Here is a 57671-nt window from a genome sequence, read left to right as displayed (position 1 = left end):
ACCCTGGTGGAGCTGTTCACCACCGTCGACGCCGCGGACCGCTACGCCGACCTCGTCGGCGAGGCCCGCGCGGCGGGGGCGAAGGTGCATCTCGCCGACGAGCAGGTGATCGCCGACATCTCGACCACCGTGACGCCCCAGGGTCTCGTCGGGGTCTGCCGGTTCGTCGACACGCCCTTCGAGGAGATCCTCGCCGCCCGGCCGAAGCTCGTCGCCGTACTCGCCCATGTGCGCGATCCCGGTAACGCCGGGACCGTGCTGCGGTGCGCCGACGCCGCCGGCGCCGAAGCCGTCGTACTGACCGACGCCTCCGTCGACCTCTACAACCCCAAGGCCGTACGGGCCTCCGTGGGGTCGCTGTTCCACCTGCCCGTCGCCGTGGGCGTGCCCGTCGAGCGGGCCGTGGCCGGGCTCAAGGACGCCGGGGTGCGGATCCTCGCCGCCGACGGAGCCGGGGACCGGGACCTCGACGACGAGCTCGACAAGGGGAGCATGGGCGGGCCGACCGCCTGGGTGTTCGGCAACGAGGCGTGGGGGCTCCCGGAGGAGACCCGCGCGCTGGCCGACGCCGTCGTGCGCGTCCCGATCCACGGGAAGGCCGAGAGCCTGAACCTGGCCACCGCCGCGGCCGTATGTCTCTATGCGTCGGCCCGTGCACAGCGCGCCTCCGGAGGGTGCCGCACCGTCACCGAGAGCTAGTAGGGTGACCAGCTCGGGGGCCCCTCAGCCGTCGTGAGAGGTGGGGTACGGGGATGACTGTCGGCACGAGCAGTGCACCGGGGGCACGGGAGGTGCGAGGGCAGTCCGCGTCCCGGTCCGACGATCCCGCCGAGCTCGGATTCGATCCCGACGACCTTCCCGACGGTCTCGTCGTCGCCGACGAGCACGGGCATGTCATCTGCTTCAACGCCGCCGCCGAGCGCATCACCGCCGTCCGTGCCGCCGACGCCCTCGGACAGCGCCTGGAGAAGGCCCTGCCCTTGGAGGATCTGGAAGGCCGTCGCTGGTGGCAGCTGACCGACCCGTACGGCGGGCTGGCCATCCGGCGCAGGCAGCCCGAGCGCAATCTGCTCCTGCCCGGCGGGCGCGAGGTGCTCGTCTCCGCCCGCTTCGTGCGCACCGGGCCGACCGGGCCGGTCAGCCGCGTCGTCGTCTCCTTGCGGGACACCGAGGCCCGCCGCCGCACCGAGCGCAGCCACGCCGAGCTGATCGCGACCGTGGCCCATGAGCTGCGCTCCCCGCTGACCTCGGTCAAGGGCTTCACCGCGACGCTCCTCGCCAAGTGGGAACGGTTCACCGACGACCAGAAGCGGCTGATGCTGGAGACCGTCGACGCCGACGCCGACCGCGTCACCCGGCTCATCGCCGAGCTGCTCGACATCTCCCGGATCGACTCGGGACGCCTGGAGGTGCGCCGCCAGCCGGTGGACATGGGCGCGGCCGTCGGACGGCACATCCAGGCGTACGTCGCCGCGGGCCAGCCGGCCGACCGGTTCCTGCTGCGCATGGAACAGCCGCTGCCCGACCTGTGGGCCGACCCCGACAAGATCGACCAGGTGCTCAGCAACCTGATCGAAAATGCGGTGCGGCACGGCGACGGAACGGTCACCATTGACATCACGGCCACGACGTCACCCCGCGAGGGAGAGGACGTCGGCACGTCGGTCACCGTGAGCGACGAGGGGCCCGGCATCCCGGAGGAGTCCATGAACCGCGTCTTCACCCGCTTCTGGCGGGGCAGCAAGCGCGGTGGCACGGGCCTCGGGCTCTACATCGTCAAGGGCATCGTCGAGGCCCACGGCGGCACCATCGAGGTCGGCCGCGCCCCCGGCGGCGGCGCGCAGTTCCGATTTACGTTGCCCGTGGCGGCACCGGCCTTCATGGCCTGAGGCACCACGGGCGCATTCGCATTCCTCAACCCCGTTAGACTCGGCCTTTGGCACCTTTGTGTCCCAAAAACCGTGACGAACTGTCCACGAGTCGGTACGGGGACCATCCGCCAGCCAATCGGAAGCACGGGAAGAGATGTCGGCACCGAATAAGTCGTACGACCCTGTAGAGGTCGAGGCCTTGAAACCGGAAGAGATCGAGCGCATGCGGGACGAGGCGCTCGCCGCCTTCGCCGCCGCGGACTCCCTCGACGCGCTCCAGGAGGCCAAGGTCGCCCACACCGGGGGCACCTCCCCGCTGGCCCTCGCCAACCGCGAGATCGGCGCCCTGCCCCCGCAGGCCAAGGCCGAGGCCGGCAAGCGCGTGGGCCAGGCCCGGGGCGCCGTGAACAAGGGCCTCGCCGCCCGCCAGGCCGAGCTGGAGGCCGAGCGCGACCAGCGGGTGCTGGTCGAGGAGGCCGTGGACGTCACACTGCCGTACGACCGCGTGCCGGCCGGCGCCCGCCACCCGCTGACCACGCTCTCCGAGCGCATCGAGGACATCTTCGTGGCCATGGGCTACGAGGTCGCCGAGGGCCCGCAGGTCGAGGCCGAGTGGTTCAACTTCGACGCCCTCAACATCGGCCCGGACCACCCGGCCCGCGGCGAGCAGGACACCTTCTTCGTCGAGGGACCGGACGGCACCGCCGATTCCGGTGTCGTCCTGCGCACCCACACCTCGCCCGTGCAGATCCGCTCCCTGCTCGACCGCGAGCTGCCGGTGTACGTGATCTGCCCCGGCCGGGTGTACCGCACCGACGAGCTGGACGCCACCCACACCCCGGTCTTCCACCAGGTCGAGCTGCTCGCCGTGGACGAGGGCCTGACCATGTCGGACCTCAAGGGCACCCTGGACCACATGGTCCAGTCCCTGTTCGGCGAGGGCATGAAGACGCGGCTGCGGCCGAACTTCTTCCCCTTCACCGAGCCCAGCGCCGAGATGGACATGCTCTGCTACGTCTGCAAGGGCGAGTCCGTCGGCAACCCCGACCGGCCCTGCCGAACCTGCTCCTCCGAGGGCTGGATCGAGCTCGGCGGCTGCGGCATGGTCAACCCGCGGGTGCTCACCGCCTGCGGCGTCGACCCGGAGAAGTACAGCGGCTTCGCCTTCGGGTTCGGCATCGAGCGGATGCTGATGTTCCGCCACAACGTCGAGGACATGCGAGACATGGTCGAGGGTGACGTCCGGTTCACCCGGCCGTTCGGGATGGAGATCTGATGCGGGTCCCGCTTTCTTGGCTGCGGGAGTACGTCGACCTGCCGGCCACCGAGACCGGTCGTGACGTCCAGGCCAAGCTCATCGCGGCCGGTCTCGAGGTCGAGACGGTCGAGCAGCTCGGCGACGGCCTCAAGGGCCCCCTCGTCGTCGGCCAGGTGCTGACCATCGAGGAGCTGACGGAGTTCAAGAAGCCGATCCGCTTCTGCACCGTCGACGTCGGCCAGGCCAACGGCACGGGCGAACCCCAGGAACTCATCTGTGGCGCCCGGAACTTCGCCGTCGGCGACAAGGTCGTCGTCGTCCTGCCCGGCGCCGAGCTGCCCGGCGGCTTCGCGATCGCCGCGCGCAAGACCTACGGCCGGGTCTCGCACGGCATGATCTGCTCCAGCACCGAGCTGGGCATGGGCGACGACGGCACCCACGGCATCATCGTGCTGCCGCCGGAGACCGAGGTCGGCAGGGACGCCATCGAGCTCCTGGAACTGGTCGACGAGGTGCTGGACATCGCCGTCACCGCCAACCGCGGCGACTGTCTGTCCATCCGCGGCGTCGCCCGCGAGACCGCCATCGCCTACGGCCTCCCGCTGCGCGACCCGGCCCTCATCGACGTGCCCGGCCCGAACGCCTTCGGCTACCCGGTGCAGGTCTCGGACCCGCTCGGCTGCGACCGTTTCACCGCCCGCACGGTGACCGGCCTCAGCCCCGAGGCGCGCTCCCCGATCTGGCTCCAGCGCCGCCTCCAGAAGGTCGGCATGCGCCCCATCTCGCTCGCCGTCGACATCACCAACTACGTGATGATGGAGCTCGGCCAGCCGCTGCACGCCTACGACCGCAACCTGGTCCAGGGCACCATCGGCGTCCGCCGCGCCGAGGAGGGCGAGAAGCTCGTCACCCTCGACGGCACCGAGCGCAAGCTGCACGCCGAGGACCTGGTCATCACCGACGAGCGCGGCCCGATCGGCCTCGCGGGCGTCATGGGCGGCGCCGACACGGAGATCGCCGACCACGACGATCTGGAGAACGCGACGACCGACGTCGTGATCGAGGCCGCCCACTTCGACCAGATCTCCGTCGCGCGCACGGCCCGCCGCCACAAGCTGTCGTCCGAGGCGTCCCGCCGCTTCGAGCGCGGTGTCGACCCGGCCGCGGCGGCCGCGGCGGCCCAGCGCACGGTCGACCTGCTGGTGCTGCTCGCGGGCGGTACGGCCGAAGGCGGCGTCACCGAGGTCATCGCCCCCTCCGCGCCGCACACCATCGCCACGCCGGCCGACCACCCGGACAAGGTCGCCGGTGTCGAGTACGGCCGCGAGACCGTCGTACGCCGGTTGCAGGAGATCGGCTGTGACGTGTACGGGCAGGACGAGCTGATCGTCACCGTCCCGTCCTGGCGGCCCGACCTCGTCGAGCCGAACGACCTGGCCGAAGAGGTCATCCGGCTGGAGGGCTACGAGAACCTGCCCTCCACGCTGCCCAAGCTGCCCTCCGGCCGCGGGCTGACCCACCGTCAGCGGCTGCACCGCCGGGTCGGCCGGGCGCTGGCCGGGGCCGGTTACGTCGAGGCCCCGAACTACCCCTTCGTCAGCGAGCAGGTCTTCGACCAGCTCGGTCTGGCGGCCGACGACCCGGCCCGCCGGGTCGTCAGGCTGGTCAACCCGCTCAACGACGAGGAGCCCGCGCTGCGCACCTCGCTGCTGCCGGGTCTGCTCGGCGCCCTGCGGCGCAATGACGGGCGGGGCTCGCACGATCTGGCCCTGTTCGAGACGGGCCTGGTCTTCCAGCCGCTGGAGGAGCGGCGTGCCGCCGGTCATCTGCCGGTCGACCGCCGCCCGACCGACGAGGAGATCGCCGCGCTGAACGCCGTGCTGCCGGAGCAGCCGCGGCACGTGGCCGTCGTCCTCGCCGGCGCCCGTGAGCAGGCAGGCTGGTGGGGCAAGGGCCGTCCGGCCGACTGGGCCGACGCCATCGAGGCGGCACGGCTGGTGGCGGCCGAGGCCGGGGCCGAACTCCTCGTGCGCGGTGGCCAGTACGGGCCGTGGCACCCCGGTCGCTGCGCCGAGCTGGCGATCACCGTGGCCGGTGCCGAGCGGGTCATCGGGCACGCCGGCGAGCTGCACCCGCGGGTGCTGAAGGCGCTGGGGCTGCCCGCGCGCACCTGTGCGATGGAGCTCGACCTGGACGCGCTGGAGCAGGTCGGCGACGGTACGCCGCAGGCGCCGAGCATCTCCACGTTCCCGGTCGCCACGCAGGACGTCGCCCTCGTGGTGGACAAGCCGGTGCCGGCCGCCGAGGTCGAGGCCGCGCTGCGTGACGGAGCCGGTGAACTCCTCGAGGGGATCCGGCTGTTCGACGTGTACGTCAACGACGAGCAGCTCGGTGACGGCAAGAAGTCGCTGGCGTACGCGCTGCGCTTCCGCGCGGGTGACCGGACGCTCACCGTCGATGAGGCGTCGGCCGCCAGGGACGCGGCGGTCGCCCTCGCGGGGGAGCGTACGGGAGCGGTTCTGCGGGGCTAGTTCGCCCAAGGGGCGGGGGACTGCCGTTCGTTCGGCGGCTGCGGGTTCGTCGTGGCTGGTCGCGCGGTTCCCCGCGCCCCTTCTGGGGCAAGCCCCGCACCACCCCATCCGGTCACCTCACTCGTTTGGGTGATATGCCCGGGTGATCTGGTCCTTCCGGACCATGTGCTCGACAGAATCGGACCGGCCTTCCGAGGCCGGTCCGATTCTGCGTTGTCAGGGCCTAATGGGGGGCCATCGGCATGTTCCGCTTCAAGGCTGCTCGGGTTCCCCGCAAGGTGCTCGCGATGGGGCTGCCCCTCGGCTGGGGCGCGCTGGCCGTCGCCTACAAGCTGGCCTGTCCGCTCGCCGACGAGGACGGCCTCGGCGCCCGGCTCGTGACCAGTGCCGTCTTCCTGGCCGTGGGGACCGGCCTGATCCTGCACGCCCGGCGGGCCCTGGTGCGTGAGCTCCGGCAGGCCCGTGCGGTGGCCGGTGCCGCACAGAGCGTGCTGCTGCGTCCGCTGCCACCGCGCATCGACGGGCTGAACGTCGCCGCGGCCCAGCTCTCCGCGGATCGCGGTGCCCGGGTCGGCGGCGACCTGTACGAGGTCATCGCCACCGAGCACGGCGTACGGGCGGTCATGGGCGATGTGTGCGGCCACGGCATCGCCGCCCTCGGTACCGTGGCGGCGATCCTCGGCAGTTTCCGCGAGGCCGTCCATGACGAACCCGATCTCGGCCGGGTGCTGCACAGACTGGACCGCGCCCTGGCCAGGCACCTGCGCGAACGGGCGCACGACGAGCACCCCGAGGAGTTCGTCACCGTCATGCTGCTGGAGATCGGCCGGGACGGCGAGATCCTGGTGCTCAACTGCGGTCACCCGTGGCCCTATCTGCTGAGCGGCCCGTCCGTCGAGCCCCTCGCCCGCGCCGACCCCTTCCCGCCCCTCGGCCCGTTCCCCCTCCCCGCCGACCTGACGCCGCTGCCGTGCGGCACCCTGCTTCCCGGCGACTCCCTGGTCCTGTACACGGACGGAGTCGAGGACGCGAGGGACGCGAGAGGCCGGTTCTTTTCGCTCCGGGCGGCGCTCATCGGCGCCGTACGAAACCAGCCGATCACTCCACAGACGATCCTGCGCACCCTTTTCACCGCCTTGCTGCGCCACACGAGGGGCCGACCGGCGGACGACATGGCGCTACTGGTCCTACGGAACGACCGGACGCCGGTCGACTGTGGTTCCCCAGGGGCGCGGGGAATCACGCGAACAGGCACGCACGGCCCGCAGTCGACGAACCACCTGCACCGCAACGCCGTGCAGTCGCCCGGTCCAGCCGCCGGCAGGCCGTCCGCCCCGCCACGGAGTGTCGGGCAGGCAGCTGGGCGGACGGCGGATGCGGGCCGCCGCACTGTACGAGGGGGAGCCGGCGGCCCGGCCGGCCTCTTGCGAGGCATTTCAGTCAACCGGTTGGAAACTCTCCGCAACAGTGCGCGCACCCTACGGATTCGGGCACTCCGTTCACACCCCGTGTGAACCGGTTCGCACTACTCTGACGACACCGAGCCACCCGGGGGGCATATATGCAGCCCAACACTCTGCTCGACGCGATCCTGGACGAGGCCGGGATCTCGCACGCGGGGCTGGCAGCACACGTGAACCAGGCGGGGCGGGCGCGAGGGCTCGCACTGAGATATGAACACACCGCCGTCGCACGGTGGTTGAAGGGCCAGCGGCCACGCGGCCAGGTGCCCGACCTGATCTGCGAGGTGCTCGCCGGCCGACTGCACCGTACCGTCACGCTCGACGACATCGGCCTCGGCGTCCCCGGCGAACCGTCGGCCGCGCACACCACCTCGCTGTCCGGCTTCGTGGAGCGGGCGACCGCCCTGTGGCGATCCGACGAGCAGCAACGGCCCCACATACTGGGCGCACCCGCGGTCACCGGCACACCCGCCGTGATGCCGGTGTGGGAGTGGGAGAACCCGCCGGAGGACGTGGACGTCTCACGCGGAGGCCGGCACCGGGTCACCTCGGCCGACATCGACATGCTGCGCGCCGCCCGCACCCACTACGAGCAGATGTACCGCAAGGCGGGCGGCATAGCGACCCGCACCCGGATCGTCGGCTTCCTCAACGCCGAAGCCGCGCCGCTGCTGCGCGGCAGCTACACCGATGCGACGGGGCGTCAACTGCACCGGGCCACCGGCGGGTTGGTGGCCATCGCCGGGATCTGCGCGTACGACTCCGACGCGCACGGGCTCGCCCAGCGCTACTTCCATCAGGCGCTGCGGCTGGCGAAGGCCAGCGGGGACCGGGGGCTGGGCGCGTATGTGATCGCCCTGCTCGTCAACCAGGCTTTGTTCATGCGGGAGTTCCGGCAGGCCGTGGCCTTCGCCGAGGCGGCGCTGCGGGCCGCCGGCAAGCACATCACCCCCGCTCTCGCCTCCGACCTGTACGCGATGCAGGCGAAGGCGTACGCCCACCTCGGCGACGGCACGAGCGCGTTGTCCTGCATCCGGCGTGCCGAGCAGGCCGCCGATCGTATCCACCGCGGATACGAACCCGACGAAACGGGCTATGTCCAGCCCGGACTCGTCAACGTCCAGGTGGCCGAGGCATTGCTCAGCCTCGGGGAGCTGGCGGCGGCGGGGGAGCACGCGGCCGCGGCCGTCGACAACCCCGCCCACGACCGGGGCCGGGTGCACCGGCTGGCCATGCTCAGCACGATCGAGTTGCGTCAGGGCAACGCCGACAAGGCGGTGGCCACGGCGGTGCAGATGGCCGAGCAGGCCCGGGGGATGGAGTCCCAGCGCCTGCGCGACAGACTCCGGGCGGTGCGCGAACACCTGGTGCGCAGCGGCAGCGCGGGAACCGCGGAGGCCGCCAAACTCATCGACGGAGCACTGCGCGTACCGCTGTAGTCCGGTGCTGGTGGGTACGCGAACACCGACACCTCATAGTCCCTGCTGCGATATTGCCACTTACTCGACGGAAGGTGGCAGAACCGTGCAGTGGACGAAACAGAACGAACAAACTGTGTATGAAAACCGCTGGTTCACCGTCAACCTGGCAGATGTGGAGCTGCCCGACGGCCGGCACCTGGACCACTTCCTCATCCGGCTGCGGCCGGTCGCCGTGGCCACAGTGGTCAACGAGGCCAATGAAGTCCTCCTGCTGTGGCGCCATCGCTTCATCACCGACAGCTGGGGGTGGGAACTCGCGGCGGGGGTCGTGGAGGACGGTGAGGACATCGCCCACGCGGCCGCCAGGGAACTGGAGGAGGAGACCGGCTGGCGGCCGGGACCCCTGCACCACCTCATGAGCGTGGAGCCCTCCAACGGGCTCACCGACGCCCGGCACCACATCTACTGGTCCGACGAGGGCGAGTACGTCGGTCACCCCGTGGACGACTTCGAGTCGGACCGCCGGGAGTGGGTCCCGCTGAAGCTGGTCCCCGACATGGTCGCCCGTGGGGAGGTCCCGGCCGCCAACATGGCGGCCGCGTTACTGATGCTGCACCATCTCAGGCTGGGGCAGGACGTCTTGCGCTGATGAGACGTCCCTGGTCGCAGTCCACCGGGGCTAGCGCCCCACCGCCTGCCAGATCGCCACGACGAGAGCACCCACGGCGGTGAGGGCGGCGACCGCGGGCAGCGGCCAGCGCGCGTGCTCCAGGGACTTGATCCGGGTGTTCAGCTCGTCGACCTCCTTGGCGGCCTCCTCGGTGCGGTGCGTGAGCAGAGCCAGCCCGCCCTCCACGCGGGCGTAGGCGACGTCGAGGCGGCGTCGTAACTCTGCGAGTTCCCCTTGTACGACGGGATGCTCGGGATCGGCGGTCACTTGTCCGCTCCTTTCCGTAGTCATCTCAAATCCCTTGTGGCGCAGGGAAAGTGAACTCGCCTGGTGGGCGCATGGGGAGAGTGTGCGAGGGGCATATGCGAGCCCGGGGCGCACACGGTGTGTGAATGACGCGGGCCCGGCACCTTTCTCGGTGCCGGGCCCGGGTACTTGGCCGAAATCTGACCGACCGTAATCAGCCGTGGAGGTGATCAGCCGTAGGTGTAGAAGCCGGAGCCCGTCTTGCGCCCCAGCCGGCCCGCGTCCACCATGCGCTGGAGCAGCGGGGGAGCGGCGTACAGCGGCTCCTTGAACTCGTCGTACATGCTCTGGGCCACCGAGGCGACCGTGTCCAGGCCGATGAGGTCGGACAGCTTCAGCGGGCCCATCGGGTGGGCGCAGCCGAGCTCCATGCCGTTGTCGATGTCCTCGCGGCTGGCGATGCCCGTCTCGAACATCCGGATCGCGGAGAGGAGGTAAGGGATCAGCAGCGCGTTCACGACGAACCCGGAGCGGTCCTGGGCGCGGATGGCGTGCTTGCCCAGCAGCTTCTCGGCGAAGTCCTCGGCGCGGGCGAGCGTGCCCTCGGAGGTGGTGAGCGCCGGGATCAGCTCGACGAGCTGCTGCACCGGGGCCGGGTTGAAGAAGTGGATGCCGATGACATGGTCGGGACGCGAGGTGGCGACCGCCAGCTTCACCAGCGGGATGGAGGAGGTGTTGGAGGCGAGGATCGCGTCCGGCCGGGTCACGACCTGGTCGAGCACCTGGAAGATCTCGGTCTTCACCTGCTCGCTCTCGACGACCGCCTCGATCACCAGGTCACGGTCGGCGAACTCACCGAGATCGGTGGTGAACGTCAGCCGCGCCTGCGTGGCGTCCCGCTCCTCCTCGCTGATCTTGCCGCGCTCGGCGGCCTTGTCCAGCGAGTTGAACAGCCGGGTGCGACCGATCTCCAGGGCCTCGCCGGTGGTCTCGGCGACCTTCACCTCCAGCCCGGCGCGGGCGCACACCTCGGCGATGCCCGCCCCCATCTGGCCGCAGCCCACCACACCGACGCGTGCAATATCTCCGGAGATGCCGGTCACATCGACCCCTTCGCTGGTCCACGACTGCGGCAGGTCCGCCGTTGTTCGACGCCTGCTCCAAACCTGCACGTTACCTTCGGCGCAGCTTGATCGATCGTTCGGGTGCCTCATGAAAGGCTGACGCCGAGCTGGTCCGAAACGCACTGATCTGTCCCTGGACGGGGCCCTTGACCACGGCACACGGAGGTACGAAGACGATGCTGCACCGCAGGTCACGGATGTCACGGCGGGCGTTCTCGCTGACCGCCCTGTCGGCGGTCATGGCGGCGGGCGGGGCGATGATGGCCGGTGCCGCCTCGGCCGGCGCGACGAACCGGAAGCGGCGGTTCGCGGACCGGGAGATGCGCGGGGTGTGGGTGGCGACCGTGGCGAACCGGGACTGGCCCGCCAGGCAGGGGCTGCCCCCGGACGAGCAGCGCGCCCAGTTGCTGGCCCACCTGGACACGGCCGTGAGCCGCGGGCTGAACACCGTGGTCCTCCAGGTGCGGCCCACCGCCGACGCCCTGTGGCCCTCGCCACACGAGCCGTGGTCGCAGGTCCTCACCGGCACCCAGGGCCAGGACCCCGGCTGGGACCCGCTCGGCACGGCCGTCGCGGAGGCCCACGCCCGCGGACTTCAGCTGCACGCCTGGTTCAACCCGTACCGCATCGCCAACCACACGGACCTCGGCCGGCTGGCCGACACCCACCCCGCCCGTACGCATCCCGACTGGGTGGTGGCGTACGGCGGCAAGCTCTATTACAACCCGGGGCTGCCGGACGTCCGGGCCTTCGTGCAGCGGGCGATGCTCGACGCGGTGGAGAAGTACCCGGTCGACGCCGTCCACTTCGACGACTACTTCTACCCCTACCCGGTCGCGGGCCAGAACTTCGACGACGACGAGGCCTTCGACACCTACGGCGGCGGCTTCGCGGTGCGGGCCGACTGGCGGCGCGACAACATCGACAAGCTGATCCAGGAGATGGCGGACGCGATCAGGCGGATCAGGCCCACCACGCAGTTCGGGATCAGCCCGTTCGGTGTGTGGCGCAACGCCGGCACCGACCCGCTCGGCTCGGACACCCAGGGCGGTGTCGAGACCTACGACGACCTGTACGCGGACACCCGCACCTGGGTCCGCGAGGGCTGGATCGACTACATCTGCCCGCAGCTGTACTGGAACATCGGCTTCGCCGTCGCCGACTACGCCAAGCTGCTGCCCTGGTGGGCCGAGGTCGCGCGGGGCAGCAGGACCCACCTCTACCTGGGCGAGGCCCTGTACAAGGCCGGCGATCCCGCACAGCCGGCCGCCTGGCAGGACCCGGCCGAGCTGTCCCGGCATCTGACGCTGGCCAAGGACCACCCGGAGGCACGCGGGCACATCTACTTCGCGGCCAAGGAGGTGGCGGCGGACCGGATCGGGGCCATGGCAAGGGTGGTCGCCGACCACTACGAGCAGCCGGCGATCCCTCCGCGCTGACCCTTCGGCCCCGCTCCTCGGCCCGGCCGCCCGGCCGGCCGGCGCGCCGGGTTACCTCGTCGTGTTCCTGTGGCGGATCTCGGTGTCGGGGCCGGGGGAGCACAGGCCCTCGTGCCCGTCCTCGAAGCGGACGCGGTAGGGCGGATTGCCCTGCTGGCCCAGGACTTCGACGATCTCACCGACCTTGTCGTTTTGCCCGACCACCCTGCCGTGCTGGACAAGCTGGTCGCCCACGGTTGCACGCATCTGTCGGTCCTCCTCACCAGGTGTGGGAGCAGCGGTCCGTGGCCTTGAGTCTACGGCGCGGAGCGGTGGTTGGAAGGGGGTCGTCAGGCCCGCTCAGCCTCGCGCCCGCTGGGTCACGGCGATACACACGAGCACCGCCGCGGCCGTCAGCGGGGCGGCCACTGTCAGGTGCTCGCCCAGTAGCAGCACCGACCACACCAGTGTGAGCAGGGGCTGGGCCAACTGCAACTGGCTGGCCTTCGGGATGCCGATGGCCGCCATGCCCCGGTACCAGACGACCATGCCGAGGAACTGGGAGCCCGCCGCGACCCACAGCAGCCCGGTCACCCCGTGCCAGGTCAGCTGCACGGGCTCGTACGACAGCGCGACCACGGCGGCCGGCACGCCGATCGGCAGACACAGCACCAGGGCCCAGCCGATCACCTGCCAGCCCGGCATGACCCGGGCCAGCCGGCCGCCCTCGGTGTAGCCGGCCGCGCACACCAGCAGCGCGGCGAAGAGATACAGGTCGGCGGTGCTGAGGGCGCCGCCGCTCTGCTGCACGGTGAAGGCGACCACCGCGGCGGCGCCCGCGAGCGCCGCCGTCCAGAAGGTGCGGGACGGGCGGGTGCCGACGCGCAGCGCGGAGAACAGGGCCGTGGTCAGGGGGAGCAGGCCGACCACCACGGCCGCGTGCGCGGTGGTGGACGTCTGGAGCGCGAGCGTCGTGAGCAGCGGGAACCCGATGACGACTCCGGCGGCGACCACCGCGAGGCCCGGCCAGTGGCGTCGGGCGGGCAGCGGTACCCGCAGCGCCAGCAGACAACTGCCCGCGATGAGAGCGGCCAGCAGGCTGCGCACGGCGACCAGGGACCAGGGGCCGAAGCCCTCCAGGCCCCAGGCGGTGGCGGGGAAGGTGAGGGAGAAGGCCGCCACACCGAGGGCGGCCTGAAGCGTGCCGAACGAGTGGCCGGTCCGACCGCTGACCGCTATCCCGGTCGGGGCGATAGCGCTACTCTGTGTTCTCATGCAAGAGCGTAGCAGTGTGGGTGACCTGGCGGAACAGCTGCGGAGAGAGCTTGACCGCTACTCTCCAGGTGGAAAGCTGCCGTCTAGCAGGGCGCTGGTCGAGCGGTTCCGGGTGAGCCCGGTGACCGTCTCCCGCGCCCTCGCCCAGCTCGCCGCCGAGGGACTCGTCGTCACCCGGCCCGGCGCCGGCGCCTTCCGGGCCCGGCCGCGCACCCCGGTCGCGGCGGCGGGGGACACCTCCTGGCAGGAGGTCGCGCTCAGCGCCGACGGGGCCGCCGACGTCGTACCGCGCACGGTGGACGCCTCCGGTGTCACGGTCTGTCTCGCCACGCCTCCGCCCGGAGTGATCGAGTTCAACGGCGGCTATCCCCACCCCACGCTCCAGCCTGAGAAGGCCATGGCCGCCGCGCTGTCCCGGGCGGGCCGCCGTCCCGGTGCCTGGGGCCGGCCGCCGCTGGAGGGGCTGCCCGAGCTGCGCGAGTGGTTCGCACGCGAGATCGGCGGCACCGTCACCGCCGCCGAGGTGCTGATCGCCGCCGGCGGCCAGTCCGCGCTGACCACCGCGCTGCGCGCGCTCGCCCCGCCCGGCGCGCCGGTGCTGGTCGAATCGCCCACCTACCCGGGCATGCTGGCCATCGCCCGCGCCGCGGGGCTGCGTCCGGTACCCGTGCCGGTGGACGCGGGCGGGGTGCGACCGGCCCTGCTCGCCGACGCGTTCCGGGCCACCGGCGCCCGGGTCTTCGTGTGCCAGCCGCTCTTCCAGAACCCGACCGGCGCCGTCCTCGCGCCCGAGCGGCGTCCGGAGGTGCTGCGCATCGCGCGGGAGGCCGGTGCCTTCGTCGTGGAGGACGACTACGTACGACGGCTGGTGCACGAGGACGCGGGCCCGCTGCCGCGTCCGCTCGCCGCCGACGACTCCGACGGCGTCGTCGTCCACGTCTCCTCGCTCACCAAGGCGACCTCGCCCAGTTTCCGGGTCGGGGCCCTCGCCGCGCGCGGACCGGTGCTGGAACGGCTGCGCGCGATCCAGATCGTCGACACCTTCTTCGTCCCCCGACCGCTCCAGGAGGCGGCCCTCGAACTGGTCGGCTCGCCCGCCTGGCCCCGGCATCTGCGCGCCCTGTCCGCCGCGCTCAGGACCCGCCGGGACGCCATGACCGCGGGCCTGCGCCTGCACCTGCCCGAACTCGCCCTCCCGCACATCCCGTCCGGCGGCTACCACCTGTGGCTGCGCCTGCCCGACGGCACCGACGAGTACGCCCTGACCTCGGCCGCCCTGCGCACCGGCGTCGCCCTCACGCCCGGCCGCCCCTACTTCAGCGCGGAGCCCCCGGCCGGCCAGATGCGGCTGAGCTTCGCGGCCGTGGCGGGGGTGGCGGAGATCGCGGAAGGGGTACGGCGGTTGCGGGCCGCCTTCGACGAGGTGCTCTAGCCCGCCGGAAACCACTCGACGTCGGTACCCCCGCCCTGCGAGCCTCGCCGTATGACCGACACCCCACCTCTCGCCGAGGGATACGAGATCTCCGTCGACCGCGACCGCATCGACCGGGAGCGGGTGCACCGGTGGCTGTCCACCGACGCGTACTGGGCGCTCGGGCGGGAGCGGGAGCAGCAGGACCGGGCGATCGACGGGTCCCTGAACTTCGGGGTGTACGACACGGTCTCCGGGGAGCAGGTGGCGTACGCCCGGGTCATCACCGACCGGGCCACCTTCGCCTGGCTGTGCGACGTGTACGTCGATCCGGCGGTGCGCGGCAAGGGGATCGGGACGGCGTTCGTCGCGGCCGTGCGGGACCATCTGCGGCCGTACGGAATGAAGCGGATCCTGCTGGCCACGCACGACGCGCACGGGGTCTACGAGAAGCTCGGGTTCGGGCCGCTGGAGAAGCCGGACCAGTGGATGGCCCTGTACTTCCGGACCTCCTAGACCCTGCCGGTGCTTGAAACTTCCAACTGCTCGATTTCGGCGGCTTGTCCGCCTGGTCCTGACCTCGGGGTAAGGATTCGCCAACCCTCGGTGACACCTGCACAACACCTCTTGACCTGCGCACTCTCGCGACACACCATCGCCGCATGTCACTTCGGGTCACGTTCGTCGCTGCCGCGCGCAGCTCCTCGCTGCTCGCGGAGCGCTTCGAGGACGACCGGCCGTTGGACCAGGCCGGCTGGGACGAGATCCAGGTCGCGGCGCGCGACCTGGTGCCGCTGGCCGCGGCCGAGCTGCGCTACTGCTCGCCCACCCCGCGCAGCCGTGCGACCGGCGACGCGCTCGGCTACGCGCCGCTGGTGCAACTGGCCCTGCGGGACTGTGACATGGGCCGCTGGCGCGGGCTGACACTGGGCGAGGCGATGGCCCGCGAGCCGGACGCGGTGGACGCCTGGCTGGCCGACCCGCGCGGCACTCCGCACGGCGGCGAGTCACTGATCGCCTTCATCTCCCGGGTCGGCGGCTGGCTCGACACCCGGCCGGTGGAGGACGGCGGCCGGATCGTCGCCGTGGCCGAGCCGTCGGTCATCCGCGCCGCGCTCGTGTACGCGCTCAAGGCGCCACCGTCGACGTACTGGAACATCGACGTACGTCCCCTGTCGACGACCACCGTCACCGGGCACGGGGGCCGCTGGAACCTCCGCTTCGACGGGGCGTCGGTTCAGCCCTCGCGGGCGTAGTCGGTGGTGAGGAGCAGATCCTTGGCCGGGCCGCGCACCCGCCACACGCTCCGCCAGTGGTCCTCGTCGAGGACGGTGAACTCGCCCCGGTAGAGGTCGGCCACGCAGGGGTGGTCCGCGATGTGGTGGCCGGACGTCAGATCCAGGTCGTGGAACGGGCGGCCGTCCGCGAAGCGCACATCCGCCGTTCCCGGTGGACTCCCGGGCAGGAAGCGCAGCGTCCGCTCGGCGGGGCGGCCGACGCCCTGCCAGACGAACAGACCGGACTCGTGGTGCAGCAGCCCGCCGTCCGGAAGCGGACCGAAAGCCGTGGTGCCGGTGAACTCGCCCGTCTCCCCGCTCGCGAGATCCCGCACGGACCGTTCGGCCCGCCAGCTCCCGGCCAGATACCGCAACGCATCCGGTACCGGCCAGAACTCGCCCGTCCGTTCCACCGCCCGACCCTTCCGACACTTTCGGAACCGCGCGACCCGTTGACGCTCCGGATTCCCCTCCCTATCTTGCCGTTCGAAGTGCTGATCAGTGTCTGATATTTCGAACAACGAGCCGCGGAGTATCCATGTCACGCACGCGCTGGAGATACGGCACAGCCGCCACCGCCCTTCTGATGGCAGCCGGCCTCGTCCCCACCACCGCCCACGCCGAGGACGTCACCGACTACTCGATCACCGTCGACCGGGCCGCCGAGGGCGCGAGGATCGACGACACGATGTACGGCGTCTTCTTCGAGGACATCAACCGGGCCGCCGACGGCGGTCTGTACGCCGAACTCGTGCAGAACCGGTCCTTCGAGTACTCCACCGCCGACAACGGCTCCTACACCCCGCTCACCTCCTGGACGGTCGAGGGCACCGCCCAGGTCGTGAACGACGCCGGCCGCCTCGACGAGCGCAACCGCAACTACCTCTCCCTCGGCGCCGGTTCGTCCGTCGTGAACGCCGGATACAACACCGGCATCCGCGTCGAGCAGGGCCAGCGGTACGACTTCTCGGTGTGGGCCCGGACCGACAGCGGTACCAGGCTGAGCGTCACCCTCAAGGACACCGCCGGCGCGCTCGCGACCACCCGCCAGGTGGCCGTACGGGGCGGCTGGGCCCAGTACAGGGCCACGTTCACCGCGACCCGCACCAGCAGCCGCGGCCGGCTCGCCGTCGCCGCCACCGACGCGACGGCCCTCGACATGGTGTCGCTGTTCCCGCGCGACACCTACAAGAACCAGCCGAACGGCCTGCGCAAGGACCTCGCCGAGAAGATCGCCGCCCTGCACCCGGGCTTTGTGCGCTTCCCAGGCGGCTGCCTGGTCAACACCGGTTCCATGGAGGGCTACAGCGAGGCCTCGGGCTGGCAGCGCAAGCGCTCCTACCAGTGGAAGGACACCGTCGGCCCGGTCGAGAAGCGCGCCACCAACGCCAACTTCTGGGGCTACAACCAGTCCTACGGCCTCGGCTACTACGAGTACTTCCGCTTCTCCGAGGACATCGGCGCCATGCCGCTGCCCGTCGTCCCGGCCCTGGTGACCGGCTGCGGCCAGAACAAGGCCGTCGACGACGAGGCGCTGCTGAAGCGGCACATCCAGGACACCCTCGACCTCATCGAGTTCGCCAACGGCCCGGCCACCTCCGAATGGGGCAAGGTGCGCGCCGGGATGGGCCACCCGAGGCCCTTCCACCTCACGCACATCGAGGTCGGCAACGAGGAGAACCTGCCCAACGAGTTCTTCACCCGCTTCCAGCGGTTCCGCACCGCGATCGAGGCGAAGTACCCGGACATCACGGTCATCTCCAACTCCGGCCCCGACGACAGCGGCACGACCTTCGACACCGCCTGGAAGCTGAACCGGGAGGCGAAGGTCGACATGGTCGACGAGCACTACTACAACAGCCCCAACTGGTTCCTCCAGAACAACGACCGCTACGACTCCTACGACCGCTCCGGCCCCAAGGTCTTCCTCGGCGAGTACGCCTCGCAGGGCAACGCCTGGAAGAACGGCCTGTCCGAAGCCGCGTTCATGACCGGCCTGGAGCGCAACGCGGACGTCGTCAAGCTGGCCTCGTACGCCCCGCTGCTCGCCAACGAGGACTACGTGCAGTGGCGGCCGGACCTGATCTGGTTCAACAACCGCGCCTCCTGGAACTCGACGAACTACGAGGTCCAGAAGCTGTTCATGAACAACGTCGGCGACCGGGTGGTCCCCTCGAAGGCCACCACCACACCGGACGTCAGCGGCCCGATCGCCGGGGCCGTCGGCCTGTCGACCTGGGCGACCAGTGCCGCCTACGACGACGTGAGGGTCACGGCGGCGGACGGCTCGACGCTGCTCGGTGACGACTTCTCCGGTGACGCCTCGCAATGGACGCACACCGGCACCGGCAGCTGGAGCGTGCAGGACGGCCAGTACGTCCAGACGGACGCCGCCGCCGAGAACACCATGGTCCAGGCCGGCGACCCGTCCTGGCATGACTACGACCTGCATGTGAAGGCCACCAAGAAGTCCGGCAAGGAGGGCTTCCTCGTCGCCTTCGGCGTCAAGGACACCGGCACCTACTACTGGTGGAACCTGGGCGGCTGGAAGAACACCCAGTCCGCCGTCGAGCAGGCCGTGGACGGCGGCAAGGGCACGCTGATCAGCAAGGCCGGGTCGATCGAGACGGGCCGCGCCTACGACATCGACATCAAGGTGCGCGGCCGCCAGGTCACCCTGTACCTGGACGGCCAGGAGTGGGGCAGCTTCACCGACGACAAGCCGGCCGAGCCGTTCCGCCAGGTCGTCACCCGCGACGCCGCCACGGGTGACCTGATCGTCAAGGTCGTCAACGCCCAGCCCTCGGCCGCCCGCACCGCCGTCGACCTGGGCGGCGCCGAGGTCGCCTCCCGGGCCCGGGTCACCACCCTGGCCGCCGACCAGGACGCGGTGAACACCGAGACGGACGCGCCGGTCACACCGGTGACGTCGACCTTCTCGGGGGTCGCCGACAAGTTCACGTACACCTTCCCGGCGAACTCGGTGACGTTCCTGAGGATCAGGCAGAGGTAACTCCGGTCGGTTCCCGCGGCGGCCCCGTCACGAGCGACGGGGCCGCCGCTCTTCTGTCTCACGCCTGGCGGAAGCACCCGGATGCATGAAGGGCAGGCCGCGGAGGTACTGGAAGGGGCGCTGCCCCACTCGGCCCGTCCGGTAGCCGTCGGGCCCGCGCGGCGGTAAGCGTGGGAGCGGCGACGACTCGTGCGGCAGTGCCGCCGTGTGGTCGCCGGTCGGCCCAGCACCGCTCGATGACCTACCCACGGAGCCCTCCGATGTCCAAGGCCGAACACCGCAACGCCACCGCACTCTCCGACGAGGAACTGCGCACCCTGGATGCCCACTGGCGTGCCGCGAACTATCTCGCCGCGGGCCAGATCTATCTGATGGCGAACCCGCTGCTGACCGAGCCCCTGACTCCCGAGCACATCAAGCCGCGGCTGCTCGGCCACTGGGGCACCTCACCGGGCCTGAACCTCGTGTACACCCACCTCAACCGGGTCATCAAGGCGCGCGGCCTCGACGCGTTGTGCGTGTGGGGGCCGGGGCACGGCGGGCCGTCGGTGCTCGCCGGCTCCTGGCTGGACGGCAGCTACAGCGAGATCTACCCGGATGTGTCGCGGGACGGCGAGGGGATGGAGCGGCTGTTCCGGCAGTTCTCCTTCCCGGGCGGTGTGCCGAGCCATGTCGCCCCGGAGGTCCCGGGGTCCATCCATGAGGGCGGTGAGCTGGGCTACTCGCTCGCCCACGCCTATGGCGCGGCCTTCGACAACCCGGGCCTGCTCGTCACCTGCGTGGTCGGCGACGGTGAGGCGGAGACCGGTCCGCTGGCCGCGTCCTGGCACTCCAACAAGTTTCTCGACCCGGTCCACGACGGCGCCGTGCTGCCGATCCTGCACCTGAACGGCTACAAGATCGCCAACCCGAGCGTGCTGTCCCGGCTGCCCGAGGCCGAACTCGACGCCCTGCTGCGGGGATACGGCCACGAGCCGGTCCATGTCAGCGGCGACGATCCGGCCGCCGTCCACCGGGCGATGGCACGCGCCCTGGACGAGGTGCTGGACCGCATCGCCCTGATGCAGCGCACCGCCCGGGAGGGTGGCGTCAGCGAGCGCGTCCACTGGCCGATGATCGTGCTGCGTACGCCGAAGGGCTGGACCGGTCCGGTCGAGGTCGACGGCCTGCCCGTGGAGGGGACGTGGCGTTCCCATCAGGTCCCGCTGGCCGGCGTGCGGGACAACCCGGAGCATCTGAGGCAGCTGGAGGCGTGGCTGCGCTCGTACCGGCCTGAGGAGCTGTTCCAGGCGGACGGCCGTCCCGTTGCCGACGTCCTGGCCTGCGTCCCCGAGGGTGCTCGGCGTCTGGGTGCCACCCCGCACGCCAACGGCGGTCTCCTCACGCGCGACCTGCCCATCCGGTCCCTCGACACCTTCGCCGTACCGGTCGACAAGCCCGGCACGACCCTGCACGAGCCGACCCGGGTCCTCGGGGATCTGCTGGAGCAGGTCATGAAGGACACCGCCGACCGGCGTGACTTCCGGCTGGTGGGCCCGGACGAGACTGCCTCCAACCGGCTCCAGGCCGTCTACGACGCCAGCGGCAAGGCCTGGCAGGCGGAGACCCTGCCGGTGGACGAGCATCTGGACCGGCACGGCCGGGTGATGGAGATCCTCTCCGAGCACATGTGCCAGGGCTGGCTGGAGGGCTACCTCCTGACCGGCCGGCACGGGCTGTTCTCGTGCTACGAGGCCTTCGTGCACATCGTCGACTCCATGGTCAACCAGCACATCAAGTGGCTGAAGACGTCCCGGCAGCTGCCCTGGCGGGCTCCCATCGCCTCCCTGAACTACCTGCTGACCTCCCACGTGTGGCGCCAGGACCACAACGGCTTCTCCCACCAGGACCCCGGCTTCGTCGACCACGTCCTCAACAAGAGCCCCGAGGTCGTACGGGTCTACCTGCCGCCGGACGCCAACACCCTTCTGTCCGTGGCCGACCACGCCCTGCGCAGCCGCGACTACGTCAACGTGATCGTCGCCGGCAAGCAGCCCTGCTTCGACTGGCTGTCCATGGACGCCGCCCGCGCCCACTGCGCCCGCGGCGCCGGCATCTGGGACTGGGCCGGAACGGAGAACGGTGACGAGCCGGACGTCGTCCTCGCCTGCGCCGGGGACGTGCCCACCCAGGAGATCCTGGCCGCCGCCCAGCTCCTGCGCCGACACCTGCCGCAACTCGCCGTCCGCGTGGTCAACGTCGTCGACATGACCCGGCTGCTGCCGCGCGAGGACCATCCGCACGGGATGACCGAGTTCGAGTACGACGGCCTGTTCACGACGGACAAGCCGGTGATCTTCGCCTACCACGGCTATCCCTGGCTGATCCACCGCCTCGCCTACAGCCGCACCGGCCACGACAACCTGCACGTGCGCGGCTACAAGGAGTCCGGCACCACGACCACACCGTTCGACATGGTCGTCCGCAACAACCTCGACCGCTACCGGCTCGTCATGGACGTCATCGACCGCGTCCCCGGCCTCGCGGTGCGTGCCGCCGCCGTACGGCAGACCATGGCCGACGCCCGCACCCGCCACCACGACTGGATCCGCGAACACGGCACCGACCTGCCCGAGGTCGCCGACTGGACCTGGAACGCCTGAGCGGCGGGCCGCATCCGCGGCTGGCGTATGGCGGGGTTGTGGCCCACCATCGGTCCTCGGCATGCGTCGATCGGTCCGGTCTCCGCATCCGGCCGAACCCGATTGCATAAAACTGCGGCGTTACGTATAGTCATGCCGTCTAGGAGGAGGAACCCATGGCGGTACGTGCGGCAGTGGCCGGAGCGAGCGGATACGCGGGCGGGGAACTGCTGCGTCTGCTCCTGGCGCACCCCGAGGTCGAGACCGGAGCCCTGACCGGCAACTCGAACGCCGGACAGCGGCTCGGTGCGCTGCAACCGCATCTGGTGCCCCTGGCCGACCGCGTGCTCCAGGAGACCACGGCCGAGGTGCTGGCAGGGCACGACGTCGTCTTCCTCGCCCTGCCGCACGGCCAGTCCGCCGCCGTCGCCGAGCAGCTCGGCCCGGAGGTGCTGGTCGTCGACATGGGTGCCGACTTCCGGCTGAAGGACGCGGGGGACTGGGAGACGTTCTACGGCTCCCCGCACGCCGGCACCTGGCCGTACGGGCTCCCCGAACTTCCGGGTGCCCGCGCCGCGCTGGAGGGGTCCAAGCGCATCGCGGTACCCGGTTGCTACCCGACCGCCGTGTCGCTGGCCCTCTTCCCGGCCTACACCGCCGGCCTCGCCGAGCCCGAGGCCGTGATCGTCGCCGCCTCCGGGACGTCGGGCGCGGGCAAGGCGCTCAAGCCGCATCTGCTGGGCAGCGAGGTCATGGGCTCCATGTCGCCGTACGGCGTCGGTGGCGGCCACCGGCACACGCCCGAGATGATCCAGAACCTCAGCGCGGCCGCGGGCGAGCGGGTCTCCGTCTCCTTCACGCCGACCCTCGCCCCGATGCCGCGCGGCATCCTCGCCACCTGCACCGCGTCCGCGAGGCCGGGGGTCACCGGCGAGGCCGTGCGCGCCGCCTACGAGAAGGCGTTCGCCGACGAACCCTTCGTCCACCTGCTCCCCGAGGGCCAGTGGCCGGCCACGGCGTCCGTCTACGGTTCGAACGCAGTTCAGGTCCAGGTCGCTTTCGACGCCGCCGCGAACCGCATCATCGCGATCAGCGCCATCGACAACCTGACCAAGGGGACGGCCGGCGGCGCCGTCCAGAGCATGAACATCGCCCTCGGGTTTCACGAGAACACCGGGCTTTCCACGATCGGAGTCGCACCGTGAGCGTCACGGCAGCCAAGGGATTCACGGCGGCGGGCATCGCCGCCGGGATCAAGGAGAACGGCAATCCGGACCTGGCCCTCGTGGTCAACAACGGGCCCCGCCGCTCCGCCGCGGGCGTCTTCACCTCCAACCGCGTCAAGGCCGCGCCGGTGCTGTGGTCCGAGCAGGTCCTCAAGGGCGGCCAGGTGTCGGCCGTCGTCCTCAACTCCGGCGGCGCCAACGCCTGCACCGGACCCAAGGGCTTCCAGGACACGCACGCCACCGCCGAGAAGGCCGCCGAGGTCCTGGGCCGGGGCGCGATCGAGGTCGCCGTGTGCTCGACCGGCCTCATCGGTGTGCTGCTGCCCATGGACAAGCTGCTCCCCGGCGTCGAGACCGCCGCTGAGCAGCTTTCCGAGCACGGTGGCGAGAAGGCCGCCATCGCCATCAAGACCACCGACACCGTCCACAAGACGTCCGTCGTGACCAAGGACGGCTGGACCGTGGGCGGGATGGCGAAGGGCGCCGGCATGCTCGCCCCCGGCCTCGCCACCATGCTCGTCGTCCTCACCACCGACGCCGCCCTCGACAGCGACGTACTGGACAAGGCGCTCCGGGCGGCCACCCGCACGACCTTCGACCGCGTCGACTCCGACGGCTGCATGTCCACCAACGACACCGTGCTGCTGCTCGCCTCCGGCGCGGCCGAAGTCACCCCGGGGTACGAGGAGTTCGCCGAGGCGGTACGGCAGGTGTGCGACGACCTCGGTCAGCAGCTGATCCGGGACGCCGAGGGCGCCAGCAAGGACATCAAGGTCGAGGTGATCAACGCCGCGACCGAGGACGACGCCGTCGAGGTGGGACGGTCCATCGCCCGCAACAACCTCCTCAAGTGCGCCATCCACGGCGAGGACCCCAACTGGGGCCGTGTCCTGTCCGCGATCGGCACGACGGCCGCCGCCTTCGAGCCCGACCAGCTGAACGTCGCCATCAACGGCGTCTGGGTGTGCAAGAACGGCGGGGTGGGCGAGGACCGCGAGAAGGTCGACATGCGCTACCGCGAGGTGCACATCGTGGCCGACCTCGCCGCCGGCTCCGAGACCGCGACCATCTGGACCAACGACCTCACCGCCGACTACGTCCACGAGAACAGCGCCTACTCCTCATGAGCAACCCACCCGCGCGCAAGCACACCGCGCTCCCCAAGGCCCAGATCCTCATCGAGGCGCTGCCCTGGCTGGTCCGGCACAACGGCAAGACCGTCGTCATCAAATTCGGCGGCAACGCCATGGTCGACGAGGAACTGAAGGCCGCGTTCGCCCAGGACGTCGTGTTCCTGCACCACGCCGGCCTCAAGCCGGTCGTCGTGCACGGCGGCGGCCCGCAGATCAGCGCCGCCCTCGACAAGCACGGCATCGTCAGCGAGTTCAAGGCGGGGCTCCGGGTCACCACCGAGGACGCCATGGACGTCGTACGGATGGTGCTGGCCGGACAGGTCCAGCGTGAACTGGTCGGGCTGCTCAATCAGCACGGCCCGCTGGCCGTCGGCCTGACCGGCGAGGACGCGCACACCATCACCGCCACCCGGCACCAGCCCCAGATCGACGGCGAACTCGTCGACATCGGGCGGGTCGGCGAGATCACCGACATCGACACGGGCGCGATCGAGGCCCTGCTGGCCGACGGCCGGATCCCGGTCGTCTCGTCGATCGCCCGAAGCCAGGACGACCACCATGTCTACAACGTCAATGCTGATACGGCGGCTGCGGCACTCGCTGCTGCGCTGGGCGCCGAAACCCTCATGGTCCTCACGGACGTCGAGGGCCTCTACGAGGACTGGCCCCACTCCGACGAGGTGATCAGCCGCCTCACCGCCACCCAGCTGGAGAAGCTGCTGCCCGATCTGAGCTCCGGCATGGTGCCGAAGATGGAGGGCTGTCTGCACGCCGTCCGCAATGGCGTGACGACCGCCCGCGTCATCGACGGCCGGGTCCAGCACTCGATCCTGCTGGAGATCTTCACCGACGAGGGAATCGGCACGATGGTCGTGCCGGACGCGCCAGAGGGGGACGCCGAATGACCGGGAATCAGGAGTACGCCCAGCGGTGGCAGGGCTCGCTGATGAACAACTACGGCACCCCGCGGCTGCCGCTCGTGCGCGGTGCGGGCCTGAAGGTCTGGGACGCCGACGGCAAGCAGTACCTCGACTTCGTCGGCGGGATCGCGACCAACGCGCTGGGCCACGCCCACCCCGCGATCGTCGAGGCCGTGAGCACGCAGATCGCGTCCCTCGGCCACATCTCCAACTTCTTCATGGCCGAGCCGACCCTCGCCCTCGCCGAACGGCTGCTGGAGCTCTTCGGGCGGGACGGCAAGGTCTTCTTCTGCAACTCCGGCGCCGAGGCCAACGAGGCCGCGTTCAAGATCGGCCGGCTCACCGGGCGGACCCATGTCGTCGCCACCGAGGGCGGCTTCCACGGCCGCACGATGGGCGCCCTCGCGATGACCGGTCAGCCCGCCAAGCAGGAACCCTTCCGTCCGCTGCCCGGTGACGTCACGCATGTGCCGTACGGCGACGCGCAGGCGCTGGCCGCGGCGGTGACGGAGGAGACGGCTCTGGTGATCATCGAGCCGGTCCAGGGCGAGAACGGCGTCGTGGTCCCGCCGCCCGGCTATCTCAAGGCGGCGCGGGCGATCACCGCCGCCACCGGCGCCCTGCTGGTCCTGGACGAGGTGCAGACCGGTGTCGGCCGCACCGGTCACTGGTTCGCCTACCAGGCCCACGAGGGCGTCCTGCCGGACGTCGTCACCCTCGCCAAGCAGCTCGGCGGCGGGCTGCCGCTGGGCGCGACGGTCGCCTTCGGGCGGGCGGCGGAGCTGCTCCAGCCCGGTCAGCACGGGACGACCTTCGGCGGCAACCCGGTCGCGTGCGCGGCCGGACTGGCGGTTCTCGACACGATCGAGAACGAAGGGTTGCTGGAGAACGTCAAGCAGCAGAGCGAGAAGTTGCGCGACGGAATCGACGCTCTTGGCCACCCGTTGATCGATTATGTCCGGGGCGCGGGCCTGCTCCTGGGTATCGTGCTCACCGAGCCGCTCGCCGCCAAGGTGCAGCAGGCAGCTCAGGACGCCGGTTTCCTGGTGAACGCGCCCGCCCCCGATGTCGTACGGCTCATGCCGCCGCTGAACCTCGGAGACGATGAAGTGGAGGCGCTTCTTCAGGGGCTTCCCGGCATCCTTGACGTGGCCGACGGGGACGGATGATCCGGGGAATGAGACGACGATGAGTCAGGCGCAGGACCACGAGCACAACGGGGCCGCCGGGCCTGCCGTGCCGCAGACCCGCACCGCGCGCCACCGCCGGATCGTGGACATCCTCAACCGGCAGCCGGTGCGGTCGCAGAGTCAGCTGGCCAAGCTGCTCGCGGACGACGGGCTGAGCGTCACTCAGGCGACGCTCTCCCGGGATCTGGACGAGCTGAACGCGGTGAAGATCCGTAACAACGACGGCGACCTGATCTACGCGGTGCCGAGCGAGGGCGGGTTCCGTACGCCTCGGGCGCCGCTGGGGGAGTCGGCGAAGGAAGAGCGGATGCGGCGGCTGTCGCAGGAACTGCTCATCTCCGCGGAGGCATCGGCGAATCTCGTGGTGCTGCGTACCCCTCCGGGGGCGGCGCAGTTTCTTGCGTCGGCCATCGACCAGGCCGAGTTGCAGGACATTCTGGGGACGATCGCCGGTGACGACACCTTGCTGCTGATCAGTCGGAATCCCACGGGCGGTCAGGCCTTGGCCGATCATCTGCTCCGGTTGGCTCAGAACGGCCACTGAGTGCGGAGCCGCAGGCCGGCACAGCCCCGGTGCCCCTGAGGTGGCTCGCTCACCCGAGTCGAGCCGCCAAGCCTCCTGTGCAGCGAACCTCGTCGCCGGCTGTGATCAGCAGTGCCTCCACCTCCGGAAGCGACTCCAGCCACCGCAACCCCTGCCGTGAGCCCATCGCGAACGCCGCCGTCGCCCAGCAGTCGGCCCAGGTCAGTCGGGGGGCCACCACCGTCACCGCGACCAGGTCCGTCACCGCTGAGCGGCCCGTGCGGGGGTCCACGATGTGGGTGCCGCGTTCCGCCGTACCGGAGGTGGCCACCGCCAGTTCGTCGAGGCCGGCGGCGGAGATGACCGCCGCGAGGCCACCCGGGCGCAACGGGTCGGACACGCCCACCCGCCACGGGCGCTCCGGGCCCGGCACCCCCAGCAACTGCACGTCGCCGCCGCCGTTCACGCTCACCCCGGTCACGCCCGGGACGTCCGCGAGCGCACGTGCCGCCCGCTCGACCGACCAGCCCTTGACGATGCCCGTCGGGTCGAGACGGCCCTCGTACGTCGTGCTGAACCAGCCCTCGCTGAGCCGTTCCGCCTCGGCGCCCAGGTCGAGGACCTCGGCGACCTCCGCCGCACAGTCGCCGACGGTCAGCTCGCCGCGCACCAGGCGGGATATCTCGCTGTCGTCCCGGTAGGTGCTGAACACCTCGTCGACCCGGTGCAGCCCGGCGACCGCCTCTTCCAGTGCCGTCTGCACGACACCGGTGTCCCCGCCGCGGACGTCGAAGGAGAAGACCGTCCCCATGACCTCCTCCGCCCGACGTACCGCGGCGGGAGCCTCTGTCGGTTCCACCACCGTGTCAGCCACCGGCCTGGTCCAGGGCCGACTGGAGTGATTCCTTGTAGCCGGCGCTGGTGTAGGTGGCGCCGGAGACCGCGTCGATGTCGGCGCTGCCGGCGGCTACGGCGGCTTGGTTGAGTTTGGGTACGGCGTTGGCGGTGACCTGGTCGCTCTGGCCGCCCTTGGGTGTCTGGACGGCTTCGGCCTTGGTGATCTTTCCGCCGCTGACGGTGATGCGGACCTGGACCGGCCCGTACTGGGTCTGGGAGACACCGCCGGTGACGGTACGGGCCTGCGCGGCACCCGACCCCTGCGAACCGGACCCCTGCGATTCCTGCGAGCCTTGCGACGAGCCCGCGCTCGCCTTCGCCTTGTCGATCGCCGACTGGAGTGATTCCTTGTAGCCGGCGCTGGTGTACGTCGCCCCGGAGACCGCGTCGATGTCCGCGCTGCCGGCGGTTACGGCGGCTTGGTTGAGTTTGGGTACGGCGTTGGCGGTGACCTGGTCGCTCTGGCCGCCCTTGGGTGTCTGGACGGCTTCGGCCTTGGTGATCTTCCCGCCGCTGACGGTGATCCGGACCTGGACCGGCCCGTACTGGGTCTGGGCGACAGCGCCTGTCACCGTGGCTGCCTGGGCGGCGCCCGAACCCTGCGAGCCCGCGCTCGCCTTCGCCTTGTCGATCGCCGACTGGAGGGACTTCTTGTAGCCGGCGCTGGTGTACGTCGCCCCGGACACCGCGTCGATGTCCGCGCTCTGCGCGGCGAGCGCCGCCTGGTTGAGCTTCGGCACGGCGTTCGCGGTGATCTGGTCGCTCTGGCCGCCCTTGGGGGCCTGGACGGCCGCCGCCTGGATGATCTTTCCGTTGTCCAGGGTCAGCCGGACCTGCACGGCACCGTACTGGGTCTGCGCCGCGTCACCGGTGATCGTGCCGGACCCGGCGGCCTCGGCGCCGCCCTGGGCCGAGGCCGCCGGTGGTGCGCCGACGCCCGCCGCCTGTGCGGAACCCGGGTCGGACGCCGGCTTCAGCGACAGCAGCAGCACGATCCCGGACACGGTGGCGGCGCCCGCCAGCACGACCCGCCGGATGGGATGACTCTTCCTCATCGGTCCTACAGCTCCTGGAGTCTTGAAGTCCCGTCGCTCACATCTCGAACGACTCGTGATGGATACGGCGGGCAGGGACACCCGCGCCGCGCAGTGCTTCGTAGACGGACTGTGCGAAGCCGGCCGGCCCGCACATGAACACGTCGTGGTCGTCGATGTCGGGCAGCTTCTGCTTCAGCCGTTCCGCGGAGATGTCGGGCCGCTCGCCGTCGGGGCTGTTGACCGCGTACATCAGCCGGGCACCGCGCTCGTCGGCGATGGCCGCGAGCTCGTCCCACAGCGCCAGATCCTGGGTGCTGTTGGCCCGGTAGAGCAGGGTGATGTCACCGGACGCGCCGGGCAGTGTCTCGAACAGGGCCCGCATCGGCGTGATCCCGACGCCGCCCGCCACCAGCAGCACCTTGCCCCGGCTGCGGCGCTGGGCGGTCAGGGCGCCGTACGGGCCCTCGGCCCACACCTTGGTGCCGGGCTTGAGGTCACGCAGCCGGGACGTGTGGTCGCCGATCGCCTTGACGGTGATGCGCAGCATGTCGGGTCGGGGCGCCGCCGACAGCGAGTAGGGGTGGGAGCTGAACCGCATGCCCGGCGCCTTGAACCGCCACCGGAAGAACTGCCCGGCCTGCGCCCCCATGCGATGCAGCTTGCGCCCGCCGATCAGCACCGACACGATGCCCGGCGTCTCCTCGATGACCGCCTCCACGTACATCCGGTGCCGCAGATTGAGGCGGATCGGGGTGAGGACCCGGTACCAGACGACGGCCGCGGTCACGGCGCCGTAGAGCCCGTACCAGAAGGTCTTCGCGGCGGGCTCGACGGCGAACTCGTTGCCGGTGGAGATCTGGTGCCAGAACGTCAGGTACACCGCCGCGTACGTCAGCAGGTGCACGTGGTACCAGGTGTCGTACGGGATGCGCCGGCGGATGCCCCCGATCGAGATGAACGCGATGAGGAACAGCAGACCGGTGCCGATGGCCGCCTTGCCCATGTCCGGCAGTGTGTTGACCGAGTCGATCGTCTGCTGGACGACGTCACCGAGGGTCTTGCCGGCCTGGAGCGCGTACGCCCACATGGTGAGGAACACATGCGCGATGACCAGGCAGATCGTGTACCGGCCGCTCATCGCGTGCCAGCGCGCCACCCGGTCCGAGCCCACCCGCCGCTCCAGCGCGGGCACCCGTGCCATCTGGAGCACCACCAGCGCCATCAGATAGCCGGCCAGCAGACCGGTGATCCGGCCCGCCGCGAGGATCTTGGCCGTGTTGTCGGCGAGGGACGGCGTGTTGTCCCACCACAGCCACAGCACCGCCGCCGCGCCCGCCCACAGGGCGATCACCAACGGTACGGCCGGGGAGCGGCGCGGACGGATGCGGCGCATCGTCTGGCGTCGGGCGGCACGGCCGCCCGCGAGCGTGGTGGTCACGGTTCCTCCGGGGACGGGAGCAAGGGGAGTGCGTGGGCGTGGTCCCTTGGCCCAGAGATACGTGCGGGGAGGTCCGTGTGTTCAGTCGTCCGCGATCAGTACCGGGTGATGGCCGTCGGCCCGCTCGCCGTCCCGATCGCGATGTGCGGCCTGTGCCCCGGAACCGCCCACTTGAGGATCCGCCGCATCGCGTCCGCGGGGACCGACACACAACCGGCCGTCGCCCCGCGCCCCTTCACATGGAGGAAGATTCCGGCGCCGCGCCGCTGGACCGGGTGCTCGTAGTTGAAGCCGATGACCAGCGCGTGCGCGTAGAGCGCCCCGTAGGAGACCAGGTGCTCGGACTCGGCGGCCCGGCAGTCGCGCGCCAGTGGCTCGCTCCAGCGGTTGTACGCGCGCGAGTCGTTGTCCTGGCACCACCAGGAGTCCTGGTGGACACGGCGGTACTTGTACGTCGTCCCGCTCGGCGCCGCCTTGATGCCGAAGGCGTACGGCAGCCCGTACAGCCCCGTCGGCGTGGTGTTCGTGCTCTGCTTGCGCTTCGCCCCCTCGACGAGCCCCTTCGCGCCGAAGCGGGCCGGCGCCGAACCCGCCCGCACCCACCGCCCGTCGACCCGGTCCCACCACGTGACCGTCCCCGACGTCGAGCCCGGCTTGGGTGCCACGGCGGTGATCAGCTGGCTGCCGCCCCCGGTGTCGGCCATCCGCGCGGGCAGCGGCTGAGGCGGCCCGCCGGCCGGCGCGGCGCCGAGCAGGAGGAGGGACACGGACGCTAGGGCGAGGACACCGGGGCGCATGGCTCAGACGCTAGACGGGGGCAGCGGCAACGGCAGCCCGGGCAGCCCGTCCAGGCTCGTCGCGATGTACTCCTTCCTGGTGAAGTACGCGCTGAGCGAGTCGTCGTCCTCCCTGGCGAACCGCTTGCCGTGCAGATCGCGGTCCTCGTCGTACGTCATCAGGGGGACGGCGTAGCCGCAGGAGTCGCGCACGTGCTCGGCCCGTACCACGATGATCGCGCGCAGCCCGTGCGAGGACGGGTCGATGTCGGGGAAGTGCGCGAGCAGTTCCCCGAACCGTGGGTCGTCGCGGAAGACGGCCTCGCCGCGGCCGTGCACCCGGACGATGTTGGGCGGGCCCTGGAAGGCGCACCACATGAGGGTGATCCGGCCGTTCTCCCGCAGATGGGCGACGGTCTCGGCGTTGGAGCCGGCGAAGTCGAGGTAGGCCAGCGTGAGTTCGTCGAGGATCACGAAGGAGCCCTTGAGGCCCTTGGGGGAGAGGTTGACCGTCCCGTCGGCCGACAGGGGAGCGGTCGCGGTGAAGAAGAGCGGCTGCTTCTCGATGAAGGTGCGGAGCCTGCCGTCGATGCGTTCATAGGTTTTTCCCACGTCCACCGAGTATGGACGTGGATCGTTCGCGTGTCTAAGGAATTGCCGGGTCCAGTCGGTGTCACCATGGCCGCCCCGGCCGGCGTGCCAACGGGGCGGCCATGGCTGCCTGTCACGTCACCGGGTGAGCGTGCAGGCGGCCAGGGAGCCGAGCCCCTGCGGCTTGGCCGCCGTACGGCCGATGGAGATGGCGATGCGGTCGATCGTCGACACCCGCTTGTCCTTCAGCGGGCCGAGGATCGCGTTCTGGACGAAGTTGGGCCCGCCCTGGCCGACCGAGGAGGCGAGTCGGTTGTTCGCCTCCTGGATCTGGGTGTTGAGGAGGGCGAGGTTGCGGTCGACCTCGGCCTTCGCGGTCGCGGGGACGGCCGGGAGCTTCGACTTCACGTCCGGGCAGGAGATGGCCCCGGCGGCGTTGCCCTTACCCGTGTTGCCGGCATTGCCGGCATTGCCGGCGTTTGCGCTGTTCCCTGTGTTGCCGCCTGCCTGCTGGGTCGGGGTCGCGGCGGCCGCGCTCCCGTTCGCATTGAGGGTGCACGGCGCCAGCGCGTCCAGGCCCTGCGGTCTGGCGGCCGTGCGCCCGATGGCCGTCGCCATGCGGTTGATCGTCGCCACCCGCTTGTCCTTGAGGGGGCCGAGGATGGCGTTCTGGACGAAGTTGGGCCCGCCCTGGCCCACGGTGTCGACCAGTCGCTTGTTCGCTTCCTGGATCTGGGTGTTGAGCAGCGCGAGGTTGCGGTCGACCTCGGCCTTCGCCGTCGCGGGGACCGCCGGGAGCTTCGACTTCACGTCGGGGCAGGAGACGGTGCCGGGCCCGGCCAGGGTCCGGGCGTTCGTGCCGCCGCTCTTCGAAGACGCCGTGGTCTCCCCGGCGAGCGCGAAACCGGCGATCACCGTGCCGGACAGCGCCACCGCGGCGGCGCCGCCGATGAACGCGACGCGGCGCTTGTTGTACTTCGGAAGAGCCCTGGACATGCGGATGCCTCACTCGGGTCGGGGGGTGTCGTCGTTTACAAACGCGGCGCCTGCGTTCGGCGAGAGATACGGGTAAGCGGTTTCTCGCGTTCAAAGAGTGTCCCGATTTCCGGCCCGGCCGAAGTCGGATTGACGAATCATGCAGAGCTCTGCATACTCATGCAATAGATGTGTGGCGGCGCGCATCAGCCTGACGGCCGCCTCCCCGTTCACGCCACGGGGAGGCGGTGCCACACCCGGACCCTCCCGAGGAGCACAGCGAGTGAGCAGCAACAGCGGTGACGTACGGCTCTGGGGCGGCCGTTTCGCAGACGGTCCCGCCGAGGCCCTGGCCAAGCTGTCCGCGTCCGTCCACTTCGACTGGCGGCTGGCGCCCTACGACATCGCCGGTTCGCGTGCCCACGCGCGCGTGCTGCACAAGGCGGGCCTGCTCACCGAGGACGAGCTCCAGCGCATGATCGCCGGGCTGGACCGGCTGGAGGCGGACGTCGCGTCCGGCGACTTCGTGGGCACGATCGCCGACGAGGACGTGCACACCGCCCTGGAGCGCGGCCTGCTGGAGCGCCTCGGCCCCGACCTCGGCGGCAAGCTGCGCGCGGGCCGCTCCCGCAACGACCAGGTGGCGACCCTCTTCCGGATGTATCTGCGCGACCATGCCCGGATCATCGGCGGTCTGATCGCCGACCTCCAGGACGCGCTGGTGGGCCTGGCCGAGGCCCACCCGGACGTGGCGATGCCCGGCCGCACCCACCTCCAGCACGCCCAGCCGGTGCTCTTCGCCCACCATGTCCTGGCGCACGTCCAGTCCCTGTCCCGGGACGCCGAGCGGTTGCGCCAGTGGGACGAGCGCACCGCGGTCTCCCCGTACGGCTCCGGAGCCCTGGCCGGCTCCTCCCTCGGCCTGGACCCGGAGGCGGTCGCCAAGGACCTCGGCTTCGAGCACGGCTCCGCCGCCAACTCGATCGACGGCACGGCCTCACGGGACTTCGCCGCCGAGTTCGCCTTCATCACCGCGATGATCGGGGTGAACCTCTCCCGGATCGCCGAGGAGGTCATCATCTGGAACACGAAGGAGTTCTCCTTCGTGACCCTGCACGACGCGTTCTCCACCGGCTCGTCGATCATGCCGCAGAAGAAGAACCCGGACATCGCCGAGCTGGCGCGCGGCAAGTCCGGCCGTCTGATCGGCAACCTGACGGGCCTGATGGCCACCCTCAAGGCGCTGCCGCTCGCCTACAACCGCGACCTCCAGGAGGACAAGGAGCCGGTCTTCGACTCCTGCGACCAATTGGAGGTCCTGCTCCCCGCCTTCACCGGCATGATGGCCACCCTCACCATCCACCGCGAGCGCATGGAGGAACTGGCCCCGGCCGGCTTCTCCCTTGCCACCGACATCGCCGAGTGGCTGGTCAAGCAGGGCGTCCCGTTCCGTGTCGCGCACGAGGTCGCCGGCGAGTGCGTCAAGGTCGCCGAGGCCGAGGGCAAGGAACTGGACGGCCTGACGGACGAGCAGTTCGCGAAGATCTCGGCCCATCTGACGCCCGAAGTGCGGACGGTGCTCAACGTGCCGGGCGCGCTCGCCTCGCGCAACGGCCGTGGCGGCACGGCGCCGAGCGCGGTGGCCGTCCAGCTGGCAGAGGTGAAGCAGGACGTCGCGGCCCAGCACCGGTGGGCGAATCGCTCGTAGGGGCGCGGGGCTCGGGGCTCGGGGCGCGGGATGTGCGCGACAGGCCACCGCGTCCGCGCACTCGCCGAACTGCCGCACAGCCCGATCTCCGAGGCGAAGGTCATCACGGGTTACGTTGGTCGCAAGCCGTACCGGAACCGACCGAACGGAGCCCGCGATGCCCTTCGCCCGACTGGCAACAGCGACGACCCCCACCTGCCACATCGGACTCGGCCTCGCAGCCGTCGGCCGCCCCGGCTACATCAACCTCGGCCGGGACGAGGACCTCGGCGAGGCCCGGGGCGTCGAGGCCCTGCGCGACCGGACCCACGAACTCCTCGACGCCGCCTACGCGCAGGGCGTCCGCTACTTCGACGTCGCTCGCTCCTACGGTCGTTCCGAGGAGTTCCTCGCGGACTGGCTCAACGCGAACCCCGGCCGGGACGACGTGGTCGTCGGCAGCAAATGGGGCTACACCTACACCGCCGACTGGTCGACCGACGCCGAGACGCACGAGGTCAAGGACCACGGCCTCGCGACCTACGAGCGCCAGCGCGCCGAGTCCGACGACCTCCTCGGCGACCGCCTCGACCTCTACCAGATCCACTCGGTGACCCCGGACAGCCCCGCCCTCACCGACAAGGACCTCCACGCGAGGCTCGCCGAAGCCGCGGCGCAGGGCCTCACCATCGGCTTCTCCACCAGCGGCCCCGCCCAGGCCGACGCCGTCCGTGCCGCCCTGGCCGTGACCGTCGACGGCGAGCCCCTCTTCCGCACCGTCCAGTCGACGTACAACGCCCTGGAGACCTCCGCCGCCCCCGCACTCGCCGAGGCCCACGACGCCGGGCTCACGGTGATCGTCAAGGAGGGCATGGCCAACGGGCGGCTCGCGGACCCGTACGCCCCGGACGCGCTGAAGGCCGTGGCCGCGCGGACGGACCTGGGCTGTGACGCCGTCGCCCTCGCGCTGATCCTGCGCCAACCCTGGGCCGGCGTGGTCCTCTCCGGCGCCGCGACGACCGTACAGCTCGCGTCCAACCTGCACGCCGCCGCCGTGGACCTCGACGAGGAGCAGCTGGAGCGGCTGGCCACGCTGACGGAGGAGCCGGGCGCGTACTGGGAGCGGCGCGGTCGGCTGCCCTGGCACTGATCCACCCCTGTCGATCACCCCTATTGATCACTCCTGTTGATCAGCTCTGTTGATCAGCTCTGTTGATCAGCGGGAATGAGTCACGCATGCCCAGTGTGAGACATTCATGTCTCACATGCGTTACTCTTGTCTCATGGCCGTTGATCGTGACCACGTACTGCGCAGCGCCGCGGCGCTGCTGACCCGAAAAGCCACCGCGACCATGGACGAGGTCGCCAAGGCGGCCGGGATCAGCCGTGCCACGCTGCACCGGCAGTTCGCCGGGCGGGACGCGCTCATCAGGGCGCTGGAGTCGCTCGGCATCGACGAGTGCGAGGCCGCGCTGGACGCGGCCCGGCTCGACGAGGGCACGGCACGCGACGCCGTGCACCGGCTGGTCCGCGAGATCGAGCCGTCGGCCGGACTGCTCGCCTTCCTCTACACGGAGAACCAGCTGTTCGAGGGCGAGCAGCAGAACGAGGGCTGGGCGCGCATCGACGACCGCATCGCCGCGCTCTTCCGACGCGGCCAGCGCGGCGGCGAGTTCCGCATCGACCTCAGCCCGGTCTGGCTCACCGAGGCCCTCTACGGCCTGCTGGGCTCGGGGGCCTGGGCGGTCGCGGAAGGCCGCGTCGCCCGCAACGACTTCACCCACATGATCGTCGAGCTGTTGCTCGGCGGCGCACTCCGGAGAGAGGAATCATGACCAGCACCGTGCAGGCGACGACCACGACCGAGGCGGTGACGAAGCGCCCCGGTCGCTGGCTGGCGCTGTCCGTCCTCGTGCTCGCCGTGCTGCTGGTGGCCGTCGACGCGACCGTCCTCGGCCTCGCGACCCCTTACATCAGCGAGGACCTGAAGCCCTCCGGCACCCAGCTCCTCTGGATAGGCGACGTCTACTCCTTCGTCATCGCCGGTCTGCTGGTGTCGATGGGCAGCCTCGGCGACCGCATCGGCCGCAAGCGGATCCTGCTCGTCGGCGCCACGGCGTTCGGCGCGATATCCGTCCTGAACGCCTACGCGACGACCCCGGAGATGATGATCGTCGCCCGGGCGCTGCTCGGTGTCGCGGGCGCGACCCTGATGCCGGCCACCCTCGCCCTGATCCGCAACCTCTTCCACGACCCGCGCGAACGCAGCCTGGCCATCGGCATCTGGGGCGCGACCGCCTCCGCCGGCACGGCCGTCGGTCCGATCGTCGGCGGCTTCCTGCTCGAGCACTTCTGGTGGGGTTCGGTCTTCCTGATCAACCTGCCGGTGATGGTGGTCCTGGTCCTCGTCGGCATCAAGCTGCTGCCCGAGTCCCGGAACCCGAGTCCCGGTCCGTGGGACATGATCAGCGTGACGCTGTCCCTCGTCGGCATGATCGGTGTCGTGTACGCCGTCAAGGAGGCGGCCGCACATGGCTTCACCTGGATCACGCTCGCCACGGGCCTGCTGGGCGCGGCCGCGCTGTACGGCTTCGTGCGCCGCCAGCTCACCCTGCCGGCCCCGCTGCTGGACATGCGGCTGTTCCGCCGCCGTGGGTTCAGCGGTGCGGTCCTGGCCGACCTGCTGACCATCCTCGGCCTGTCCGGCCTGGTCTTCTTCCTCTCCCAGTTCCTGCAACTCGTGCAGGGCCGGGGGCCGTTGGAGGCGGGCCTGGCCGAACTGCCCGCCGCGATCGGCGCGGTGGTGGCCGGTCTGATCGCCGGTCGCACGGCCCGGCGCTACTCGGTCCGCGCCGTGGTCTCCGGCGGCCTCGCGGCGATCGGCCTCGCCCTGGCCGCGCTCACGGTGATCGACCGCTCGACGGGCTACCCCCTGCTGGGTGCCGCCCTTCTGGTGGTCGGCGTCGGCGCCGGCTTCTCCTTCACGGTGACGTCCGACGTGATCCTGTCCTCCGTACCGAAGGAGCAGGCGGGCGCGGCGTCCGCGGTGTCGGAGACGGCGTACGAACTGGGCGCGGCGCTCGGCATCGCGGTGCTCGGCTCGATCGTGACCGGGGTGTACCGCGACTTCACGGGTCCGGCGGGGACACCGGCCGAGGCGCACGAGTCGCTGGGCGGCGCGGTGGAGGCGGCGGCCGGGATGCCGGCGCAGACGTCCGAGGCGATGCTGGACGCGGCGCGCGGTTCCTTCGTCGACGGCCTGGCGATCGCGTCGGGCGCGGGCGCGGCGGTCCTGCTGGCCGCGGCGGTGGCGGCGTGGTTCCTGCTGCGCGGCCAGCGGTTGGACCACTAGGAAGCGGCGACGCGGGGGCCCGGAGAACCACTCGACCGGGCCCCGCGACATCGCAGCCGGCGACCTGCGGGCGGAGTTACGCCGCCTCTTTCGCCTTGCTCGCGTACATGTCCACGTACTCCTGCCCCGACAGCCGCATGACCTCCGCCATCACGGAGTCGGTCACCGCCCGCAGCACATAGCGGTCCCGGTCCATCCCCTCGTACCGGGAGAACTCCATGGCCTCACCGAAGCGCACCTGCACCTTGCGCGGCCGAGGCATGCCCGCCCCGCCCGGCTGGATCTTGTCGGTGCCGATCATCGCGAAGGGGACGACGGGCGCACCCGTCATCAGGGTCAGCCGGGCGATCCCGGTACGCCCCCGGTACAGCCGCCCGTCGGGGGAGCGGGTGCCCTCGGGGTAGATGCCGAAGACCTTGCCCTCCTCCAGGATCCGACGCCCGGTCATCAGCGCCGCCACACCGCCCCGGCCGCCGTCGCGGTCGACCGGGATCATGCCGACGCCGGTGAAGAACCAGGCCATCAGCCGGCCCTTGAAGCCCTTGCCGGTGACGTACTCGTCCTTGCCGATGAAGAAGACCTGACGGTCGCAGACCAGCGGCAGGATCATCGAGTCGATGAACGTGAGGTGGTTGCCGGCCAGGATGACCGGACCGTCGCCGGGGATGTGCTCCGCGCCCTCCACCTGTGGGCGGAACATCAAGCGCATGATCGGTCCGAGCACTGCCTTGATGAGCGCGAAGCGGGACAACGTGCCCTCCGGTGTCAAGGGATTCGTATAAGTCTGTGCAGGTGAGGACGATACTCGCGGTCCAGGGGATCCCGCACATCGGGTGGGCCGACTTCACTCAGGTCTTACTCGCCGTTGACCCACGTTTACCTGCGGTGACGCGCCGTGGACCGTCCGTAACGCGCTCGCAACGATGTGACGGACATCGCTCGGAGGCCCGCCGGACGGGTGCCCCGTCCGGCCGCATACGAATCCGCCGGGATCCGATGGCCCGTCACCTCGCTGTTCTCACACGACATCCGGTGTCACCCGCGAGTTCCGCCCCGGGTCTCCCACCTGTCATGGACGCGCACCTACGATCGGCCCGCATCGATGAGGAGACGTCAGGAAGGGCGCTCATGGGAACGCAGGAGAACGAGCAGACGTCCGGGACCGGACGGCGGAAGCTTCTCGGCGCTGCCGTGTTCGGCGCGGGCGGCGCGGTCCTCGGGCTGTCCGGTACGGCGGGGGCCGCGGAGGCCCGGCACGGAGGCGGTGGCGTGAAGAGCCTGCCCAAGCCGACGATCATCGGCCACCGCGGAGCCAGCGGCTACCGGCCCGAGCACACCCTCGGCTCCTATCAGCTGGCCCTCGACATGGGCGCCGACATCGTCGAGGCCGGCGACCTGGTGCCCACCAAGGACGGCCATCTCGTCTGCCGGCACGAGCCGGAGATCGGCGGCACCACCGATGTCGCCGACCATCCCGAGTTCGCCGACCGCAGGAAGACCAAGTCCCTCGACGGCGTCGCCACCACCGGGTGGTTCACCGAGGACTTCACGCTCGCCGAGCTGAAGACGCTGCGCGCGACCGAGCGCATCCCGGCCAACCGCCCGCACAACACCCTCTACAACGGTCGCTGGGAGATCCCGACCTTCGAAGAGGTCCTGCGGTGGCAGGAGGAGCAGACCCGCAAGCGCGGCAAGCAGGTCTGGATCTATCCCGAGCTCAAGCACCCTACCTACTTCCGCAAGCAGGGCCTCGCCCTGGAGGAGCGGGTCGCCAAGGTGCTGCACAAGTACGGCCGCGACAAGCGGAACTCGCCGGTCATCCTCCAGTCCTTCGAGCCGACCAGCATCCAGCGCCTGAACAAGCTGGTCGACAACCCGCTGGTGGTCCTGCTCTCCGGCGCGACGACCCGCCCCTGGGACTTCGTCGAGACGGGCGACCCGCGCACGGTCGCCGACCTGATCAGGCCGGCGGGCCTGAGGGAGATCGCCTCCTACGCCCAGGGCATCGGCCCCACGCTGGACCTGATCATCCCGAAGGACGCGAACGGCAACCTCACCCAGCCCACCACGCTGGTCGCCGACGCGCACAAGGTGGGCCTGATCCTGCACCCCTACACGATGCGCAACGAGAACCCCTTCCTCCCCGCGAACTTCCGCAAGGGCACCGACGCGGACGCCTACGGCGACGTCTTCGGCGCCTACCGGACGTACTTCGCGACCGGCATCGACGGTGTCTTCACCGACAACCCCGACACCGGCCTGCTGGCCCGCCAGGACTTCGTCAACGGCTGAGCCTCCCGCCCCGGTTGGGGTGACAGTCGGCCGCCCGGGCAACCTCACGCCCGGGCGGCCGCGTCGTGCCGCATATGACGGACGACCTGGTTGCCGCCCTGCGTCCCCTGCTCATCGCGGAGGCCTCCGCCGAGGCGCCCGCCTCCGGAGCGGAGCCGGGCGACCTGGAACAGGCGGTCTGGCTCCGCCTCCTGGAACGCCTCGACTCCGACGGCCCGCCCCCGGACCCCCCGGGCTGGCTGCGCCGGGCCGTGCGCTCCGAGGCCCGCCGAAGCCGCCGTACGCATCGCCGGGAACGGCCCTACGAGCACGAGCACGAGCCCGCCGCCGACGCCGACCGGCACGATCCCGAGCACCTCGCCCTGACGGCCGCCCGCCACCGCGACCTGCGCGACGCCGTGCGCCGGCTGCCGGGCCGCTGCCCCCGGCTGGTGGCCGCGCTGCTCGCGCCGCACGACCCGACATACCGGGAAATCGCGGGGGAGTTGGGTATCTCACAGGGCAGTCTCGGCCCGGAACGTTCCAGATGCCTGGGATGTCTGCGCCGATTGCTCACACCGGAGGTTGCGGCCCGCGGCGCGCGGGGATAGGAGTGGGGGACGACAGGCGATCAGGTGAGCGGGAGGCGTGCGCATATGGGCATGAGCGTGACCATTTCTGCGGCGACCGAGCAGGACGCGGAGCAGATCTTCAGGCTTCAGTACCTGTGCTTCCAGAGCGAGGCAGCGCTGTACGGGAACTACCGCATCGACCCCCTGGTCCAAACCCTGGACTCGGTCAGGGCCGAAGTCGCCGCGGACTGCGTCTTCGTGGCCCGGCTCGGCGAGGAGGTGGTCGGCTCCGTCCGCGGCAGCAGCACCGAGGACGGCTCGGCGGCCATCGGCAAGCTCTGCGTCCACCCCCGCCTCCAGGGGCACGGCATCGGCGCCCGCCTGCTGCGCGCCGCGGAAGCCGCCCTCACCGAACAGCGCGGCGCCAAGCGGTTCCGCCTGGAGGCCGGCCGGCGCAGCGAGGGCAACCTCCGCCTGTACCGCAAGGTCGGCTACGAGGCGGTGGGCACGGCGGAGGGCGCGGACGGAGTGCCGATGATCGTCCTGGAGAAGCCGGCCGGGGCCTACGCGGCTACGGCTTGACGGCTCGTGCCTTGCGGAGCCAGTACAGGGCCGACACCGGCAGCAGGACGGGGATGAAGAGGTAGCCCATCCCGTAGTCGGACCACACGGTCGCGTCGGGGAACGCCGAGGGATCGACCAGCGTCCAGGTCCCGACGATCAGTACGCCCGCGAGCTCGGCGGCGCAGCACACCAGCGCCGCCTTGCGGGCCTTCTCGCCACCGCGGACCAGCGTGTACGTGATGAAGCCGTACACGAGCCCGGCGACCGCCGACAGCGCGTAGGCGAGCGGCGCCCGGTCGAACTCGGTCGCGATCTGGTAGACGGACCGCGACACGGCCCCGACCACCATCACGCCGTACAGCCACACCAGCACGATCCCGGGCCCGCTGATCAGCCGTGTCCTGGCGGGCTTCTCCTCGGTCACGGCCACCTCAGCCTCCCCAGATGTCATAGAGCCGCACCTCCAGCACGGCCAGCACCACACCGCCGGCGGCGACCGTCACCGAACCCCACTTCGAGCGCTCGGCGAGCGACATGAACCCGGCGGCCGGGATGCACGCGAACGAACCCAGCAGATACGCCACGAAGATCGTCGTGCCCTGCTCCGGCTTGTCGCCCCGCGCCAGCAGCACGATCCCGACCACCAACTGCACCAGGGCCAGTACCGTCACCACGGCCATCCCGATGAAGTGCCAGTCCTTGGTCGGCTGGTCACGGTAGGCCGCCCAGCCGCACCAGGCGGCGAGCAACAGCGCGGCGACACCGGTCACCAGTGTCAGGACAGCAAGCATGCGGCAAGCCTATGACGGGCCAAAAGCCCCGATGCCGCCGCCCCTGTCCGTCCGGCGATCGTCCGGCCGGTGACGCGCCCACCGGTCACGGCGGCCGCCGCGGGGGCCGCGCCGGAGGCCGTGTCCGGACGGCTCCCCCCGGCCCGTAGGGTCGGGAGCATGACGATCCATGCACGAGCCCTTCTGTTCGACAACGACGGCACCCTCGTCTCCTCCCTCGACTCCGTGGGCCGCTGCTGGGCGCGCTGGGCCGAGGAGTACGGCATCAGCGAGGAGTTCGGCCGGGTCGAGCTGCACGGGCGGCCGGCCGTGGAGATAGTCGCCGAGCTGCTCCCCGCCGATGTCGTGCCGGAGGCGCTCGCCCGGATCGAGACGCTGGAGGTGGAGGACGTGCCCAACGACGGCGTACGACTGCTGCCCGGCACGAAGGCCTTCCTCGACTCGCTGCCCGCCGACCGCTGGGCCGTCGTCACCTCCGCCACCCGGCGGCTCGCCGAGGCCCGGCTCGACGCCGTCGGCATCCTCCCCAAGACCATGGTCACCGCCGACGACATCACGCGCGGCAAGCCCGACCCCGAGCCCTACCTCCTCGCCGCCCGTGAACTCGGCGTCGACCCGGCCCACTGCGTCGTCTTCGAGGACGCCCCGGCCGGCCTCGCGGCAGGTCGCGCCGCCGGAATGACCACCGTGGCGTTGACCACAACCCACCAGGCCCACGAGGTCGACGCCGACCTCGTCGTGCCGGACCTCTCCGCCCTGTCCGCGCTGGTCAGCGACGCGGGCGTGGAGATCTCCGTCCGCGTCTGACGGCTGTCCGCCGCTGTCCAGCATGCGGACAGCGGCGGTCGGTAAGGACCGTACGTCTGGTTTACTGATCGCATGACCACGACGAGCTACCGCACCCCTGCGACCGAGGCGACGATGACGCCCGGTGCTCGTTGTATGTGTCGCATGTGCCGAATGTGCGCCTTCTAGAGGGCCCCCGCACCACTCCCTGAGCCTCGCGCCCCGAAGCGAGCCGCCGTGGCATGTCCGTACGCCTTTGCCCGTACGTGACCATCGTGCCCGCGCACATCCCCCCTCCCGTACCAGGGCACACCCATGCCCGCGTACTCGACAGTGACGGAAACCCCAGTGATCACCACATCGGGCCTGACCAAGGTCTACCGCTCGCGCGGCCGCGAGGTCACCGCTCTGAACGGCGTCGACCTGCACGTCCGCGAAGGCGAGGTGTACGGCGTCATCGGCCAGTCCGGCGCCGGCAAGTCCTCGCTCATCCGCTGCGTCAATCTGCTGGAGCGCCCCACCGCGGGCAGCGTGACCGTCGCCGGACAGGACCTCACCGCCCTCGCCGGCCGGGGTCCGCGCGCCGGCCGGGACCTGCGCCGGGCGCGCAGCCGGATCGGCATGGTCTTCCAGCACTTCAACCTGCTGTCCTCCCGGACCGTCCAGGACAACGTCGAGCTTCCGCTGGAGATCCTCGGCAAGTCGGGCAAGGAGCGCTCGACCAAGGCGCTGGAACTGCTCGACCTCGTCGGGCTCGCCGACAAGGCCAAGGCCTACCCCTCCCAGCTCTCCGGCGGCCAGAAGCAGCGCGTCGGCATCGCCCGCGCCCTGGCCGGCGACCCCAAGGTGCTGCTCTCCGACGAGGCCACCAGCGCCCTCGACCCGGAGACCACCCGCTCCATCCTCCAGCTGCTGCGCGACCTGAACCGGCAGCTGGGCCTCACCGTCCTGCTCATCACGCACGAGATGGACGTCGTGAAGTCGATCTGCGACTCGGCCGCGCTGATGGAGAACGGCCGCATCGTCGAGTCCGGCACGGTCAGCGAACTGCTCGCGACCCCCGGCTCGGAACTCGCCTCCGCGCTCTTCCCGGTGGGCGGCGAGGCCTCCGGCGACGACCGCACCGTCGTGGACGTCACCTTCCACGGCGAGGCCGCCACCCAGCCGGTCATCTCGCAGCTCTCACGCACCTACAACATCGACATCTCGATCCTCGGCGCGGCCATCGACACCGTCGGCGGCCTCCAGGTCGGCCGGATGCGCATCGAACTGCCCGGCCGCTACGAGGACAACGTCGTGCCGATCGGCTTCCTGCGCGAACAGGGCCTCCAGATCGACGTACTGGGCCAGGAGCCCGTTCTGCTGAAGGAAGGTGCCAAGTGACCTGGTCCGAGATGCAGCCCCTGCTGGAGCAGGCGTGTTGGGACACCCTCTACATGGTCGGCTGGTCCACCCTCATCGCCGTCGCCGGCGGCCTTCCGCTGGGCATCCTGCTCGTCCTCACCGACCGCGGCGGCCTGCTCCAGAACGTGCTGGCCAACAAGGTCATCGGGCAGATCGTGAACGTCGCCCGGTCGATGCCGTTCATCATCCTGATGGTCGCGCTGATGAGCTTCACCCGCTGGGTCACCGGGACCACGATCGGCCGCGAGGCCGCCATCGTGCCGCTCGCGATCGGCGCGATCCCGTTCTTCGCGCGCCTGGTCGAGACGGCTGTCCGCGAGGTGGACGGCGGGCTCGTGGAGGCCGTGCAGTCGATGGGCGGCAACACCTGGACCGTCGTACGCAAGGTTCTGGTCCCCGAGTCCCTGCCGTCGGTCATCGCCGGCACCACGACCACCATCGTCGCCCTCATCGGCTACTCGGCCATGGCCGGCACGGTCGGCGCGGGCGGGCTCGGCGACATCGCCATCCGCTACGGCTTCCAGCGGTTCGAGACCGAGCTGATGTGGATCACGGTGGCGATCCTCGCCGTCGTCATCTCCCTCATCCAGGCCGCCGGCGACTACGCCGCCCGCTCCCTGCACCGGCGCGGCGGCCAGTCGGGCCCGGCGCCGAAGCTGCGGCTGCTGAAGGCGTCGACCGCCACGAGCAAGACCGTCTAGGTCCCCTGATCTCCCCGAACACCCATGTCGGGGTCGCACCACCCATAAGGAAAGGCACTTTTCGTGCGTAACACCGCCAAGATCACCACTGCTGTCCTCGCCGCCGGAGCCCTCACCCTCGGGCTCTCCGCCTGCGGCTCGGACAAGGACTCCGGTTCCGACGCGAACGCCCCGCTGAAGGTCGCCGCCACCCCCACCCCGCAGGGCGAGATCCTCACCTACGTCAAGGACAACCTCGCGAAGAAGGCCGGCCTCGACCTGGAGGTCAAGGAGTTCACCGACTACGTGACGCCCAACACGGCCGTCCAGCAGGGTGAGGTCGACGCCAACTACTTCCAGCACCAGCCGTACCTGGACGACTTCAACAAGAAGAACGGCACCGACATCGTCGCCGTGCCGAACGCCACGGTGCACCTGGAGCCGCTCGGCGTGTACTCCCAGGGCGTCAAGAAGCTGACGGACCTGAAGAAGGGCGCCACGATCGCCCTGCCGAACGACACCACCAACGAGGCCCGCGCGCTGAAGCTGCTGGAGGCCAACGGTGTGATCGAGCTGAAGGCGGGCGTCGGCTACGAGGCGACCCCGAAGGACATCGCCGCCAACCCGAGGAACCTTCAGTTCAAGGAGCTGGAGGCGGCCCAGCTGCCGCGCTCCCTCGGCGACGTCGACGCCGCCGTGATCAACGGCAACTACGCCCTGGAGGCCGACCTCAGCCCGGCGAAGGACGCCCTCGTCGCCGAGTCGCCCAAGGACAACCCGTACGGCAACTTCCTCGCCGTGAAGAAGGGCGACGAGAGCGACCCGCGCGTCAAGAAGCTCGCGAAGCTGCTCACCTCGCCCGAGGTGAAGAAGTTCATCGCGGACAAGTACGACGGAGCGGTCGTCGCCGCCTTCTGACGGCGCGTATACGGCGTATCACCACGCACGGGGTCCACACCTTCACCTGGTGTGGACCCCGTGGTGCGGTTCAGTGCTTTCATGCTGCATGCTGGGCAGTTCAGCGGGTCTTGAACGTTCGTCGAAGGTTACGGAGTGGCGCATGACTAGCACCTTCCCCAACATCTCCATCAGCACGGAGCGGTTGGTGCTGCGGCCCTTCGAGGAACCGGACATCCAGGCCTTCGCCGAGATGATGAACGACGAACTCGTCACCGCCTGGACCACCGTGCCGCAGCCCTACACCGAGGCCGACGCCCGCGCCTGGATCACCGATCGCGCCCCCGCCGAACGCACCGAGGGACGCGGCATCGTGTTCGCCGTCACCGAGTTCCTCACCCAGCGCCTGGTCGGCATCGTGCACCTGCGGAACACCGACTGGCGCGTGCGCGCCGGCGAGATGTCCTACGTCATCGCTCCCTGGGCCCGCGGCGAGGGCTATGCCTCCGAGGCGGCTCTCGCCACCGCGCACTGGCTCTTCCACGACCAGAAGTTCGAACGGCTGGAGTTGCGCACCGCCGCCGACAACACCGCCTCCCAGCAGGTGGCGCAGAAGATCGGCTGCATCAGCGAGGGAGTCCTGCGCGGCGCCTGGATAGCCCGCACCAGGACGGACAGCGGCGTGTGGACCGACGTCCGCACCGACCTCATCGTCTGGAGCCTGCTGCCCGAGGACCTGGAAGGCGTGGGCGACCAGTCCGGCGACGGCTTCACGTCGTTCGGCGACTGGAACTGACACCAGGTACCCTCACGGAGCCCGCCCAGGGCAGCTGTGGCAACGACCTGCGCAAACACTGGAGACTGACGACGATGGCCGACCGCGTCACGGTGATCGGCTGGGACGGCTCGCCGCTGACCGCCGCGGCACGCTCCGCCCTCGGCGCCGCCACGCTCGTGGCCGGTGCCGCCCACCATCTGGCGCTGACCGAGGTGCCACCCGCCGCCGAGCGCATCCGCCTCGGCAGCGTCGCCCTGGCCGCCCGCCGCATCGCCGGGCACCGCGGGACCGCGGTCGTACTGGCCGACGGCGACCCCGCCTTCTTCGGAGTCGTACGGACCCTGCGCGCACCCGAGTTCGGCCTGGAGGTCGAGGTCGTCCCCGCCGTCTCCTCGGTCGCCGCCGCCTTCGCCCGGGCCGGCATGCCCTGGGACGACGCGCAGGTGGTCGTCGCACACCCGCGCACCCTGCGACGCGCGGTGAACGCGTGCCGTGCCCACACCAAAGTGGCCGTCCTCACCTCACCCGGCGCCGGCCCCGCCGAACTCGGCCTGCTCCTGGAAGGCGTCCACCGCACCTTCGTCATCTGCGAGGAACTGGGCACCGAGCGCGAGCAGGTCACCGTCGTCACCTCCGACAAGGCCGCCGACCACACCTGGCGCGACCCGAACGTCGTCATCGTCGTCGGCGGCACGGCGGCCGCCCCGGAAGGCGGCGGCTGGATCGCCGGACGCGACCCGAGCGCCGGACCGCGCGGCTGGACACTGCCCGCCGAGTCCTACGGCGGCCTGATGGGCGAGAGCGAACTGGAACCTCTGCGCGCCGCCCAACTCGCCCGGCTCGGCCCGCGCGTCGGCGACCTGGTGTGGGACATCGGCTGCGCCAGCGGCGCCTTCGCCACCGAGGCCGCGCGGGCCGGCGCCGCCGTCATCGCCGTCGACCGCGACCCGCAGGCCTGCTCCCGCACCGAGGCCAACGCACGTGCCTTCGGCGTCCAGCTCCAGATCGTCCACGGCAATGCCCCGCACATCCTGGAGAACCTCCCCGAACCGGACGTGGTCCGCGTCGGCGGCGGGGGAGCGGCCGTCGTCTCCGCCGTGGCCGACCGACGCCCGCAGCGCATCGTCACCCACGCCGCCACCCGCGACGACGCCGAACTCCTCGGCCGCGACCTCACCGAGCACGGCTACGACGTCGAGTGCGCCCTGCTCCAGTCCGTCGAACTCGACACGCGGGCCTGGACGGAGCGCGAGCGCAGCGTCGTCTTCCTGCTCAGCGCGGTACTGCCCGACCGCGCAGGGTGACCGCCCACCCCTCCCCGTGATCGGGTTGTCGTACCGCGCGCGGTAGGCTGGCCGATCGTTGTACCGCACTCGGTCGCCCGGCTTTTCGTCGGTCAATGTCCGGAAAAACGTGCCCCGTTTGGGGTGGGTGTGGTACGGCGGAACCGGAGGACGCGCAACGTGGCGCAGTCCACAGCGGCCTGTCGCGGATCAAGCTGTCGCGACGGCCGAACGGCCACGACAATGCCACTCAATGGCTTTGTCGCCATTTTGGCGCGGGTCGTTCGTGCCGCTGAGCACGCACGCTCGTTCTTCACTGCGGGGGCGGTCGGTGCGCCGTTCCCGGTGAGCTGGTCGTATAAGCACTAACCGATGGGCGAGGGGTACGCATGACCGACACCGGCCAGGTCCCGGGCGAGGGACTGCCGGAGAGCGCAGGCATGGCGGAGCAGCCGGGCGTCCCCGAGGCGCACGGTGCGTACGGCTACCTCTCCGAGACCCCCGCCGAGGACGAAGACCTGCTGATGCCCGGCTCCCACGGCGCCTGGGGCAACGAGGTCGCCCCGCCCGCGCCGGAGCCGGTCGTCGAGGCCGTGCACCAGCCGGAGGCCCATGAGATGTCCGGCAGGGACAGCGGTTCGGTCGACCTCAGCGGCGTCCGCCTCCCGGGCGCCTCGACGCCGGCGGCCCCCACGGCACCGATCCCGCCGATCACTCCCCGGCGCCCCCTGCATCTCGGCCCGCCGATCCCGGACGCCTCCGCCAGCCCGGTCCGCTCCCTCGCCGACCGTGGCGCCGTCGCCGCACCGGCCCGCCAGCCCGGCCCCGAGTACCTCGACGCCACGGTCCCGCAGCCGGCGATTCCCTGGCCGGTCGCCGGGGCCGGCGTCCCGGCCCAGGTCCCGGCCGCTGCGCCGGTGAGCACCGAGGCGGCGGCTGCCGAAACGGTTGTCCCCGACGAGCCGCCCCTGGGCGTCGCCGAGGCCGTCCTGGCACGGGTCGCCACCGAGGCCGGCACGGTTCAGGAGGCCGGCACGCCCGCCGTACCGGACGGTGTGTACGGCGGTCAGGGGCCCTCGGCGGGTGGCACCGGAGTTCCGGGTGCCGACGAGGTCGCCGGGGCCGGGTCCGTTCCGGCCGTCGACCACGCCGCCATGGACGCGACAGCTTCCGACGGGGGCGAGGCAGCGACTGACGCCGGTGCCGGGCAGGCCACCGGTGGCGAAGGCGCCGACGCCTTCGCGGCGGAGACCGGGCAGGTCGCCGAGGTGCCGGTCTCCGAGGCCGGTGGGGTTGCCGAGGCACCCTCCGCCGCCGAGCTCGGTCAGCCCGAGGCGCCGTCCGCCGCCGAGGCCGGCCCCGCCGACCAGATGCCCGCCGCCGAGGCCGGTCGGACTGGCGAGATGCGTGCCGCCGAGGGCGCTGTCCCCGAGGCGGTCATGGATGCCGCCCCCGAGGGCGAGCCGCTGCCCGAGGCGTTCGCCCCCGAGGCCGCGCACCCCACCGAAGTCCCTGCGCCGGAGACGGTCCAGCTTCCGGACGCCCCGCCGGCCGAGCCGGTGCCGCCGCTCGCGCACGCTCCCGCGCCCGAAGCCGTCCAGGTCTTCGACGCTGCCGCGCCGCAGGTTTCCGAGCCTCCTGTCCCCGAGACCGTCGAGGCCCTGCCGGACGCCGCCCAGGCGGTCCCGGAGACGGTCCTGGTCGCTCAGGCCCCGCAGTACGCGGACGCCGAGCCCGGCGTACCTGCCGCGCAGCCCATCGACGCCGGCCCCGTTCCCGCCGACGGCGACTCCGTCGTCGTAGCGCCCGAGCCGGTGCCGCAGCCGGTGGACGCCGATCAGGCCGTGCAGCAGCAGAGCAGCCCCCTCGCCCCGGCCGAGCCGCCCGCTCAGGTCGCCCCGGAGGCCGTCATGGACCCCCATTCCGCGCAGGCGCAGCAGCCGACGCAGGACAGCGCTGCCGCGGAGCCCGAGGCCGAGGCGGCCATGCACGCGCCCGCCGCGGAGGGGGAAGCCCCCCTGGCCGAACCGGCGCCCGCCGTCCAGGCACCGGACGTCACCGCTGACGCTGCCGTGGCTCCGGCCGAGGCCCCCGAGCCCTTCGTCGCCGAACCCGCGGGCCCGCAGCTCCGGCCCGTCCAGGCCACTGACACCCCGGCCCAACCGCCCGTCCATCTCGCGCCGTCCGGCGAGGGTGAGGCCACGGCCATGGTCCCGAACGGCGTTCCCCAGGAGCCGGCGCCCGAGCAGCCGCTCGGCCAGTTCGTGGCGGTCGAGGGCACGGTGCCGACCGCCCCGCACCTCGCTCCGACCCCGCCGCAGCCGATCGTGCTGCCCGTCGAGCAGGGGCCGGGCCACGTCCCCACGGTCCCGGCGCCGCGCGACGGCGACCCCGGACTCGTACAGCACGCGGACGACCTGGACACCCGGGCCGCCGACCAGGAGGACCAGGCGGAAGAGGGCACGGCCGTGGTCGAGGAAACACGACAGTCCACCGGACCGGCGGCGCCCGCGTACGACGACGCCGAACGCGAGGCCGTTCTCAAGGTCATGCGCGAGCGCCGGGACATCCGCAACGGCTTCCGCAGCGACCCGATCCCGCACGAGGTGCTGCTCAGGGTTCTCGAGGCCGCCCACACCGCGCCCTCCGTGGGCCACTCGCAGCCCTGGGACTTCGTCGTCATCCGCTCCGCCGACACCCGGCGCACCATGCACGAGCTGGCGACGCGCCAGCGCGAGGCGTACGCCAAGTCGCTGCCCAAGGGCCGGGCGAAGCAGTTCAAGGAATTGAAGATCGAGGCCATCCTCGACACCCCGGTCAACATCGTCGTCACCGCCGACCCGACCCGCGGCGGCCGCCACACCCTCGGCCGGCACACCCAGCCGCAGATGGCGCCCTACTCGGCCGCGCTCGCCGTCGAGAACCTCTGGCTCGCCGCCCGCGCCGAGGGCCTCGGCGTCGGCTGGGTCAGCTTCTTCGACGAGCGCGAGATGGTCCGCGCCCTCGGCCTGCCCGAGCACCTGGAGGTCATCGCCTACCTGTGCGTCGGGTACGTCGACGAGTTCCCGGAAGAGCCCGAGCTGATGCAGGCCGGCTGGTCCAAGCGCCGCCCGCTGTCGTGGGTCGTGCACGAGGAGACGTACGGCCGTCGCGCGCTGCCCGGCGAGGAGCCGCACGACCTGCTCGCCGAGACCGTCGCCCAGATCCGCCCGCTCGACGCCAAGGCGCTCGGCGAGGCGTGGGAACGGCAGAAGCGGATGACCAAGCCGGCCGGTGCGCTCGGCATGCTGGAGATCATCTCCGCGCAGCTGTCCGGGCTCTCCCGGCAGTGCCCGCCGCCGATCCCGGAGCCCGCGGCCGTCGCGATCTTCGCCGGCGACCACGGTGTGCACGCCCAGGGCGTCACCCCCTGGCCCCAGGAGGTGACGGCCCAGATGGTCGCCAACTTCCTCGGCGGCGGCGCGGTCTGCAACGCCTTCGCGAGCCAGGTGGGCGCCGAGGTGTGCGTGGTGGACGTCGGCGTGGCCGCCGACCTGCCCGCCACCCCGGGTCTGCTGCCCCGCAAGGTCCGCGCGGGCACGTCCGACATGACGACCGGCCCCGCGATGAGCCGCGAGGAGGCCAAGCAGGCCATCGAGGTCGGCATCGAGACCGCCCGCGACCTGGTGGCGGCCGGCAACAAGGCGCTGCTGACGGGCGAGATGGGCATCGCGAACACCACGGCGTCCGCCGCGCTCATCTCCGTCTACACGGGTGCCGAACCCGCCGAGGTCACCGGTCGCGGCACCGGCATCAACGACGAGACCCTCGCCCGCAAGACAGAGGTCGTGCGCCGGGCCATCGAGGTCCACCAGCCCGACCCGGCCGACCCCATCGGCGTCCTCGCGGCGGTCGGCGGCTTCGAACACGCCGCGATCGTCGGCCTGCTGCTGGGCGGTGCGTCCCTGCGTACGCCGGTGATCCTGGACGGCGTCAGCGCCGGCGCCGCGGCCCTGGTCGCCCGCGCCATCGCCCCCGAGGTCCTGGCCGCCTGCATCGCGGGCCACCGCAGCGCCGAGCCCGGCCATGTGGCCGCCCTCAACAAGCTGGGCCTGCGTCCGCTGGTCGACCTGGACCTGAGACTGGGGGAGGGCACGGGCGCGCTCCTCGCCCTGCCGCTGGTACAGAGCACGGCGCGGGCGATGCACGAGGTGGCGACGTTCGATTCGGCGGGCGTCACCGAGAAGTAGATGCCGGGCGGGGGGCCGGAGCGACGACTCCGGCCCCCCGCACCCGGCCCCGGCGGCGAGGCCCAGCCACCGGACACCTGTGCCGCCACATCCCCGCACCCGCACCCGGCGGCGAGGCCCAGCCACCGGACACCTGTGCCGCCACACGCCAGCACCCGCACCCGGCGGTGAGGCCCAGCCACCGGACACCTGTGCCGCCACCCTCACGGGCCCCGTAAAATCCGCACGTCAGGGCCCCGCACCGCCGTAAAGAGGAGCCGTACCCTCATGGCCGAGAACCCCGCCTACCCCGTAGGCCTCCGCCTTACCGGCCGCCGGGTCGTCGTCCTGGGCGGCGGTCAGGTCGCCCAGCGCCGCCTCCCGGCCCTCATCGCGGCGGGCGCCGACGTCATCCTCGTGTCCCCCGAGGCGACCCCGTCGGTCGAGGCCATGGTGGACGCGGGCGAGATCACCTGGCACAAGCGCCCCTACGAGGACGGTGACCTCGCGGATGCCTGGTACGCCCTGATCGCCACCAGTGACGCGACGGCGAACGGCGCGGCCTCGGCCGAGGCGGAGCGCAACCGCGTCTGGTGCGTCCGCTCCGACGACGCGGACCAGGCCACCGCCTGGACCCCCGCCACCGGGCACAGCGAGGGCGTCACCGTCGCCGTCCTCACCACCGAGGCCCGTGGCCGCGACCCCCGCCACACCGCCGCCATCCGCGACGCGGTCGTCGAGGGCCTGCGCGACGGCACCCTCGTCGCCCCGCACCACCGCACCCGCACGGCCGGCGTCGCCCTGGTCGGCGGTGGCCCCGGCGACCCCGACCTCATCACCGTGCGCGGCCGGCGCCTGCTCGCCGAGGCGGACGTGGTCATCACCGACCACCTGGGCCCGCGCGACCTGCTCGCCGAACTCCCCCCGAGCGTCGAGGTGATCGACGCGGCGAAGCTGCCGTACGGCCGCTTCATGGCCCAGGAGGCCATCAACGAGGCGCTCATCGAGCATGCCAAGCAGGGCAAGTCCGTCGTACGTCTCAAGGGCGGCGACCCCTTCGTCTACGGCCGTGGCATGGAGGAGGCCCAGGCGCTGGCCGAGGCCGGTGTGCCGTACACGGTCGTGCCCGGCATCTCCAGCTCGATCTCGGTACCGGGCGCCGCCGGCATCCCGGTCACGCACCGGGGCGTCGCCCATGAGTTCACCGTGGTCAGCGGCCACATCGCACCCGACGACGAGCGTTCCCTGGTCGACTGGCCGGCCCTCGCCCAGCTGACCGGCACGCTGGTGATCCTCATGGGCGTCGGCACGATCGGGAAGGTCGCCGAGACGCTCATCGCCCACGGCAAGTCCCCCGACACCCCCGTCGCACTGGTCCAGGAGGGCACCACGGCCGCTCAGCGCCGGGTCGACGCCACCCTCGCCACCGCGGGCCGGGCGGTGCTCGAACACGAGGTGAAACCGCCGGCGGTCATCGTCATCGGCGAGGTCGTGACAGTGGGACCGGGCACCTCGCAGTAACCGCGGGTAACGCGACCCGTACCGAACCGTTGGCACCGCACCCAGGACAAGGCAGTATCACTCTGTGGCCGATCTCATCACCGTCGACGACCCCGCCGACCCGCGCCTGCGCGACTACACGGGCCTGACCGACGTCGATCTGCGGCGCAAGCGCGAGCCGGCCGAGGGCCTGTTCATCGCCGAGGGCGAGAAGGTCATCAGACGCGCGAAGGAAGCCGGGTACGAGATGCGGTCGATGCTGCTCTCGGCCAAGTGGGTCGACGTCATGCGCGACGTCATCGACGAACTCCCCGCCCCGGTGTACGCCGTCAGCCCGGAGCTCGCCGAGCAGGTCACCGGCTATCACGTGCACCGCGGGGCGCTCGCTTCGATGCAGCGCAAGCCGCTGCCGACGGCGACCGAGCTGTTGCGGAGCACCCGCCGCGTGGTCGTCATGGAGTCGGTCAACGACCACACCAACATCGGCGCCATCTTCCGCTCGGCCGCCGCCCTCGGCATGGACGCGGTCCTGCTCTCGCCGGACTGCGCGGACCCCCTGTACCGCCGTAGCGTCAAGGTCTCCATGGGCGCGGTCTTCTCGGTGCCGTACGCCCGCCTGGAGACCTGGCCGAAGGGCCTGGACTCGGTCCGCGAGGCCGGCTTCACGCTGCTCGCCCTCACCCCCGACGAGAAGGCCAAGAGCCTCGACGAGGCCGCCCCGCACCGGATGGACCGGGTCGCGCTGATGCTGGGCGCCGAGGGCGACGGCCTGTCCACCCAGGCCCTGGTGGCCGCCGACGAATGGGTCCGCATCCCGATGTCCCACGGCGTCGACTCCCTCAACGTCGGCGCGGCGGCCGCGGTCGCCTTCTACGCGGTGGCCACGGGGCGCCCGCAGCTCTAGCGTCGCGTTCGCGGCCGACCTCGGCCGTGCGCGGGCTGCCGGAGCCGCCTAACAGCGAGCCGGCCTGATCGGCGGCGAGTCGGTGGGACCGTCGAAGAACCGCCGTCAGACAGGGTCCCCGTCCACCGGAGAGTCCCCGGGGTCCACCTGTCCCTGCTGCGGCTGTACGACGTCCTCCGCGCCGCCGAGCCCCCGGTCCGGGCCCTGGCAGCCCTGCGCCGCCGCGATGCCCAGCGCCACGAGCAGCGTCACCACCACGAACACGAACAGCCGCTGCCGCAGCAGTTGAGGGTTGGCGGGACGCCGTCCGGTCCCCGTGTTCCGGGGCGCCGGACGTCCGTTGCCGCCGCGCTGGACGGGCCTGCCGCCGTTGGGCGAGCGGGGGGTGGTGCGGGGGCCGGGCATCTGCCGGGCCCCGGAGCGGGACGGCGTCGTCCCGTTCTGCGGAGCGCCACCGCCCCTCGAAGGGGCCACGTCCCGCGCCGGGCCGGGGCCGCGCGAGGTGCCGTTGCCCCTCGGCAGGCCGGCCCCGCGGGGCGGCGGAGTGCCCTGCGCGCGCCGCTGCGCACGCTGCTGGTCGGCGTAGGTGTCGGCGAGCCGCCCGGTCGGCCGGTCCGCGTCGCCGGAACGGGGCGCGGGCGGACGTACGTCCGCGAAGCCCTGCGCCTCCCGGGCCGCGATCTCCTTCAGCCGCAGCGAGAGCTGAAGCGTGCTGGGCCGGTCCTCCGGGTCCTTCGCGAGGCAGGCGCGCACGAGCGGGGCCAAGGCGTCCGGTACGCCGTGCAGCTGCGCCTCCTCGTGCACGACGCGATACAGCATCACCTCGGAACTGCCGTGCCCGAAGGGCGAGTCACCCATCGACGCGTAGGCGAGCGTGGCGCCGAGCGAGAAGACGTCCGTGGCCGGGGTGACGGCGGCGCCGCGCACCTGCTCGGGGGCGAGGAAGCCGGGCGAGCCGACGGCCGTGCCCACATGGGTGAGGGTCGAGGCTCCCGTCGCCCAGGCGATGCCGAAGTCGATGATCCTCGGGCCCTTGGGGGACAGCAGGATGTTGGACGGCTTGAGGTCCCGGTGGACGACGCCCGCCTCATGGACGGCGACCAGCCCCTCGGACAGCGCGGCCCCGACGGCTGCGACCTCCGCGGCGCCGAGCGCGCCCTCGTCGGCGACCTTGTCGTGCAGGGACGGTCCGGGCACGTACTGGGTGGCGAACCAGGGGCGCTCCGCCTCCAGGTCCGCGGCCACGAGCCGTGCCGTACAGCCCCCGCGAATCCGCCGGGCCGCCGAGACCTCACGCGCGAACCGCGAACGGAACTCCTGGTCCTCCGCCAGATCGGGCCGGATCACCTTCAGCGCGACCCGCTGCCCCTTCTTGTCGGAGCCCAGGTAGACGACGCCCATTCCGCCCGCGCCGAGCCGTCTGTGAAGCCTGAACGAGCCGACGACGCGCGGGTCCTCGCGCCTCAGGCGCATCATCGCCATGTTCATCCCCGCTGCCCGGTCCGTGTGACGAGCCACAGCTTACGTTTCCGTGGGCCGCCGTGCGCAGAGGCCGCGCCCTCTCGGCGTGATGGATTGTCAGTGGGGGGTGGGAGAATTGAAGGGTGGTCAGGGGGTCGGTGAGCAGGGCGACTTAAGTCGGTGGCGACCCCCAACCGTCCGTCGCTGAAGGGGGATTGGACCCGTGAAGGGTGATCGCGTGGAGATAGTCGTGGACGCAGGGGACACGACGCGTACCTATGAAGTGGTGGCGAGCAGAGCGGGGCGCCGGGTGGAGACGGCGGTGCGTCGAGGCGTCGTGGAAGTGAGCGAAGTCACCCGAAGCGGCACTGTGGTGCGTACGGCTCGGTTCATGGCGAACCGGGTCCTCGCGCTGGTCGAACAGCCGGTGCCGAGGGAGGACAGCTCGGAGAAAACAGGGTAGACCGGGCGTCCCCTCCGGGAAGACCCCGAGACCGGGGACCGTGTCTCCACCCAGGGGAGTACTCCGCAGGTGGTGGCTCATCCTCCGGGAGGCCCGGCAATCGGTACGAGGGCATGACGTGCCCGGGGTGGTCGCGGGCCTAGATTTGAGGTCAAGCGGCGGGTGCAGCACTCGTCCCCCGAGGTCAGACACCCGCCGCTGCCAACGACAACTGACACAGGTCAGGAGAGGGACCATGGCCCAGACGGCACCGCGGACACTGATCCGCACCCAGCAGCACACCCTGCTGCGCCCGCGCCGCCAGGGCCGCCGCCACCCCTTGGTGGCGACGCTCATGGCCCTTCCCCTGGCGGTCCTGCTCCTGGTCGTCTTCGACGGCTGGGAGACAGTGGCCACACAGGCGTCGTCCGTGGGTGTGATGCTGGGGCGCTGAGCGGCGACCCCAGGCCCGGAAGAGCGGTCCGGGCGGGGACATCCACCCATGAAACCCCGTGGGGACGGGGGTGCGGCGGACGGCACAAATGCCGGCGCAGCTGGGGAGCTGCGCCGGCATTGCTTTTCTCCCAGCCGCCGGGCGGGGACGCCCCCTGCGACCACCGGCCCGGCAGACGCGCGGACGGCCGGTCGTACCCTCGGGCGAGACCATCCGCACCCAAGGGACGCCCGTGACGCCGAACCCTCTCCTGCCCGACCTCACCGTAAGAGTCAGGTCCGAGGCTCACTCCCGTACGTCCGCCTGTCCCTGCGGAGCCACCGTCACGCTCGCCGACCGGCCCGACGCCACCGTCGTCCGGCATGCCGGGACCGTGGCCAAGGCCCACGCCCCGGACCTCACCCCCACCGAGTTGACCCCGCGCCTCACCGCCGCGGCCCACCTCCCCGGCCTCTTCCTCTCCCCGCTCGACGCCACGCCCGCCGACCTGCACGGCCGGCTCGTGAGCTTCTGGCCGTACGGCACCCCCGTGGACCCGGATGATCCGGACGCGGCCCCCTGGGAGGCGGCCGCGGACCTGCTCGCGCGGCTCCATCGCACCCCGGCACCGGCCCCGCTGCCCGCCATGCGGGGACCGGTCAAGGCCGCGCTCGCCATGTCCCGGCTCCGGACCGGCGCCGCCGACGGTCCCGCCACGGGCGCCGTCCTGCGCGCATGGGCCACGCTCCCGCCCTGGGCCCGCGCCGAGGCCCCCCAGCCCGACCGCTCCACCCTCTGCCACGGCGACCTCCATCTCGGCCAGCTGGTCCGGCATCCCGCGCCGGACGGTCCGTGGCGGCTCATAGACGTCGACGATCTCGGCGTGGGCGTCGCCGCCTGGGACCTGGGGCGCCCGGCCGCCTGGTACGCCTGCGGACTGCTCCCGCCCGAGGAATGGCACCGGTTCCTGGCCGCCTACCGCGCCGCCGGCGGCCCGGTCGTCCCCGCCGACGGCGACCCCTGGCCCACGCTGGACGTCCCCGCCCGCGCCCTCACCGTGCAGACCGCGGCCCGCGCGATCACCAAGGCCCTGGCCGAGGGACGTGCCCTGGACGAAGTGGAGCAGGCTCTGATCGACGCCTGTGACCGAATGGGCTCCGTCCCCCCGGAGTTGGTCCACGAACCGGCGAAGTAGGGTGCAACCGACCGCAGCCGGACAGAGTCTGTCCTGGCGAGACGCGAAGCAGGACCGACCGGCGAGGAGTTGAGCCGACCATGCAGTGTCCGAAGTGCCATGCGCCGATGCACACCTACAACCGCAACGGCGTTCAGATCGAGCAGTGCAGTGGCTGC

General features: G+C 71.4%; 52 protein-coding genes and 1 pseudogene (2 of these 53 only partly in view). 38 read left to right on the top strand and 15 right to left on the bottom strand.

The genetic code is table 11. From position 1 onward, the window contains the following. From ACIQWG_RS28175 to ACIQWG_RS28145, 7 genes and pseudogenes are all read left to right on the top strand, one after another. Positions 1–699 carry the 3' portion of a TrmH family RNA methyltransferase gene (locus ACIQWG_RS28175; protein ID WP_404100772.1) on the top strand. Its footprint begins 150 nt before the window's first position, so the window shows 699 of its 849 coding nt (coding positions 151–849); its start codon lies off the left edge, out of view; its stop codon occupies positions 697–699. A gap of 53 nt (positions 700–752) precedes the next feature. After that, the gene (locus ACIQWG_RS28170; RefSeq protein ID WP_404100770.1) at positions 753–1889 is read left to right on the top strand and encodes an ATP-binding protein; all 1137 of its coding nucleotides are present in this window, start codon (positions 753–755) and stop codon (positions 1887–1889) included. Positions 1890–2025: 136 nt separating this feature from the next. Beyond that, positions 2026–3147: a phenylalanine--tRNA ligase subunit alpha gene (pheS, locus tag ACIQWG_RS28165; RefSeq protein WP_404100768.1), complete on the top strand. Its 1122-nt coding sequence runs from the start codon at positions 2026–2028 to the stop codon at positions 3145–3147. Then, on the top strand, positions 3147–5660 hold the full coding sequence (pheT, locus tag ACIQWG_RS28160) for a phenylalanine--tRNA ligase subunit beta (RefSeq protein WP_404100766.1): 2514 nt from the start codon (positions 3147–3149) through the stop codon (positions 5658–5660). Before pheS ends, pheT begins: the two co-directional genes overlap by 1 nt. A gap of 242 nt (positions 5661–5902) precedes the next feature. Beyond that, a pseudogene (locus tag ACIQWG_RS28155) lies at positions 5903–6943 on the top strand (PP2C family protein-serine/threonine phosphatase); the annotation flags it as partial. Positions 6944–7221: 278 nt separating this feature from the next. Then, positions 7222–8562, top strand: coding sequence for a transcriptional regulator (locus tag ACIQWG_RS28150; RefSeq protein WP_404100764.1), 1341 nt, complete (start codon positions 7222–7224; stop codon positions 8560–8562). Between the two features lie 85 nt (positions 8563–8647). Beyond that, on the top strand, positions 8648–9193 hold the full coding sequence (locus tag ACIQWG_RS28145) for an NUDIX hydrolase (RefSeq protein WP_404100762.1): 546 nt from the start codon (positions 8648–8650) through the stop codon (positions 9191–9193). A 30-nt stretch (positions 9194–9223) separates the two neighbouring features. Here ACIQWG_RS28145 and ACIQWG_RS28140 read toward each other — a convergent pair whose 3' ends face one another. Further along, a complete protein-coding gene (locus tag ACIQWG_RS28140) occupies positions 9224–9481 on the bottom strand; it encodes a hypothetical protein (protein WP_404100760.1) in 258 nt (85 codons plus the stop codon). Between the two features lie 209 nt (positions 9482–9690). Then, the gene (locus tag ACIQWG_RS28135) at positions 9691–10563 is read right to left on the bottom strand and encodes a 3-hydroxybutyryl-CoA dehydrogenase (RefSeq protein ID WP_404100758.1); all 873 of its coding nucleotides are present in this window, start codon (positions 10561–10563) and stop codon (positions 9691–9693) included. A 197-nt stretch (positions 10564–10760) separates the two neighbouring features. Here ACIQWG_RS28135 and ACIQWG_RS28130 point away from each other — a divergent pair, with 197 nt between their 5' ends. Next, positions 10761–12023 (top strand): glycoside hydrolase family 10 protein, encoded by a 1263-nt coding sequence (locus tag ACIQWG_RS28130; RefSeq protein WP_404100756.1) that lies wholly within the window; start codon positions 10761–10763, stop codon positions 12021–12023. Positions 12024–12074: 51 nt separating this feature from the next. On the opposite strand, the gene ACIQWG_RS28125 is transcribed toward ACIQWG_RS28130, so the two are convergent. Then, positions 12075–12269 (bottom strand): DUF1918 domain-containing protein, encoded by a 195-nt coding sequence (locus tag ACIQWG_RS28125; protein ID WP_404100754.1) that lies wholly within the window; start codon positions 12267–12269, stop codon positions 12075–12077. Between the two features lie 93 nt (positions 12270–12362). Next, positions 12363–13277, bottom strand: a complete 915-nt coding sequence (locus tag ACIQWG_RS28120; protein ID WP_404100752.1) for a DMT family transporter — start codon at positions 13275–13277, stop codon at positions 12363–12365. On the opposite strand from ACIQWG_RS28120, the gene ACIQWG_RS28115 reads away from it, so the two are divergent. The 3 genes from ACIQWG_RS28115 (at position 13276) to ACIQWG_RS28105 (ending at position 15944) form a co-directional block, all read left to right on the top strand. Further along, positions 13276–14709 (top strand): PLP-dependent aminotransferase family protein, encoded by a 1434-nt coding sequence (locus tag ACIQWG_RS28115; protein ID WP_404100750.1) that lies wholly within the window; start codon positions 13276–13278, stop codon positions 14707–14709. The two genes, ACIQWG_RS28120 and ACIQWG_RS28115, sit on opposite strands and share 2 nt — an antisense overlap. 51 nt (positions 14710–14760) lie before the next feature. Further along, entirely contained in the window at positions 14761–15204 is a 444-nt protein-coding gene (locus ACIQWG_RS28110) for a GNAT family N-acetyltransferase (protein WP_404100748.1), read from the top strand. Between the two features lie 146 nt (positions 15205–15350). Then, a complete protein-coding gene (locus ACIQWG_RS28105) occupies positions 15351–15944 on the top strand; it encodes a histidine phosphatase family protein (protein ID WP_404100746.1) in 594 nt (197 codons plus the stop codon). Here the strand turns inward: ACIQWG_RS28105 and ACIQWG_RS28100 are convergent. Beyond that, complete coding sequence (locus ACIQWG_RS28100) at positions 15926–16378, bottom strand: DUF6314 family protein (RefSeq protein WP_404100744.1); 453 nt, start codon at positions 16376–16378, stop codon at positions 15926–15928. The two genes, ACIQWG_RS28105 and ACIQWG_RS28100, sit on opposite strands and share 19 nt — an antisense overlap. A 125-nt stretch (positions 16379–16503) precedes the next feature. Between ACIQWG_RS28100 and ACIQWG_RS28095 the strand changes: the two genes are divergently transcribed. The 7 genes from ACIQWG_RS28095 (at position 16504) to ACIQWG_RS28065 (ending at position 26612) form a co-directional block, all read left to right on the top strand. Further along, entirely contained in the window at positions 16504–18978 is a 2475-nt protein-coding gene (locus ACIQWG_RS28095; protein ID WP_404100742.1) for an alpha-L-arabinofuranosidase C-terminal domain-containing protein, read from the top strand. 260 nt (positions 18979–19238) lie between these two features. Further along, positions 19239–21620 (top strand): phosphoketolase, encoded by a 2382-nt coding sequence (locus tag ACIQWG_RS28090; protein WP_404100740.1) that lies wholly within the window; start codon positions 19239–19241, stop codon positions 21618–21620. Positions 21621–21775: 155 nt separating this feature from the next. Then, positions 21776–22804: an N-acetyl-gamma-glutamyl-phosphate reductase gene (argC, locus tag ACIQWG_RS28085; protein WP_404100738.1), complete on the top strand. Its 1029-nt coding sequence runs from the start codon at positions 21776–21778 to the stop codon at positions 22802–22804. Continuing rightward, on the top strand, positions 22801–23952 hold the full coding sequence (gene argJ, locus ACIQWG_RS28080; RefSeq protein ID WP_404100736.1) for a bifunctional glutamate N-acetyltransferase/amino-acid acetyltransferase ArgJ: 1152 nt from the start codon (positions 22801–22803) through the stop codon (positions 23950–23952). Before argC ends, argJ begins: the two co-directional genes overlap by 4 nt. Beyond that, on the top strand, positions 23949–24863 hold the full coding sequence (gene argB, locus ACIQWG_RS28075; RefSeq protein WP_404100734.1) for an acetylglutamate kinase: 915 nt from the start codon (positions 23949–23951) through the stop codon (positions 24861–24863). The genes argJ and argB overlap by 4 nt, the downstream gene beginning before the upstream one ends. Beyond that, entirely contained in the window at positions 24860–26047 is a 1188-nt protein-coding gene (locus ACIQWG_RS28070; protein ID WP_404100732.1) for an acetylornithine transaminase, read from the top strand. The genes argB and ACIQWG_RS28070 overlap by 4 nt, the downstream gene beginning before the upstream one ends. 19 nt (positions 26048–26066) lie before the next feature. Then, positions 26067–26612, top strand: coding sequence for an arginine repressor (locus ACIQWG_RS28065; RefSeq protein WP_194048135.1), 546 nt, complete (start codon positions 26067–26069; stop codon positions 26610–26612). 49 nt (positions 26613–26661) lie between these two features. Here the strand turns inward: ACIQWG_RS28065 and ACIQWG_RS28060 are convergent, their stop codons facing one another. From ACIQWG_RS28060 to ACIQWG_RS28035, 6 genes are all read right to left on the bottom strand, one after another. After that, entirely contained in the window at positions 26662–27402 is a 741-nt protein-coding gene (locus ACIQWG_RS28060) for an FAD:protein FMN transferase (protein WP_404100730.1), read from the bottom strand. A 55-nt stretch (positions 27403–27457) separates the two neighbouring features. After that, positions 27458–28543: an FMN-binding protein gene (locus ACIQWG_RS28055; RefSeq protein WP_404100727.1), complete on the bottom strand. Its 1086-nt coding sequence runs from the start codon at positions 28541–28543 to the stop codon at positions 27458–27460. Positions 28544–28580: 37 nt separating this feature from the next. Further along, positions 28581–29963: a ferric reductase-like transmembrane domain-containing protein gene (locus ACIQWG_RS28050; protein WP_404100725.1), complete on the bottom strand. Its 1383-nt coding sequence runs from the start codon at positions 29961–29963 to the stop codon at positions 28581–28583. Positions 29964–30058: 95 nt separating this feature from the next. Continuing rightward, positions 30059–30760 (bottom strand): L,D-transpeptidase, encoded by a 702-nt coding sequence (locus ACIQWG_RS28045; RefSeq protein WP_404100723.1) that lies wholly within the window; start codon positions 30758–30760, stop codon positions 30059–30061. 3 nt (positions 30761–30763) lie between these two features. Further along, positions 30764–31351, bottom strand: coding sequence for a pyridoxamine 5'-phosphate oxidase family protein (locus ACIQWG_RS28040; protein ID WP_404100721.1), 588 nt, complete (start codon positions 31349–31351; stop codon positions 30764–30766). 117 nt (positions 31352–31468) lie between these two features. Beyond that, on the bottom strand, positions 31469–32326 hold the full coding sequence (locus ACIQWG_RS28035; protein WP_404100719.1) for a hypothetical protein: 858 nt from the start codon (positions 32324–32326) through the stop codon (positions 31469–31471). A gap of 262 nt (positions 32327–32588) precedes the next feature. Here ACIQWG_RS28035 and argH point away from each other — a divergent pair, with 262 nt between their 5' ends. From argH to ACIQWG_RS28015, 4 genes are all read left to right on the top strand, one after another. Further along, positions 32589–34013 carry an argininosuccinate lyase gene (gene argH, locus ACIQWG_RS28030; protein WP_404100717.1) on the top strand — a complete coding sequence of 475 codons (1425 nt, stop codon included), beginning with the start codon at positions 32589–32591 and terminating at the stop codon, positions 34011–34013. Positions 34014–34170: 157 nt separating this feature from the next. Next, positions 34171–35142, top strand: coding sequence for an aldo/keto reductase (locus ACIQWG_RS28025; RefSeq protein ID WP_404100715.1), 972 nt, complete (start codon positions 34171–34173; stop codon positions 35140–35142). 133 nt (positions 35143–35275) lie between these two features. Further along, positions 35276–35827: a TetR/AcrR family transcriptional regulator gene (locus ACIQWG_RS28020; RefSeq protein WP_404100713.1), complete on the top strand. Its 552-nt coding sequence runs from the start codon at positions 35276–35278 to the stop codon at positions 35825–35827. Beyond that, positions 35824–37344 (top strand): MFS transporter, encoded by a 1521-nt coding sequence (locus ACIQWG_RS28015; protein WP_404100711.1) that lies wholly within the window; start codon positions 35824–35826, stop codon positions 37342–37344. The genes ACIQWG_RS28020 and ACIQWG_RS28015 overlap by 4 nt, the downstream gene beginning before the upstream one ends. Positions 37345–37420: 76 nt before the next feature. Here the strand turns inward: ACIQWG_RS28015 and ACIQWG_RS28010 are convergent, their stop codons facing one another. Continuing rightward, the gene (locus ACIQWG_RS28010; RefSeq protein ID WP_404100709.1) at positions 37421–38095 is read right to left on the bottom strand and encodes a lysophospholipid acyltransferase family protein; all 675 of its coding nucleotides are present in this window, start codon (positions 38093–38095) and stop codon (positions 37421–37423) included. Positions 38096–38472: 377 nt separating this feature from the next. Here ACIQWG_RS28010 and ACIQWG_RS28005 point away from each other — a divergent pair, with 377 nt between their 5' ends. The 3 genes from ACIQWG_RS28005 to ACIQWG_RS27995 all read left to right on the top strand — a co-directional run bounded on the left by ACIQWG_RS28005 (position 38473) and on the right by ACIQWG_RS27995 (position 40769). After that, entirely contained in the window at positions 38473–39636 is a 1164-nt protein-coding gene (locus ACIQWG_RS28005; RefSeq protein WP_404100707.1) for a glycerophosphodiester phosphodiesterase, read from the top strand. Between the two features lie 74 nt (positions 39637–39710). Continuing rightward, positions 39711–40226 (top strand): RNA polymerase sigma factor, encoded by a 516-nt coding sequence (locus ACIQWG_RS28000; protein WP_404100705.1) that lies wholly within the window; start codon positions 39711–39713, stop codon positions 40224–40226. 45 nt (positions 40227–40271) lie between these two features. Continuing rightward, complete coding sequence (locus ACIQWG_RS27995) at positions 40272–40769, top strand: GNAT family N-acetyltransferase (protein ID WP_404100703.1); 498 nt, start codon at positions 40272–40274, stop codon at positions 40767–40769. On the opposite strand, the gene ACIQWG_RS27990 is transcribed toward ACIQWG_RS27995, so the two are convergent. Further along, on the bottom strand, positions 40759–41181 hold the full coding sequence (locus tag ACIQWG_RS27990; protein ID WP_404101144.1) for a hypothetical protein: 423 nt from the start codon (positions 41179–41181) through the stop codon (positions 40759–40761). The genes ACIQWG_RS27995 and ACIQWG_RS27990 overlap by 11 nt on opposite strands. 1 nt (position 41182) lies before the next feature. After that, entirely contained in the window at positions 41183–41542 is a 360-nt protein-coding gene (locus tag ACIQWG_RS27985) for a hypothetical protein (protein WP_404100701.1), read from the bottom strand. A 159-nt stretch (positions 41543–41701) separates the two neighbouring features. Between ACIQWG_RS27985 and ACIQWG_RS27980 the strand changes: the two genes are divergently transcribed. The 9 genes from ACIQWG_RS27980 (at position 41702) to ACIQWG_RS27940 (ending at position 53982) form a co-directional block, all read left to right on the top strand. Next, positions 41702–42349, top strand: coding sequence for an HAD family hydrolase (locus ACIQWG_RS27980; protein WP_404100699.1), 648 nt, complete (start codon positions 41702–41704; stop codon positions 42347–42349). 327 nt (positions 42350–42676) lie between these two features. After that, positions 42677–43711 carry a methionine ABC transporter ATP-binding protein gene (locus tag ACIQWG_RS27975; protein ID WP_404100697.1) on the top strand — a complete coding sequence of 345 codons (1035 nt, stop codon included), beginning with the start codon at positions 42677–42679 and terminating at the stop codon, positions 43709–43711. Further along, the gene (locus tag ACIQWG_RS27970) at positions 43708–44433 is read left to right on the top strand and encodes a methionine ABC transporter permease (RefSeq protein WP_404100695.1); all 726 of its coding nucleotides are present in this window, start codon (positions 43708–43710) and stop codon (positions 44431–44433) included. Before ACIQWG_RS27975 ends, ACIQWG_RS27970 begins: the two co-directional genes overlap by 4 nt. Before the next feature lie 63 nt (positions 44434–44496). Then, complete coding sequence (locus ACIQWG_RS27965; RefSeq protein ID WP_404100693.1) at positions 44497–45330, top strand: MetQ/NlpA family ABC transporter substrate-binding protein; 834 nt, start codon at positions 44497–44499, stop codon at positions 45328–45330. A gap of 142 nt (positions 45331–45472) precedes the next feature. Further along, on the top strand, positions 45473–46105 hold the full coding sequence (locus tag ACIQWG_RS27960) for a GNAT family N-acetyltransferase (protein ID WP_404100690.1): 633 nt from the start codon (positions 45473–45475) through the stop codon (positions 46103–46105). A 74-nt stretch (positions 46106–46179) separates the two neighbouring features. Further along, complete coding sequence (gene cbiE, locus ACIQWG_RS27955; protein ID WP_404100688.1) at positions 46180–47391, top strand: precorrin-6y C5,15-methyltransferase (decarboxylating) subunit CbiE; 1212 nt, start codon at positions 46180–46182, stop codon at positions 47389–47391. 368 nt (positions 47392–47759) lie between these two features. Continuing rightward, a complete protein-coding gene (cobT, locus tag ACIQWG_RS27950) occupies positions 47760–51599 on the top strand; it encodes a nicotinate-nucleotide--dimethylbenzimidazole phosphoribosyltransferase (RefSeq protein WP_404100686.1) in 3840 nt (1279 codons plus the stop codon). 267 nt (positions 51600–51866) lie between these two features. Then, positions 51867–53099 (top strand): uroporphyrinogen-III C-methyltransferase, encoded by a 1233-nt coding sequence (gene cobA, locus ACIQWG_RS27945; protein ID WP_404100684.1) that lies wholly within the window; start codon positions 51867–51869, stop codon positions 53097–53099. A 64-nt stretch (positions 53100–53163) separates the two neighbouring features. Then, on the top strand, positions 53164–53982 hold the full coding sequence (locus tag ACIQWG_RS27940; protein ID WP_404100682.1) for a TrmH family RNA methyltransferase: 819 nt from the start codon (positions 53164–53166) through the stop codon (positions 53980–53982). Between the two features lie 105 nt (positions 53983–54087). On the opposite strand, the gene ACIQWG_RS27935 is transcribed toward ACIQWG_RS27940, so the two are convergent. Beyond that, positions 54088–55470, bottom strand: a complete 1383-nt coding sequence (locus tag ACIQWG_RS27935; protein WP_404101143.1) for a protein kinase — start codon at positions 55468–55470, stop codon at positions 54088–54090. 196 nt (positions 55471–55666) lie between these two features. Between ACIQWG_RS27935 and ACIQWG_RS27930 the strand changes: the two genes are divergently transcribed. From ACIQWG_RS27930 to ACIQWG_RS27915, 4 genes are all read left to right on the top strand, one after another. Continuing rightward, the gene (locus ACIQWG_RS27930; protein ID WP_404100680.1) at positions 55667–55906 is read left to right on the top strand and encodes a hypothetical protein; all 240 of its coding nucleotides are present in this window, start codon (positions 55667–55669) and stop codon (positions 55904–55906) included. A 235-nt stretch (positions 55907–56141) separates the two neighbouring features. After that, positions 56142–56339 (top strand): hypothetical protein, encoded by a 198-nt coding sequence (locus ACIQWG_RS27925; RefSeq protein WP_328428942.1) that lies wholly within the window; start codon positions 56142–56144, stop codon positions 56337–56339. Between the two features lie 232 nt (positions 56340–56571). After that, on the top strand, positions 56572–57513 hold the full coding sequence (locus ACIQWG_RS27920) for a phosphotransferase family protein (RefSeq protein ID WP_404100678.1): 942 nt from the start codon (positions 56572–56574) through the stop codon (positions 57511–57513). Between the two features lie 80 nt (positions 57514–57593). After that, on the top strand, positions 57594–57671 hold the beginning of the coding sequence (locus ACIQWG_RS27915; RefSeq protein ID WP_404100676.1) for a zf-TFIIB domain-containing protein. It continues 216 nt past the right edge of the window; only the first 78 of its 294 coding nucleotides appear in the window; its start codon is at positions 57594–57596; its stop codon lies off the right edge, out of view.

It is taken from the genome of Streptomyces sp. NPDC098781, assembly GCF_044759995.1.
Lineage (GTDB): Bacteria > Actinomycetota > Actinomycetes > Streptomycetales > Streptomycetaceae > Streptomyces.
The sequence above is the reverse complement of the archived record's forward strand: the minus strand, read 5'-3'. Positions and strand labels throughout refer to the sequence as shown.

Bases quoted from the DNA above. Each gene is read 5' to 3' on its own strand.
- ACIQWG_RS28170 (WP_404100770.1), top strand. From the start codon at position 753: ATGACTGTCGGCACGAGCAGTGCACCGGGGGCACGGGAGGTGCGAGGG.
- pheS (WP_404100768.1), top strand. From the start codon at position 2,026: ATGTCGGCACCGAATAAGTCGTACGACCCTGTAGAGGTCGAGGCCTTG.
- pheT (WP_404100766.1), top strand. From the start codon at position 3,147: ATGCGGGTCCCGCTTTCTTGGCTGCGGGAGTACGTCGACCTGCCGGCC.
- ACIQWG_RS28150 (WP_404100764.1), top strand. From the start codon at position 7,222: ATGCAGCCCAACACTCTGCTCGACGCGATCCTGGACGAGGCCGGGATC.
- ACIQWG_RS28130 (WP_404100756.1), top strand. From the start codon at position 10,761: ATGCTGCACCGCAGGTCACGGATGTCACGGCGGGCGTTCTCGCTGACC.
- ACIQWG_RS28125 (WP_404100754.1), bottom strand. From the start codon at position 12,269: ATGCGTGCAACCGTGGGCGACCAGCTTGTCCAGCACGGCAGGGTGGTC.
- ACIQWG_RS28115 (WP_404100750.1), top strand. From the start codon at position 13,276: ATGCAAGAGCGTAGCAGTGTGGGTGACCTGGCGGAACAGCTGCGGAGA.
- ACIQWG_RS28120 (WP_404100752.1), bottom strand. From the start codon at position 13,277: ATGAGAACACAGAGTAGCGCTATCGCCCCGACCGGGATAGCGGTCAGC.
- ACIQWG_RS28110 (WP_404100748.1), top strand. From the start codon at position 14,761: ATGACCGACACCCCACCTCTCGCCGAGGGATACGAGATCTCCGTCGAC.
- ACIQWG_RS28105 (WP_404100746.1), top strand. From the start codon at position 15,351: ATGTCACTTCGGGTCACGTTCGTCGCTGCCGCGCGCAGCTCCTCGCTG.
- ACIQWG_RS28095 (WP_404100742.1), top strand. From the start codon at position 16,504: ATGTCACGCACGCGCTGGAGATACGGCACAGCCGCCACCGCCCTTCTG.
- ACIQWG_RS28090 (WP_404100740.1), top strand. From the start codon at position 19,239: ATGTCCAAGGCCGAACACCGCAACGCCACCGCACTCTCCGACGAGGAA.
- argC (WP_404100738.1), top strand. From the start codon at position 21,776: ATGGCGGTACGTGCGGCAGTGGCCGGAGCGAGCGGATACGCGGGCGGG.
- argB (WP_404100734.1), top strand. From the start codon at position 23,949: ATGAGCAACCCACCCGCGCGCAAGCACACCGCGCTCCCCAAGGCCCAG.
- ACIQWG_RS28070 (WP_404100732.1), top strand. From the start codon at position 24,860: ATGACCGGGAATCAGGAGTACGCCCAGCGGTGGCAGGGCTCGCTGATG.
- ACIQWG_RS28065 (WP_194048135.1), top strand. From the start codon at position 26,067: ATGAGTCAGGCGCAGGACCACGAGCACAACGGGGCCGCCGGGCCTGCC.
- ACIQWG_RS28060 (WP_404100730.1), bottom strand. From the start codon at position 27,402: ATGGGGACGGTCTTCTCCTTCGACGTCCGCGGCGGGGACACCGGTGTC.
- ACIQWG_RS28055 (WP_404100727.1), bottom strand. From the start codon at position 28,543: ATGAGGAAGAGTCATCCCATCCGGCGGGTCGTGCTGGCGGGCGCCGCC.
- ACIQWG_RS28045 (WP_404100723.1), bottom strand. From the start codon at position 30,760: ATGCGCCCCGGTGTCCTCGCCCTAGCGTCCGTGTCCCTCCTCCTGCTC.
- ACIQWG_RS28035 (WP_404100719.1), bottom strand. From the start codon at position 32,326: ATGTCCAGGGCTCTTCCGAAGTACAACAAGCGCCGCGTCGCGTTCATC.
- ACIQWG_RS28025 (WP_404100715.1), top strand. From the start codon at position 34,171: ATGCCCTTCGCCCGACTGGCAACAGCGACGACCCCCACCTGCCACATC.
- ACIQWG_RS28020 (WP_404100713.1), top strand. From the start codon at position 35,276: ATGGCCGTTGATCGTGACCACGTACTGCGCAGCGCCGCGGCGCTGCTG.
- ACIQWG_RS28015 (WP_404100711.1), top strand. From the start codon at position 35,824: ATGACCAGCACCGTGCAGGCGACGACCACGACCGAGGCGGTGACGAAG.
- ACIQWG_RS28005 (WP_404100707.1), top strand. From the start codon at position 38,473: ATGGGAACGCAGGAGAACGAGCAGACGTCCGGGACCGGACGGCGGAAG.
- ACIQWG_RS28000 (WP_404100705.1), top strand. From the start codon at position 39,711: ATGACGGACGACCTGGTTGCCGCCCTGCGTCCCCTGCTCATCGCGGAG.
- ACIQWG_RS27995 (WP_404100703.1), top strand. From the start codon at position 40,272: ATGGGCATGAGCGTGACCATTTCTGCGGCGACCGAGCAGGACGCGGAG.
- ACIQWG_RS27985 (WP_404100701.1), bottom strand. From the start codon at position 41,542: ATGCTTGCTGTCCTGACACTGGTGACCGGTGTCGCCGCGCTGTTGCTC.
- ACIQWG_RS27980 (WP_404100699.1), top strand. From the start codon at position 41,702: ATGACGATCCATGCACGAGCCCTTCTGTTCGACAACGACGGCACCCTC.
- ACIQWG_RS27960 (WP_404100690.1), top strand. From the start codon at position 45,473: ATGACTAGCACCTTCCCCAACATCTCCATCAGCACGGAGCGGTTGGTG.
- cbiE (WP_404100688.1), top strand. From the start codon at position 46,180: ATGGCCGACCGCGTCACGGTGATCGGCTGGGACGGCTCGCCGCTGACC.
- cobT (WP_404100686.1), top strand. From the start codon at position 47,760: ATGACCGACACCGGCCAGGTCCCGGGCGAGGGACTGCCGGAGAGCGCA.
- cobA (WP_404100684.1), top strand. From the start codon at position 51,867: ATGGCCGAGAACCCCGCCTACCCCGTAGGCCTCCGCCTTACCGGCCGC.
- ACIQWG_RS27935 (WP_404101143.1), bottom strand. From the start codon at position 55,470: ATGAACATGGCGATGATGCGCCTGAGGCGCGAGGACCCGCGCGTCGTC.
- ACIQWG_RS27925 (WP_328428942.1), top strand. From the start codon at position 56,142: ATGGCCCAGACGGCACCGCGGACACTGATCCGCACCCAGCAGCACACC.